At 68.6% G+C, this 53,903-nt stretch carries 64 protein-coding genes, 3 tRNA genes and 1 pseudogene (1 of these 68 cut by a window edge); 46 read left to right on the forward strand and 22 right to left on the reverse strand.

What is annotated here, in order from left to right; all coding sequences use genetic code 11:
* The 4 genes in view from NO364_RS10490 to NO364_RS10505 are tightly spaced (each overlapping or abutting the next) and all read left to right on the forward strand, a layout consistent with a single transcriptional unit that may run on beyond the window.
* Window positions 1–1,346, forward strand: the 3' portion of a protein-coding gene (locus tag NO364_RS10490; protein ID WP_157690829.1) for a PrkA family serine protein kinase. The gene continues 721 nt to the left of window position 1, outside the view; the window shows 1,346 of its 2,067 coding nt (coding positions 722–2,067); the start codon falls outside the window, past its left edge; its stop codon occupies window positions 1,344–1,346.
* Window positions 1,343–3,595 carry a PrkA family serine protein kinase gene (locus tag NO364_RS10495; RefSeq protein ID WP_257627478.1) on the forward strand — a complete coding sequence of 751 codons (2,253 nt, stop codon included), beginning with the start codon at window positions 1,343–1,345 and terminating at the stop codon, window positions 3,593–3,595. The genes NO364_RS10490 and NO364_RS10495 overlap by 4 nt, the downstream gene beginning before the upstream one ends.
* Window positions 3,586–4,908: a YeaH/YhbH family protein gene (locus NO364_RS10500; RefSeq protein ID WP_157690827.1), complete on the forward strand. Its 1,323-nt coding sequence runs from the start codon at window positions 3,586–3,588 to the stop codon at window positions 4,906–4,908. The genes NO364_RS10495 and NO364_RS10500 overlap by 10 nt, the downstream gene beginning before the upstream one ends.
* Window positions 4,905–6,917 (forward strand): SpoVR family protein, encoded by a 2,013-nt coding sequence (locus NO364_RS10505; RefSeq protein ID WP_157690826.1) that lies wholly within the window; start codon window positions 4,905–4,907, stop codon window positions 6,915–6,917. Before NO364_RS10500 ends, NO364_RS10505 begins: the two co-directional genes overlap by 4 nt.
* On the opposite strand, the gene NO364_RS10510 is transcribed toward NO364_RS10505, so the two are convergent.
* From NO364_RS10510 to NO364_RS10540, 7 genes are all read right to left on the reverse strand, one after another.
* Window positions 6,914–7,471 (reverse strand): DUF7344 domain-containing protein, encoded by a 558-nt coding sequence (locus NO364_RS10510; RefSeq protein WP_157690825.1) that lies wholly within the window; start codon window positions 7,469–7,471, stop codon window positions 6,914–6,916. The two genes, NO364_RS10505 and NO364_RS10510, sit on opposite strands and share 4 nt — an antisense overlap.
* Window positions 7,472–7,681: 210 nt before the next feature.
* Window positions 7,682–8,902, reverse strand: coding sequence for an RNA-guided endonuclease InsQ/TnpB family protein (locus NO364_RS10515; RefSeq protein WP_157690824.1), 1,221 nt, complete (start codon window positions 8,900–8,902; stop codon window positions 7,682–7,684).
* Window positions 8,899–9,021, reverse strand: coding sequence for a hypothetical protein (locus tag NO364_RS10520; RefSeq protein ID WP_255594979.1), 123 nt, complete (start codon window positions 9,019–9,021; stop codon window positions 8,899–8,901). The genes NO364_RS10515 and NO364_RS10520 overlap by 4 nt, the downstream gene beginning before the upstream one ends.
* Window positions 9,022–9,288: 267 nt before the next feature.
* Window positions 9,289–9,363: transfer RNA gene (locus NO364_RS10525), tRNA-Glu, on the reverse strand.
* A 117-nt stretch (window positions 9,364–9,480) separates the two neighbouring features.
* Window positions 9,481–10,044, reverse strand: a complete 564-nt coding sequence (locus NO364_RS10530; protein WP_257627479.1) for a PAS domain-containing protein — start codon at window positions 10,042–10,044, stop codon at window positions 9,481–9,483.
* A gap of 77 nt (window positions 10,045–10,121) precedes the next feature.
* On the reverse strand, window positions 10,122–10,670 hold the full coding sequence (locus NO364_RS10535) for a hypothetical protein (protein ID WP_157690822.1): 549 nt from the start codon (window positions 10,668–10,670) through the stop codon (window positions 10,122–10,124).
* Window positions 10,671–11,054: 384 nt separating this feature from the next.
* Window positions 11,055–11,125: transfer RNA gene (locus NO364_RS10540), tRNA-Gly, on the reverse strand.
* Between the two features lie 219 nt (window positions 11,126–11,344).
* Between NO364_RS10540 and NO364_RS10545 the strand changes: the two genes are divergently transcribed.
* Genes NO364_RS10545 through secY form a run of 25 tightly spaced genes read left to right on the forward strand, consistent with a single transcriptional unit; the run spans window position 11,345 to window position 25,656 of the window.
* Window positions 11,345–12,202 (forward strand): putative RNA uridine N3 methyltransferase, encoded by an 858-nt coding sequence (locus tag NO364_RS10545; RefSeq protein ID WP_257627480.1) that lies wholly within the window; start codon window positions 11,345–11,347, stop codon window positions 12,200–12,202.
* Between the two features lie 4 nt (window positions 12,203–12,206).
* Window positions 12,207–13,223 carry a 50S ribosomal protein L3 gene (locus tag NO364_RS10550; protein ID WP_157690820.1) on the forward strand — a complete coding sequence of 339 codons (1,017 nt, stop codon included), beginning with the start codon at window positions 12,207–12,209 and terminating at the stop codon, window positions 13,221–13,223.
* A gap of 3 nt (window positions 13,224–13,226) precedes the next feature.
* A complete protein-coding gene (rpl4p, locus tag NO364_RS10555) occupies window positions 13,227–13,973 on the forward strand; it encodes a 50S ribosomal protein L4 (RefSeq protein ID WP_157690819.1) in 747 nt (248 codons plus the stop codon).
* Window positions 13,970–14,224: a 50S ribosomal protein L23 gene (locus tag NO364_RS10560; RefSeq protein ID WP_157690818.1), complete on the forward strand. Its 255-nt coding sequence runs from the start codon at window positions 13,970–13,972 to the stop codon at window positions 14,222–14,224. Before rpl4p ends, NO364_RS10560 begins: the two co-directional genes overlap by 4 nt.
* Before the next feature lies 1 nt (window position 14,225).
* Entirely contained in the window at window positions 14,226–14,948 is a 723-nt protein-coding gene (locus NO364_RS10565) for a 50S ribosomal protein L2 (protein ID WP_157690817.1), read from the forward strand.
* Window positions 14,948–15,370, forward strand: a complete 423-nt coding sequence (locus tag NO364_RS10570; protein ID WP_157690816.1) for a 30S ribosomal protein S19 — start codon at window positions 14,948–14,950, stop codon at window positions 15,368–15,370. Before NO364_RS10565 ends, NO364_RS10570 begins: the two co-directional genes overlap by 1 nt.
* 3 nt (window positions 15,371–15,373) lie before the next feature.
* Complete coding sequence (locus NO364_RS10575) at window positions 15,374–15,835, forward strand: 50S ribosomal protein L22 (protein WP_157690815.1); 462 nt, start codon at window positions 15,374–15,376, stop codon at window positions 15,833–15,835.
* Window positions 15,835–16,776, forward strand: a complete 942-nt coding sequence (locus NO364_RS10580; protein WP_257627481.1) for a 30S ribosomal protein S3 — start codon at window positions 15,835–15,837, stop codon at window positions 16,774–16,776. The genes NO364_RS10575 and NO364_RS10580 overlap by 1 nt, the downstream gene beginning before the upstream one ends.
* Window positions 16,776–16,982, forward strand: a complete 207-nt coding sequence (rpmC, locus tag NO364_RS10585) for a 50S ribosomal protein L29 (protein WP_157690813.1) — start codon at window positions 16,776–16,778, stop codon at window positions 16,980–16,982. Before NO364_RS10580 ends, rpmC begins: the two co-directional genes overlap by 1 nt.
* Window positions 16,982–17,368, forward strand: coding sequence for a ribonuclease P protein component 1 (locus tag NO364_RS10590; RefSeq protein ID WP_257627482.1), 387 nt, complete (start codon window positions 16,982–16,984; stop codon window positions 17,366–17,368). Before rpmC ends, NO364_RS10590 begins: the two co-directional genes overlap by 1 nt.
* The gene (locus NO364_RS10595; protein WP_157690811.1) at window positions 17,359–17,685 is read left to right on the forward strand and encodes a 30S ribosomal protein S17; all 327 of its coding nucleotides are present in this window, start codon (window positions 17,359–17,361) and stop codon (window positions 17,683–17,685) included. Before NO364_RS10590 ends, NO364_RS10595 begins: the two co-directional genes overlap by 10 nt.
* On the forward strand, window positions 17,685–18,083 hold the full coding sequence (locus NO364_RS10600; RefSeq protein WP_157690810.1) for a 50S ribosomal protein L14: 399 nt from the start codon (window positions 17,685–17,687) through the stop codon (window positions 18,081–18,083). The genes NO364_RS10595 and NO364_RS10600 overlap by 1 nt, the downstream gene beginning before the upstream one ends.
* Window positions 18,080–18,436, forward strand: a complete 357-nt coding sequence (rplX, locus tag NO364_RS10605) for a 50S ribosomal protein L24 (RefSeq protein WP_157690809.1) — start codon at window positions 18,080–18,082, stop codon at window positions 18,434–18,436. The genes NO364_RS10600 and rplX overlap by 4 nt, the downstream gene beginning before the upstream one ends.
* Window positions 18,433–19,191: a 30S ribosomal protein S4e gene (locus NO364_RS10610; protein ID WP_157690808.1), complete on the forward strand. Its 759-nt coding sequence runs from the start codon at window positions 18,433–18,435 to the stop codon at window positions 19,189–19,191. The genes rplX and NO364_RS10610 overlap by 4 nt, the downstream gene beginning before the upstream one ends.
* Window positions 19,188–19,715 carry a 50S ribosomal protein L5 gene (locus tag NO364_RS10615; protein WP_157690807.1) on the forward strand — a complete coding sequence of 176 codons (528 nt, stop codon included), beginning with the start codon at window positions 19,188–19,190 and terminating at the stop codon, window positions 19,713–19,715. Before NO364_RS10610 ends, NO364_RS10615 begins: the two co-directional genes overlap by 4 nt.
* Window positions 19,712–19,912, forward strand: a complete 201-nt coding sequence (locus tag NO364_RS10620; protein WP_157690806.1) for a 30S ribosomal protein S14 — start codon at window positions 19,712–19,714, stop codon at window positions 19,910–19,912. The genes NO364_RS10615 and NO364_RS10620 overlap by 4 nt, the downstream gene beginning before the upstream one ends.
* Window positions 19,913–19,914: 2 nt before the next feature.
* A complete protein-coding gene (locus NO364_RS10625) occupies window positions 19,915–20,307 on the forward strand; it encodes a 30S ribosomal protein S8 (RefSeq protein WP_157690805.1) in 393 nt (130 codons plus the stop codon).
* 3 nt (window positions 20,308–20,310) lie between these two features.
* The gene (locus NO364_RS10630) at window positions 20,311–20,847 is read left to right on the forward strand and encodes a 50S ribosomal protein L6 (protein ID WP_157690804.1); all 537 of its coding nucleotides are present in this window, start codon (window positions 20,311–20,313) and stop codon (window positions 20,845–20,847) included.
* Window positions 20,848–21,561, forward strand: a complete 714-nt coding sequence (locus NO364_RS10635) for a 50S ribosomal protein L32e (protein ID WP_257627483.1) — start codon at window positions 20,848–20,850, stop codon at window positions 21,559–21,561.
* On the forward strand, window positions 21,558–22,016 hold the full coding sequence (locus NO364_RS10640; RefSeq protein WP_157690802.1) for a 50S ribosomal protein L19e: 459 nt from the start codon (window positions 21,558–21,560) through the stop codon (window positions 22,014–22,016). The genes NO364_RS10635 and NO364_RS10640 overlap by 4 nt, the downstream gene beginning before the upstream one ends.
* Complete coding sequence (locus NO364_RS10645) at window positions 22,016–22,576, forward strand: 50S ribosomal protein L18 (protein WP_157690801.1); 561 nt, start codon at window positions 22,016–22,018, stop codon at window positions 22,574–22,576. Before NO364_RS10640 ends, NO364_RS10645 begins: the two co-directional genes overlap by 1 nt.
* Window positions 22,566–23,222, forward strand: coding sequence for a 30S ribosomal protein S5 (locus NO364_RS10650; RefSeq protein WP_157690800.1), 657 nt, complete (start codon window positions 22,566–22,568; stop codon window positions 23,220–23,222). The genes NO364_RS10645 and NO364_RS10650 overlap by 11 nt, the downstream gene beginning before the upstream one ends.
* Complete coding sequence (rpmD, locus tag NO364_RS10655) at window positions 23,222–23,686, forward strand: 50S ribosomal protein L30 (RefSeq protein WP_157690799.1); 465 nt, start codon at window positions 23,222–23,224, stop codon at window positions 23,684–23,686. Before NO364_RS10650 ends, rpmD begins: the two co-directional genes overlap by 1 nt.
* Entirely contained in the window at window positions 23,683–24,183 is a 501-nt protein-coding gene (locus NO364_RS10660) for an uL15m family ribosomal protein (protein WP_157690798.1), read from the forward strand. The genes rpmD and NO364_RS10660 overlap by 4 nt, the downstream gene beginning before the upstream one ends.
* A 3-nt stretch (window positions 24,184–24,186) precedes the next feature.
* Window positions 24,187–25,656, forward strand: coding sequence for a preprotein translocase subunit SecY (secY, locus tag NO364_RS10665; protein ID WP_157690797.1), 1,470 nt, complete (start codon window positions 24,187–24,189; stop codon window positions 25,654–25,656).
* 89 nt (window positions 25,657–25,745) lie between these two features.
* On the opposite strand, the gene NO364_RS10670 is transcribed toward secY, so the two are convergent.
* On the reverse strand, window positions 25,746–26,858 hold the full coding sequence (locus NO364_RS10670) for a phosphotriesterase family protein (RefSeq protein ID WP_157690768.1): 1,113 nt from the start codon (window positions 26,856–26,858) through the stop codon (window positions 25,746–25,748).
* A 138-nt stretch (window positions 26,859–26,996) separates the two neighbouring features.
* Here NO364_RS10670 and NO364_RS10675 point away from each other — a divergent pair, with 138 nt between their 5' ends.
* Entirely contained in the window at window positions 26,997–27,740 is a 744-nt protein-coding gene (locus NO364_RS10675; RefSeq protein ID WP_257627484.1) for an N-acyl homoserine lactonase family protein, read from the forward strand.
* 91 nt (window positions 27,741–27,831) lie between these two features.
* On the opposite strand, the pseudogene NO364_RS10680 reads toward NO364_RS10675, so the two are convergent.
* Window positions 27,832–28,143 (reverse strand): annotated as a pseudogene (locus tag NO364_RS10680) (macro domain-containing protein); the annotation flags it as partial.
* 54 nt (window positions 28,144–28,197) lie between these two features.
* Window positions 28,198–29,946, reverse strand: coding sequence for a receiver/sensor box histidine kinase (locus NO364_RS10685; protein WP_257627485.1), 1,749 nt, complete (start codon window positions 29,944–29,946; stop codon window positions 28,198–28,200).
* Window positions 29,947–30,248: 302 nt separating this feature from the next.
* Between NO364_RS10685 and NO364_RS10690 the strand changes: the two genes are divergently transcribed.
* The 3 genes from NO364_RS10690 (at window position 30,249) to NO364_RS10700 (ending at window position 31,815) form a co-directional block, all read left to right on the forward strand.
* Window positions 30,249–30,455, forward strand: coding sequence for a hypothetical protein (locus NO364_RS10690; RefSeq protein WP_257627486.1), 207 nt, complete (start codon window positions 30,249–30,251; stop codon window positions 30,453–30,455).
* Window positions 30,456–30,557: 102 nt separating this feature from the next.
* On the forward strand, window positions 30,558–30,899 hold the full coding sequence (locus tag NO364_RS10695; RefSeq protein WP_157690764.1) for a DUF8159 domain-containing protein: 342 nt from the start codon (window positions 30,558–30,560) through the stop codon (window positions 30,897–30,899).
* Window position 30,900: 1 nt separating this feature from the next.
* Entirely contained in the window at window positions 30,901–31,815 is a 915-nt protein-coding gene (locus tag NO364_RS10700) for an alpha/beta hydrolase (protein ID WP_157690763.1), read from the forward strand.
* An 81-nt stretch (window positions 31,816–31,896) separates the two neighbouring features.
* Here the strand turns inward: NO364_RS10700 and NO364_RS10705 are convergent, their stop codons facing one another.
* Window positions 31,897–32,301, reverse strand: coding sequence for a universal stress protein (locus NO364_RS10705; RefSeq protein ID WP_157690762.1), 405 nt, complete (start codon window positions 32,299–32,301; stop codon window positions 31,897–31,899).
* 83 nt (window positions 32,302–32,384) lie between these two features.
* Between NO364_RS10705 and NO364_RS10710 the strand changes: the two genes are divergently transcribed.
* Window positions 32,385–33,398: a DUF7490 domain-containing protein gene (locus NO364_RS10710; protein WP_157690761.1), complete on the forward strand. Its 1,014-nt coding sequence runs from the start codon at window positions 32,385–32,387 to the stop codon at window positions 33,396–33,398.
* A complete protein-coding gene (locus NO364_RS10715; RefSeq protein WP_157690760.1) occupies window positions 33,395–33,688 on the forward strand; it encodes a DUF8060 family membrane protein in 294 nt (97 codons plus the stop codon). The genes NO364_RS10710 and NO364_RS10715 overlap by 4 nt, the downstream gene beginning before the upstream one ends.
* A gap of 1 nt (window position 33,689) precedes the next feature.
* Here NO364_RS10715 and NO364_RS10720 read toward each other — a convergent pair whose 3' ends face one another.
* Together NO364_RS10720 and NO364_RS10725 are read right to left on the reverse strand one after the other, a co-directional pair.
* On the reverse strand, window positions 33,690–34,511 hold the full coding sequence (locus tag NO364_RS10720) for a ZIP family metal transporter (protein WP_257627487.1): 822 nt from the start codon (window positions 34,509–34,511) through the stop codon (window positions 33,690–33,692).
* A gap of 51 nt (window positions 34,512–34,562) precedes the next feature.
* The gene (locus NO364_RS10725) at window positions 34,563–35,255 is read right to left on the reverse strand and encodes an SDR family NAD(P)-dependent oxidoreductase (RefSeq protein WP_257627488.1); all 693 of its coding nucleotides are present in this window, start codon (window positions 35,253–35,255) and stop codon (window positions 34,563–34,565) included.
* A gap of 134 nt (window positions 35,256–35,389) precedes the next feature.
* Here NO364_RS10725 and NO364_RS10730 point away from each other — a divergent pair, with 134 nt between their 5' ends.
* The 6 genes from NO364_RS10730 (at window position 35,390) to cruF (ending at window position 40,810) form a co-directional block, all read left to right on the forward strand.
* Window positions 35,390–35,524: a hypothetical protein gene (locus NO364_RS10730; RefSeq protein ID WP_257627489.1), complete on the forward strand. Its 135-nt coding sequence runs from the start codon at window positions 35,390–35,392 to the stop codon at window positions 35,522–35,524.
* A gap of 57 nt (window positions 35,525–35,581) precedes the next feature.
* The gene (locus tag NO364_RS10735) at window positions 35,582–36,031 is read left to right on the forward strand and encodes a hypothetical protein (protein WP_257627490.1); all 450 of its coding nucleotides are present in this window, start codon (window positions 35,582–35,584) and stop codon (window positions 36,029–36,031) included.
* Window positions 36,032–36,100: 69 nt separating this feature from the next.
* Complete coding sequence (locus NO364_RS10740; RefSeq protein ID WP_157690756.1) at window positions 36,101–37,522, forward strand: FAD-dependent oxidoreductase; 1,422 nt, start codon at window positions 36,101–36,103, stop codon at window positions 37,520–37,522.
* Window positions 37,523–37,609: 87 nt separating this feature from the next.
* Window positions 37,610–39,109 (forward strand): phytoene desaturase family protein, encoded by a 1,500-nt coding sequence (locus NO364_RS10745; protein WP_157690755.1) that lies wholly within the window; start codon window positions 37,610–37,612, stop codon window positions 39,107–39,109.
* Window positions 39,106–39,948, forward strand: a complete 843-nt coding sequence (locus NO364_RS10750; RefSeq protein WP_157690754.1) for a prenyltransferase — start codon at window positions 39,106–39,108, stop codon at window positions 39,946–39,948. Before NO364_RS10745 ends, NO364_RS10750 begins: the two co-directional genes overlap by 4 nt.
* A complete protein-coding gene (gene cruF, locus NO364_RS10755) occupies window positions 39,941–40,810 on the forward strand; it encodes a bisanhydrobacterioruberin hydratase (protein ID WP_157690753.1) in 870 nt (289 codons plus the stop codon). Before NO364_RS10750 ends, cruF begins: the two co-directional genes overlap by 8 nt.
* Before the next feature lie 92 nt (window positions 40,811–40,902).
* Here cruF and NO364_RS10760 read toward each other — a convergent pair whose 3' ends face one another.
* The 3 genes from NO364_RS10760 to NO364_RS10765 all read right to left on the reverse strand — a co-directional run bounded on the left by NO364_RS10760 (window position 40,903) and on the right by NO364_RS10765 (window position 45,364).
* Entirely contained in the window at window positions 40,903–41,907 is a 1,005-nt protein-coding gene (locus NO364_RS10760) for a phytoene/squalene synthase family protein (protein WP_157690752.1), read from the reverse strand.
* Between the two features lie 111 nt (window positions 41,908–42,018).
* Window positions 42,019–42,138: an HVO_2523 family zinc finger protein gene (locus NO364_RS18135; RefSeq protein WP_379703572.1), complete on the reverse strand. Its 120-nt coding sequence runs from the start codon at window positions 42,136–42,138 to the stop codon at window positions 42,019–42,021.
* A 127-nt stretch (window positions 42,139–42,265) separates the two neighbouring features.
* Window positions 42,266–45,364 carry an adenosylcobalamin-dependent ribonucleoside-diphosphate reductase gene (locus NO364_RS10765; protein ID WP_257627491.1) on the reverse strand — a complete coding sequence of 1,033 codons (3,099 nt, stop codon included), beginning with the start codon at window positions 45,362–45,364 and terminating at the stop codon, window positions 42,266–42,268.
* Window positions 45,365–45,855: 491 nt separating this feature from the next.
* Between NO364_RS10765 and NO364_RS10770 the strand changes: the two genes are divergently transcribed.
* Window positions 45,856–46,053 carry a DUF8029 family protein gene (locus NO364_RS10770; RefSeq protein ID WP_157690750.1) on the forward strand — a complete coding sequence of 66 codons (198 nt, stop codon included), beginning with the start codon at window positions 45,856–45,858 and terminating at the stop codon, window positions 46,051–46,053.
* Here the strand turns inward: NO364_RS10770 and trpG are convergent.
* From trpG to trpD, 4 genes are read right to left on the reverse strand one after another with little or no spacing between them, the layout of a single operon-like run.
* A complete protein-coding gene (trpG, locus tag NO364_RS10775; RefSeq protein WP_257627492.1) occupies window positions 46,050–46,685 on the reverse strand; it encodes an anthranilate synthase component II in 636 nt (211 codons plus the stop codon). The two genes, NO364_RS10770 and trpG, sit on opposite strands and share 4 nt — an antisense overlap.
* Entirely contained in the window at window positions 46,682–48,307 is a 1,626-nt protein-coding gene (gene trpE, locus NO364_RS10780) for an anthranilate synthase component I (RefSeq protein ID WP_157690748.1), read from the reverse strand. The genes trpG and trpE overlap by 4 nt, the downstream gene beginning before the upstream one ends.
* A complete protein-coding gene (locus NO364_RS10785; RefSeq protein ID WP_157690747.1) occupies window positions 48,304–48,945 on the reverse strand; it encodes a phosphoribosylanthranilate isomerase in 642 nt (213 codons plus the stop codon). Before NO364_RS10785 ends, trpE begins: the two co-directional genes overlap by 4 nt.
* A complete protein-coding gene (gene trpD / locus NO364_RS10790) occupies window positions 48,945–49,940 on the reverse strand; it encodes an anthranilate phosphoribosyltransferase (RefSeq protein ID WP_157690746.1) in 996 nt (331 codons plus the stop codon). The genes NO364_RS10785 and trpD overlap by 1 nt, the downstream gene beginning before the upstream one ends.
* A 247-nt stretch (window positions 49,941–50,187) precedes the next feature.
* Here trpD and NO364_RS10795 point away from each other — a divergent pair.
* Window positions 50,188–50,262: transfer RNA gene (locus NO364_RS10795), tRNA-Val, on the forward strand.
* A 237-nt stretch (window positions 50,263–50,499) separates the two neighbouring features.
* Window positions 50,500–50,697, forward strand: a complete 198-nt coding sequence (locus tag NO364_RS10800) for a hypothetical protein (RefSeq protein ID WP_257627493.1) — start codon at window positions 50,500–50,502, stop codon at window positions 50,695–50,697.
* Between the two features lie 36 nt (window positions 50,698–50,733).
* Here NO364_RS10800 and NO364_RS10805 read toward each other — a convergent pair whose 3' ends face one another.
* Window positions 50,734–51,363, reverse strand: coding sequence for a hypothetical protein (locus NO364_RS10805; RefSeq protein ID WP_157690744.1), 630 nt, complete (start codon window positions 51,361–51,363; stop codon window positions 50,734–50,736).
* Window positions 51,364–51,365: 2 nt separating this feature from the next.
* Entirely contained in the window at window positions 51,366–52,616 is a 1,251-nt protein-coding gene (locus NO364_RS10810) for an outer membrane protein assembly factor BamB family protein (RefSeq protein WP_257627494.1), read from the reverse strand.
* Between the two features lie 138 nt (window positions 52,617–52,754).
* Here NO364_RS10810 and NO364_RS10815 point away from each other — a divergent pair, with 138 nt between their 5' ends.
* Both NO364_RS10815 and NO364_RS10820 read left to right on the forward strand, forming a co-directional pair.
* Window positions 52,755–53,162 carry a CBS domain-containing protein gene (locus NO364_RS10815; RefSeq protein WP_157690742.1) on the forward strand — a complete coding sequence of 136 codons (408 nt, stop codon included), beginning with the start codon at window positions 52,755–52,757 and terminating at the stop codon, window positions 53,160–53,162.
* Window positions 53,163–53,207: 45 nt separating this feature from the next.
* Complete coding sequence (locus NO364_RS10820; RefSeq protein WP_257627495.1) at window positions 53,208–53,900, forward strand: DUF4013 domain-containing protein; 693 nt, start codon at window positions 53,208–53,210, stop codon at window positions 53,898–53,900.
* Window positions 53,901–53,903 lie beyond the last annotated feature (3 nt).

Consider the following 53,903-nt stretch of genomic DNA (forward strand, 5'->3'; position numbering starts at 1 on the left):
CCTCCGAGAACAAACGCCAGTGCGTCGAGACCTTCGAGCCGAAGGACAAGAAAAACCAGGACGAAACGGAGTTGACGGGGGACGTCAACTACTCGAAGATCGCCATCTACGGCGAGAGCGACCCCCGGGCCTTCGATTACTCCGGAGCGTTCTGTAACGCCAACCGCGGGCTGTTCAGCGGGGAGGAACTCCTGAAGCTCCAGCGGGAGTTCCTCTACGACTTCCTCCATGCCTCCCAGGAGCAGACGATCAAGCCCAAGAACAACCCCCGGATCGACATCGACCAGGTGATCGTCGGCCGCACCAACATGCCCGAGTACCGGGACAAGAAGGGCGACGAGAAGATGGAGGCGTTCAACGACCGCACCAAGCGCATCGACTTCCCGTACGTGTTGGAGTACAGCGAGGAGGCCGAGATCTACCGGAAGATGCTCCGGAACGCCGACGTGCCCGACATGCACATCGAGCCCCACGCCATGGAGATGGCGGGGCTGTTCGGCGTCCTCACCCGGATCACCGAACCCGACGGCGAGAACGTCACGCTCGTCCAGAAGGCCAAGGCGTACAACGGCGAGATCGACGAGGCCGACGACGTCGACGTCAAGAAACTCCGGGAGGAGGGTGAGCGAAAGGCCGACATCGCCGAGGGCATGGACGGCGTCTCCGCGCGGTTCATCGGCGACGAGATCGCCGAGGCCATCATGGATGCCACCCACCGCGGCCGGGGTTACCTCTCGCCGCTCTCGGTGTTCACCCACTTCGAGCGCAACCTCGAGAACCACGGCTCGATCCCCGAGGAGAACGTCGACCGGTACCACCGCTACCTCGAACTCGTCCGCGAGGAGTACAAGGAGCGGGCCATCGAGGACGTGCGCCATGCGCTCGCCTACGACGTGGACGAGATCCGGCGGCAGGGCGAGAAGTACATGGACCACGTCATGGCCTACATCGACGACGCCACGGTGACCGACGAGTTGACCGGGCGCGAGCAGGAACCCGACGAGACGTTCCTGCGATCCGTCGAGGAGAAGTTGGACATCCCTAGCGACCGCAAGGACGACTTCCGACAGGAAGTGTCCAACTGGGTGAGTCGTCGCGCCCGCGAGGGCGAGGGGTTCGACCCGCAGGACAACGACCGCCTGCGGCGCGCCCTGGAGCGAAAGCTCTGGGAGGACAAGAAACACAACATCAACTTCTCGGCGCTCGTATCGGCGAACGAACTCGACGACGACGAGCGGAGCGCGTGGGTCGACGCGCTCATCGAACAGGGATACTCCCGCGAGGGCGCCACCGAGGTCCTGGAGTTCGCCGGTGCGGAGGTCGCAAAGAGCGAACTGGAAGGATGACGGGCGAGTACATCCGCGCGGGCGACGAGGCGCTCTCCGGCGCCTACGAGGAGCCGATGAGCCTCGAGGCGTACGTGGAGACGGCGATGGAGCGGCCCTCCATCGCCTCCCACGCCCCGAAGTACCTGCTCGAAGCCATCGAATCGATGGGTTCCCGGACGGTCATCGAGGAGGGGAAGCGGCGGGAGCGCTACCGCTTCTTCGACGACCCCGCCAACGACGGGGAACACGCCGTCCTCGGCAACACCGAGGTGTTGAACGGCTTCGTCGACGACCTCCGGACCATCGCCGCGGACCGAGGGAAACGCGAGAAGATCATCTGGTTCGACGGGCCGACCGCGACCGGCAAGTCGGAACTCAAGCGGTGTCTCATCAACGGCCTCCGGGAGTACTCGAAGACCGAGGCCGGGCGCCGGTACACCGTCGAGTGGAACGTCGCCAGCGGTAGCGAGGAGCGAGGCCTCAGCTACGGCGACGGGGTCGACCGCGAGGACGACTGGTACGAGAGCCCCGTCCAGTCCCACCCGCTCTCGGTGTTTCCCCCCGAGGTGCGGGCGTCGATACTCGACGACCTGAACGCGGGGAGTCACATCCCGATCCGGATCGAGACCGACCTCGATCCCTTCTGCCGGGAGGCCTACGACCACCTGGAGGAGCGCTACCGGCGGGCGGGCGGCACCAACCTGTTCTCCTCGATCACCGACCCGCGACACCTCCGGGTCAAAAACTACGTCGTCGACGTGGGGCGGGGCATCGGCGTCCTCCACTCCGAGGACGACGGCTCGCCCAAGGAGCGACTGGTCGGTTCGTGGATGCCCGGGATGCTCCGCGAACTCGACTCCCGGGGGCGGAAGAACCCGCAGGCGTTCTCCTACGACGGCGTCCTCTCGCAGGGCAACGGCCTGCTGACGGTCGTCGAGGACGCCTCCCAGCACGCCGACCTGCTGCGGAAGCTCCTGAACGTCCCCGACGAGGGACGGGTGAAACTCGACAAGGGCATCGGGATGGACATCGACACACAGCTGCTCATCATCTCGAACCCCGACCTCGACGTCGAACTCGATCAGTACGCCGACCGGAACGGCCGTGACCCGCTCAAGGCGCTGAAGCGGCGCCTCGACAAACACGAGTTCGGCTACCTCACCAACCTCTCGCTGGAGGCCGAGTTGATCCGCCGAGAGCTGACGGCGGAGACGGCCGTCTGGGAGGCGGAGGGGTACGCCGACCTCGAATCGCGGGTCCGCGAGGGCCTGACGCTGTCGACCCGCGACGACGACGGCGTCGTCGAGCGCGAACTCGCCCCGCACGCCGTCGAGGCGGCCGCGCTGTACAGCGTCGTCACCCGGTTGGACGGCGAGGACATCCCCGGGAACCGGACGCTCGTCGAGAAGGCCCTGCTCTTCGATCAGGGCTACCTCCGGGAGGACGACGAGCGGATCGAGGCCGACGAGTACGACTTCGACGGCGACGACGGGAGCCACGGGGTTCCCGTCACCTACACCCGCGACGTGATCGCGGACCTGCTCCAGACCGACGCCGACCGACACCATCCGGACCTGCCGGTCGAGCGGGTCGTCATGCCCGACGACATCCTGGACGCGATGGCCGAGGGACTGAACGACGCGCCGGTCTTCTCGCGGGCCGAGGCCGCCGAGTACGAGAACCGTCTCGCGGTCGTCAAAAGCTACGTCTTCGACCGACAGGAGGCGGACGTCCTCGACGCGCTGCTCGCCGACAAGGCCGTCGACGAGGAGACGGTCGCGGAGTACGTCGAACACGTCTTCGCCTGGGCGAACGACGAGCAGGTCGAGGCCGAACGCGGCCCCGTCGATCCCGACCCCCTGTTGATGAAGGTGTTCGAGACCGAGCATCTGGGGCGGTTCGGCGCGAGCGCGTACGACGGCGACCGACCGGCCGACCGGGTCGAGGAGTTCCGTCGCGAGAAGGTCATCACGGCGATCAACCGCTACGCCTGGGAGAACCGGGACGAGGACTTCGCCATCGAGAACGTCGACGTGGCCGACATCCCGGTCATCCGGGCGGTGCTCGACGCCCACGACTGGAGCGACGTGAAGCGGCTGTTCGACGACTTCGATCCCGCGCAGTGGACGGACCCGCCGTCGGGCACCGAGACCGAGCGGCTCAAGGAGCGCACCCTGACTCACCTGCAGGATCACGGCTACTCGGCCGCCTCGGCGGAGCTGACGGGGCGGAAGGTGATGCGGGAGGTGGGCTACCGATGGGACTGAGGGAGGACCTCGAACGGTTCCGCGAGGTCGGCGAACGGCGCCGGGAGGACCTAGAGGAGTTCATCCGCTACGGCGACCTGGGGGGGAGCGGCCCGGAGAGCATCCGGGTGCCGATCAAGGTGGTCGACCTGCCGGAGTTCGCCTACGATCCCCGGGACCGCGGCGGTGTCGGGCAGGGGCAGGACGGCACGCCCGACGTCGGCCAGCCGGTCGAGGGACCGACGCCGGACGACGCTGACGGCGAGGGCGACGAGGACGGCGACCCCGGCGAGGAGGGCGCCGACCACGAGTACTACGAGATGGACCCCGAGGAGTTCGCCCAAGAACTCGACGAGGAGCTCGGCCTCGACCTGGAGCCGAAGGGCAAGGAAGTGATCGAGGAAGTCGAGGGCGACTTCACCGAACTCACCCGCGCGGGGCCGAACAGCACGCTCGACTTCGAGCGCCTGTTCAAGCGGGGGTTGAAGCGAAAGCTGGCGATGGACTTCGACGAGGAGTTCGTCCGCGAGGCCATGCGCGTCGACGGGGCCACCCCCGACGAGGTGTTCCGGTGGTGTCGCGAGGAGAACGTCCTCGTCTCGCGGGCCTGGATCGGGGACCGGTGGGACTCGATCCCCGACGACGAGCGCGGGCGATGGGAGAGTTTCGAGGAGATGGCCGAGAACGTCGAGCGGACCACGACCCTCGAACGCATCCGTCGTGAGGGGCTCCGGGAGGTGCCCTTCCGCCGCGAGGACGAGCGCTACCGCCACCCCGAGGTGATCGAGCAGACGGAGAAGAACGTGGTCGTGGTGAACATCCGCGACGTGTCGGGGAGCATGCGCGAGGGGAAACGCGAACTCGTCGAGCGGACGTTCACGCCGCTGGACTGGTATCTCACCGGCAAGTACGACCGCGCGGAGTTCGTCTACATCGCCCACGACGCGGAGGCGTGGGAAGTGGACCGAGGGGACTTCTTCGGCATCCGGTCGGGCGGGGGAACCCGCATCTCCTCGGCGTACGAACTCGCCGCGGAGATCTTAGAGGAGCGGTACCCCTGGGCGGAGTGGAACCGCTACGTCTTCGCCGCCGGCGACTCGGAGAACTCCAGCAACGACACCCGGGAGAACGTCGTCCCCCTGATGGAGGGGATTCCGGCGAACCTGCACGCGTACGTCGAGACCCAGCCGGGCGGGACGGCGATCAACGCTACCCACGCCGAGGAGGTCGAACGCGCGTTCGAGGACCACGACGGCGTCGTCGTCACGTACGTCGCCGACGCGGCGGACGTGACCGACGCCATCTACGAGATCCTGAGCTCGGAGGACCAATGAGAGACGACCGCATCGACGCACGACGGGAGGCGAGCCGACTCGCGGAACCGGTCGAGGAAGCCGCGGCGCTGGCGCGGAAACTCGGCCTCGATCCGTATCCGGTCAACTACTGGATCGTCGACCACGACGAGATGAACGAACTCATCGCCTACGGCGGGTTCCAGCGACGTTACCCCCACTGGCGGTGGGGGATGGCCTACGACCGCCAGCGCAAGCAAGACCAGTTCGGCATGGGGAAGGCCTTCGAGATCGTCAACAACGACAATCCCGCTCACGCCTTCCTGCAGGAGTCGAACTCGCTGGCCGACCAGAAGGCGGTCATCACGCACGTCGAGGCTCACGCCGACTTCTTCGCGAACAACGAGTGGTTCGGGCTGTTCGGCGACGGCCAGGACCGGGACGACGAGCACGCCGATCCCGACGCCGCGGCCATGCTCGAACGCCACGCCGAGACCATCGCCGGCTACGTCGAGGACCCCGCGATCGACCGCGACGAGGTCGAGCGGTTCATCGACGCGGTCCTCTGTCTGGAGGACACCATCGACCAACACCGCGCGTTCGCGCGCGCCGACGAGCGCCGCGAGAGCGACGCCCCGCCCGATCTCAGGGAGCGCCTCGACGACCTCGACGTCTCCGAGGACGTGCGCCGCCACGCCTTCGACGAGGAGTGGCTGGACGACCTGGCCGAGTCCGAACGGACGGACGCCCGACTCGAAGACCCCCACACGGACGTGCTCGCCTACCTCCTCGAACACGGCCAGCGGTTCGACGAGGAGTCGGGCAAGGCCGAGCCGTTCGAACCCTGGCAGACGGACGTCCTCGACATCCTCCGGACGGAGGCGTACTACTTCGCCGGCCAGAAGATGACGAAGGTGCTCAACGAGGGGTGGGCCAGCTTCTGGGAGTCGCTGATGATGAGCGACGAGGGCTTCGCCGCCGACGACGAGTTCGTCACCTACGCCGACCACATGGCCCGCGTCCTCGGGGCGCCCGGACTCAACCCCTACAAACTCGGGAAGGAACTCTGGGAGTTCGTCGAGAACGTGACCAACCGCCGCGAGGTGGTCGATCACCTCCTCCGCGTCGAGGGGATCACCTGGCGGAACTTCCACGACGTGATCGACTTCGAAGCGGTCGAATCGCTGCTGGCGCCGGACCCGGCCGTCGCCTCGATCACGGCCGACTCGCTCGCCGACCTCGATCCCGACGATCCGCGGATCGACGCCGAGGCCCTGGAACGGGCACGAGCGGGCGAAGTCGACGTGGAGCGATACCCCTGGAAGGTGCTCACGACCGCGGGGCTGGCCGAGCGTCACTTCTCGCTGTCGAAACCGCAGAACAGGGGGTTCCTCGGCCGGATTCGGCGGTCGGAACTCGAACGGCTGGCGCGGTACATGTTCGACGACGCGAAGTACGACGACGTCGAGGCGGCCCTCGACGACGTCGATTACGAGGCCGGCTGGCGGCGGATGCGCGAACTCCGGGAGAGCCACAACGACGTGACCTTCATCGACGCGTTCCTCTCCGAGGAGTTCGTGGCCGAGAACGACTACTTCACCTACGAGTACTCGCGGGCGACCGACGACTTCCGCGTCGCCTCGGACGATCCCGAGGACGTGAAAAAGAAACTCCTCCTGCAGTTCACCAACTTCGGGAAACCGACCGTCGCCGTCTACGACGGCAACTTCGACAACCGCAACGAACTGCTCCTCGGCCACCGGTACAACGGCATCGACCTCGACGTCGAACAGGCAAAGCGCGTGCTCGAACGCACCTACGAACTGTGGGGACGGCCGGTGAACCTGATGACCATCGTCAAGCGGTACGACGAGCACGAACTCGAGATCGCCCGGCGGCGCAACCGCGAACCGACGCCGACGGAGGTGGGCAAGCGCATCCGATACGACGGGGAGCGGTTCGAGACCCACGACCTCGACCCGGACCTCGAGGAGCGCATCGCCGCCAACGACATCGACTACGACACGAAACCCGACGACTGGCTGAACTAGTCGGCGTCCGCCACCGCGTCCCCGTCGATCCGGTCACGGCGCGCGAGATACGCGTTGGCGCCGGCGACGACGGCAAAGAGGGCCACGATCAGACCCGCGGCGGTCAGCCCCGACACGACGCCGAGCCACGCCGCCGCGACGAGGCAGGCGGCGAGCGCCGAGAGGCCGAGATAGCACGCCCACCACGGGACGTCCCGCTCGTCCGGGGTCGCCAGATATGGCTCCAGGTCGGCGGCCCGGTCGGCGAGAGTGATCGTCCCCCGGTTCCGATCGTACTCGACGATCCCGGCCTCGTCGAGTTTCGGCAGGTGGGTCTGGTGGAGCGACGTGTAGACGCGCTTGCGCTGTTTGTAGTCGACCTCGGACACCGGCACGTCGTTCTCCCACGCGGCGATCCGCTCGGCGAGGTCACGGAGCGACGCCGATCCCCGGTTCCGGTCGAGATAGCGGAGCACGTGCCGCCGTCGCTGGTTGCTCAGGATCGAGAAGACGGTGTCTCTCGACAGCCGATCGGGACGTCGGCGTTCGCGGCGTTGGGGCTTCTGTATGGACATGAGTGGTCCGACCCAGCGGCGGTCGCTCCGGCACAGGATTCCGACCGAACGCACCGTGGCGGTCGCGTACCGTATACTGTACCGGTTGATTGATAAATTCACTCCCCGTGGCGATCGGTCCGGTCCCCGAACGACGCGCTCGCCGACGCTCGTCGGCGTCCATTGCGGAACCGGGCGCACGTACGTTCGCTCGCAGTGAACTACCCCACCCTACCGCTCGCCTGACGGCTCGCGCTTGAGGGAGGGGCTTCCTGTTTCCACGACGCGCTTTGCAGATACGGACGTATCCACAGGGAGCGCAGTCTCCACAGGCGTTGATTCGGAGCGCCCCGCTCCTAACCGCTTCCTGCCGCGAGAAAGAATGTTCCACGCCGCGTTCGCATCTCTATCTGCCTCAAACCCGCAGGCAGGACAGGAGTGTTCGCGCACCCACAGCGGTTTCTCGGTCGAAACGCCGCAGGACGCGCACTCTTTCGTCGTTCCGCGTGGATTCACGGCGACGAAGTGCGTTCCCTCGCGTTCGCACTTGTATTCGAGCATCCGAAGGAACGTCCCCCACGCCGCTCCTGCGCGGTTTCGAGAGTTGCCCGGCAGTTCGACCAACCCCTTCGCGTCCAAGTCCTCAACCGCCACGAGGTCGTACTCTCGGGCGTAGTAGGTCGAGAGTTTGTGCAAGAAGTCGCGGCGCTTGTTCTTCAATTCGGCGTGGCGTTCAGCCACGACACGGCGCTGTTGCTCCCAATTCGAGGAACCGTGTTCCTTCCGCGAGAGGCCGCGCTGTGCGCGTTCCAACCGTTCGCGCTCGTCTGAGAGGTCAAGTGATTCAACGGCGGTTCCGTCTGTGTCGTGGGCGTACTTGAGAATCCCCACGTCGATACCGACGCACTTCTCGGGATTCTCCGGTTTCGCAGGCGGGTCGTCCGGGGTTTCGACGCCGAGGATAGCGTGCCACTTTCCGGTCGGTTCTTGCTTGACGGTGACGGTCTTAATCTCGGCGCCGTCGGGGAGGTCGCGGTGGAAGGTGAGCGGGATTTCTCCGAGTTTCGAGAGCCACAGTTTTGTCCGACCGCTCGTGTTCTTGAGCTTGAAGCCGGATTGACTGTAGGTGAAACTGCGGTACTCGCCCGGCGCTTTCCACTTGAGCGTCCCGACGCGGTAGCCGTTCTCTTTGCGACCGCGAAGCGTCGAGAGGTTGTCGTACAGCCGTTGCACGACTTTCTGAAGGACCTTTGAGTGAACTTGTTTCAGGTCGTTCCACCACTTCTTGAGACTTGGCAAGAGTTTTTGCTCGCTGTATGCCGAAGTATCGTCGGTTCGGTTGAGTCGGTGAAGGAAGTGGTTGTAGACCTGTCTACAGGTATCGACAGTCCACGATAACTGCTCTTCGAGAGCGTCGGACGGTCGGAGTCGATACCTGTAGTTGTAGTTCACGAGCGTTCTTCGATGAGTTCGTCAAGTTTCTCTTGGACGAACGAGGACAGACTCAGGTGGTTCTCCTGAATCCACTCCTCTTGGTCGTCGCGGATAGAGATGGTCTTGCGCGTTGCCACACCATAAGTTATGCAAAAAACGTACTAAATCGTTGCGATTGTGTGGGCCTGTGGGCCGAGCGACGAACGTGTTTGAGAGCCGTGCGGCGCTGTATCCCCTCCCTACTCGCTCCCTTCGGTCGCTCGTTGAGGAAGGGGCCTTAGCGCCTCAATTCAGGTAATGCTCGGTGGGGGATCCGAACCCGATTGCGAGACTCGCTATCGCACTCTCGCGTGGTTCAAATTCCGTTCCTGCGCGTGCGTCGTCACTCACTTCGTTCAGAATCATGCTCGGTCAGGGATTCGAACCCTGGTCGTCGGCTCGAAAGGCCAACATGATTGGCCGGACTACACCAACCGAGCTTCGTTGACGCTCGACGCCCGACCCGACCACGCGCCGGGTGGCATCTTGCCTGCGACTAATTCGACGGATGCACGATTGATAAATCCCTCCTTTTCCGTCGGCGAGACGAATTTGGTTCACCGAGCTACGCTAACGAGAGTCTGCACGCGCGAGAGGGTGGCGTAGTCGGTTCCGAAGACCCGCTGACCGATCCGCAGGAGGTCGTCCACCCGCGCCTCGAACGACGACTCCCGGTCGGCGACGACGTCGTACATCTCCCGGAGGGTCGCCTCGCGGAACTCGAGTTCCTCGCGGCGGCGGCGACGCTCCGTGACGTCGCGAAAGCAGACCGTGAGTCCCGTCGCCGAGGGGTACGCGCGGACCTCGAACCAGACGTCGAGCGGGGCGTAATACTCGTCGAAGGTGACGGACTCGCCCGTCCGCATCGCCTTCCGGTATCGCTCCTCGAAGGTCGTGCCGCGGGCGTCCGGAAACACCTCCCAGAGGGTCCGTCCAACGAGTTCTTCGGCCGCGTCCGCCTCGCCGACGGCGTCGTGGACGAGTTCGCGGGCCCGCTCGTTCAGATACGTGAACCGCCACTCGGTGTCGAGGGCGAACACCCCGTCGAGTATCCGGTCGAGCACCTGCTCGAACCGCTCGTCCCCGCCGACCGTGGACGCCCGGTCCGCGCCGTCACTCATCGTCGATCACGACCGACTGTTCCATCGCCGTTGGTAGGCGCCACCGGCAAAAAAGCCCAGCGGTGGTCCCGTCCGCGTCACGCGACGAGGTCGAACGTCGCGGTGCGGGGATCGGACGTCCGGTGTAACTGGAGTTCGCCGATGGCCACCGACGCGGTCAGGCGGCCGGCCGGCCAGTCGTCCGTCTCGAAGGTCATCGCGTCCTCCCAGGTGTAGAGTCCCGCCGTGTCGACCGTCCGGTCCATGTCCCGGTTGCGACGGACGACCAGGTCGTCGTCCGCGAGGACGTCGACGCCCTCCTTGAGGTTGATCGTCCCCGAGGGGACGCGGAGGCGGTAGCGAAAGGCGACGACGGCGGGCTGCCCCCGGGGGAGCCGGGCGATCCGGTTCGCCGCCAGGTCGCCGGGTTCGCTCCACGTCGAGACCAGGGCCACGTCGAGCAACTGGGGCCGATAGCGCTGCTCCGGCGGCGTGCGCGTGGGGGTCGCCGTCGGCGTGGCGGTCGGTGTCCCCGTCGCCGTCGACGACGCCGTCCCCGTCGGCGTCCCGGTGTCGGGCGCCGTCCCTGTCGATCCACATCCGGCCAGTCCCGCCCCCGCGGCAACGAGAAACGCACGCCGATCCATGCCCCCCGTTCGTGGAGTGATCGGTATAAGGGTTCGTCACCGTCGGAGCCGGCGGCGGGGCCGAAGAGTCGTCGTTCCCCCGCACCCACGGAGGTTCGCTGGGGGGTTCGAACTCCCCGAACCGCTCGCTATGCTCGCGGTTCTCTACCTCAAATCCGCAGGAGACGCTTTCGCCTCGCAACGCGGCTCGCTGGCTCACGGCGACGGCGTTCGCCATCCCGAGACGCTCACCGGTCGGCGTCGACGGAAATGCGCTGGCTGGGATTTGAACCACGGTCGTTTCGCTCGCGACGCTCGCTCCACTCCCTGATTCGAATCCGCAGGAGGAGTTTTCGGACTGCGGAAACGACTCGCTTCGCTCGTCGTTTCGTTGGAGTCCGAAAATGCGCTGGCCGGGATTTGAACCCGGGTTGTGACCATGGCAAGGTCACGTGATACCACTACACTACCAGCGCCCTTCGCATTTGTACGAACTGGGGACGGATTATTAAGGGTTCCGAAATCGCGCCCAACCGAGGGCGGGCGTGGTGATCGTCCGCACGTGAGAGGGTGCCACGAATCGCCGTTTCGGGGCGTGTGACGCCGTCACAGCCCGCTCGAGCTTTCGCTACCCTTTTACCGGAGGATGCGGTACGAACTGCACAGTCTAGTGACGTGACGCGGAAAGGCCCGGCATGACGCTCAGCGTGCTCGTGCCGTCTTCCCTCGTCCGGGAAGCCGAGGACAAACGCGAGGCAACTCGCAAACTCGGTTACGTCGCCCGTGCGGCGACGGTGTTCCGGGCGGATCGGCTGGTCGTCTTCCCCGACGGGGACGGCGAGCGCCGATGGGGAGGCGGGTTCGTCGAGGTCGTGCTTCGGTACGCCGCCACGCCCCCGTACCTCCGAAAGGAGGCGTGGGGGCGTCGGGACGAACTGGAGTACGCCGGCGTGTTGCCGCCCCTCCGCGTCTCGTCACGGACCGGCTCCGGACCTGACCGTCCGGGGTCGTTGCAAGAAGGAATCGTGACCGAGGTCGGACCTGACGGCCGCGTTCGGGTCAATTGCGCACTGCAACACCCGATCTCCCTCCTCCTCCCCGACGGGATGGAGGCGAGCGAAGGAGAGCGCGTCGCCATCAGGATCTCTTCGAGAGAACCGGTCCGCGCCCGAATCGTCGACGAACCCCCGCCGGGGTTCGCGGTTCGGCGCGCGGACCTGTCGGAAGCGCTGGCCCGTCCCGACGCGGGACTTCGCATCGCGACGTCCCGCCACGGGACGGCGCTGTCGGTCGACCGATTGGCCGACATGGCCGGGCGCCGGGGCGACATGACCGTCGCCTTCGGCGCGCCCGGGCGAGGGCTTCCGAGCATCCTCGACGTATCGGTCGAGGACGTCGCCGGTGCGGCGGAGTCCGCCGCCGGCGACACGGACGTCGAACCCGGACCGGGGTTCGACCTCTGGCTGAATACGATTCCGCGGCAGGGGAGCGAGACGGTGCGAACCGAGGAGGCGATGTTCGCGTCGCTCGCGCCCCTGACACTCACGGAGTAAATCCATGCCACAACCAAGCAGACCACGAAAAGGCTCGATGGGATTCGGTCCGCGCAAGCGCGCGACCAGTGAAGTCCCGCGTATTCGCTCGTGGCCCGACGACGACGGCGCCCCCGCGCTGCAGGGCTTCGCCGGCTACAAGGCCGGCATGACCCACGTCGTCATGGTCAACGACGAGGCCAACTCCCCCCGCGAGGGGATGGAAGAGTCGGTCCCGGTGACCGTCGTCGAGACGCCACCGATGCGGGCAGTCGCCCTGCGAGCCTACGAAGACACGTCGTACGGACTGAAGCCGACAACCGAAGTGTGGACCGACGAGTTCCACCCGGAACTCGACCGCACGCTCGACCTGCCGGCCGAAGACAGCTTCGAGGCGGACGCCGACGCGCTCCGCGAGGCCGTCGAGAGCGGTGCGGTCGACGACCTCCGGATGATCACGCACACGGTGCCGAGCGAACTGGCGAACGTCCCGAAGAAAAAGCCCGACGTGATGGAGACGCGCGTCGGCGGCGGCTCGGTCCACGAACGCCTCGACTTCGGGCTCGAACTGCTCGAGGACGGCGGCGAACACGACATGTCCGACGTGTTCCGCGCCGGCGAGTTCATGGACGCGAGCGGCATCACGAAGGGGAAGGGTACCCAGGGCCCGGTCAAGCGCTGGGGCGTCCAGAAGCGGAAGGGCAAACACGCCCGCCAGGGATGGCGCCGACGGATCGGCAACCTCGGTCCGTGGAACCCGTCCCGCGTGCGCTCGACGGTGCCCCAGCAGGGACAGACGGGGTACCACCAGCGGACGGAACTCAACAAGCGCCTGATCGACATGGGTGACGGCGACGAGCCGTCCGTCGACGGCGGCTTCGTCAACTACGGCGAGGTCGACGGGCCGTACGCGCTCGTGAAGGGCTCGCTGCCGGGCCCGGACCAGCGCCTCCTGCGCTTCCGTCCGGCCGTCCGACCGAACGACCAGCCGCGCCTCGACCCCGAGGTGCGGTACGTTTCGACCGCATCCAACCAGGGATAACATATGCAAGCAACAGTACGCGATCTGAGCGGCGAGGATGCGGGCACGGTAGACCTCCCCGAGGTCTTCGAGACGGCCTACCGGCCGGACCTCATCAAGCGTGCCGTCCTGGCCGCACAGGCGAACCGAAAACAGGCGTACGGTGCCGACCCCTACGCCGGGCTGCGAACCCCGGCGGAGTCCTTCGGGAGCGGCCGCGGGATGGCCCACGTGCCCCGAGAGAACGGGCAGGGCGCCCGCGTGCCCCAGACGGTCGGCGGGCGCAAGGCGCACCCGCCGAAAGCCGAGAAGGATCAGGGGAAAGGAATCAACGACAAGGAGCGAAAACTGGCGGTCCGTTCGGCCATCGCCGCGACGGCCGACGCCGAGCGCGTGGCCGAGCGCGGCCACGAGTTCGACACGGACCTCTCGCTCCCGCTGGTCGTCAGCGACGACTTCGAGGATCTGGTCAAGACCCGCGATGTCGTCGACCTGCTGGAGACGCTCGGCGTCCACGCCGACGTCGAACGCGCCGACGACGGCCGATCGGTCAAGGCCGGACAGGGCAAGGCCCGCGGGCGCAAGTACCGCGAGCCGAAGTCGGTCCTGTTCGTGACGAGCGAGGAGCCGTCGAAGGCGGCCCGGAACCTCGCCGGCGCGGACGTGACGACCGCTCGGGAAGTCAACGCCGAGGACCTAGCGCCGGGGACGGACGCCGGTCGCCTCACGCTCTGGACCGAGAGCGCCGTCGCGGAGGTGGCGGACCGATGAGCTCGGTCATCAAGCACCCGCTGGTGACCGAGAAGGCGATGGACAAGATGGACTTCGACAACAAGCTCCAGTTCATCGTCGACATCGACGCGACGAAAGGCGAGGTCGCCGAGGCGATCGAGTCCCGCTACGAAGTGACGATCACGAAGGTGAACACGCAGATCACCGCACAGGGCGAGAAGAAGGCCGTCGTCTCCCTCTCCGAGGACGACGACGCGCAGGAAATCGCCTCGCGAATCGGGGTGTTCTAAGATGGGACGACGCATTCAAGGCCAGCGGCGTGGTCGCGGTGGGCCGACGTTCCGTGCCCCCAGCCACCGCTACAAGGCCGATCTCGAACACAAGAAGGACGAAGAGCGCGACACGATCTCGGGAGAGATCGTCGACATCGAACACGACCCGGCCCGCTCGGCGCCGATCGCGGCCGTCGAGTTCGAGGACGGGGACCGACGGCTCGTCCTCGCCCCCGAGGGTGTGACGGTCGGCGAGACGATCCAGGTCGGCGTCTCCGCGGAGATCAAGCCCGGGAACACGCTCCCGCTGGCGGAGATCCCCGAGGGCGTCCCGGTCTGTAACGTCGAGAGCAGCCCGGGCGACGGCGGCAAGTTCGCCCGAGCCTCCGGGACGAGCGCCCAGCTCATGACCCACGACAAGCGCGTCGCGGTCGTGAAGCTACCGAGCGGCCAGGTCAAGCGCCTCAACCCGCAGTGTCGCGCCACGGTCGGCGTGGTCGCGGGCGGTGGGCGGACGGAGAAGCCGTTCGTCAAGGCCGGCAACAAACACCACAAGATGAAATCGCGCGGCACGAAGTGGCCGCGCGTTCGCGGGGTCGCGATGAACGCCGTCGACCACCCGTTCGGTGGCGGCGGCCGCCAGCATCCCGGGAAGCCCAAGTCCGTCTCGCGGAACGCGCCGCCGGGACGGAAGGTGGGCGACATCGCCTCGAAGCGAACCGGACGCGGAGGTAACAAATAATGAGTTCCGATTACCGAACCGGCCGCGAGGGTGAGTTCACCTACCGCGGTCACACGCTCGACGAGCTGCAGTCCATGTCGCTCGACGAGGTCGCGGAACTGCTCCCCGCTCGACAGCGGCGAACCATCACCCGAGGCCTGTCGCTCGAACACCAGAAGCTCCTCGACAGCGCCCGCGAGGCCGGCGAGGAGGAGACGGCCAACGACCCGATTCGGACCCACCGACGGGACATGCCGATCGTCCCCGAGATGGTCGGGCTGACCTTCGAGGTGTACAACGGCCAGGCGTTCCAGCGCGTCGCGGTCGAACCCGAGATGATCGGGCATTACCTCGGCGAGTTCCAGCTCACCCGGACGTCGGTCGAGCACGGGCAGGCCGGTATCGGCGCGACCCGGTCCTCGAAGTTCGTGCCACTCAAGTAACACATGGGAATCAACTACAGCGTCGAGGCCGACCCGGAGACGACCGCCAAGGCGATGCTCCGAGAGCGGCCCATCAGCATCAAGCACAGCAAGGCCATCGCCCGCCAGATCAAGGGGATGACCGTCGCCGACGCCCAGGAGTACCTCCAGGCCGTCATCGACGAGGAGCGGTCGGTTCCGTTCAAACAGCACAACACCGGTGTCGGTCACCGGAGCGACATCGACGGCTGGGACGCCGGTCGCTACCCCGAGAAGGCCAGCAAGGACTTCCAGAAACTGCTCACGAACGCGAGCAACAACGCGGACGAGCAGGGATTCGACGGCGAGTCGATGACGATCAAGCACGTCGCCGCCCACAAGGTCGGCGAACGGCAGGGTCGCAAGCCCCGCGCGTTCGGTCGTGCGGACCCCTGGAACACCACGCTCTGTGACGTCGAACTGATCATCGAGGAGGTCGAGGACTGATGGCTGACGAACACCAGTTCATCGAGAACGGGCTGCAGCGCTCCCAGATCGACGAGTTCTTCGCGGACGAACTCGGCCGCGCGGGCTACGGCGGCATGGACGTCGCCAAGACCCCGATGGGGACCCAGATCGTCCTCAAGGCCGAGAAGCCCGGAATGGTCATCGGCAAGGGTGGGAAGAACATCCGCAAGGTGACCACCGAACTCGAGGAACGGTTCGACCTCGACGACCCCCAGATCGACGTCCAGGAGGTCGACGAGCCGGACCTCAACGCCCGCATCGTCGCGGACCGCCTGGCCAACGCCCTCGAGCGTGGCTGGTACTTCCGCAAGGCGGGTCACACGACCATCGACCGGATCATGGAAGCCGGTGCCCTGGGCGCCGAGATCGTCCTCTCCGGGAAGGTCACCGGCGCCCGCTCGCGCGTCGAGAAGTTCAACCGCGGCTACATCAAGCACAACGGCGAGCCCGCCGAGTCCATCGTGGACGAGGGCCAGGGCGTCGCCGTGATGAAACTCGGGACCATCGGCGTGACGGTGAAGATCATCCCGCCGGGCGCCGAGCTCCCCGACGACTTCGAGATCGCCGAGGACGCCGACGTCGAACCGGTCGAGCAGGCCGCGGAGACCGGCGGCGGCGTCGAGGAACTCCTCGAGGAAGAGCCCGAGGAGGTCCCCGACGTCGGCGAGGACGAGGACGTCGAGGTACCGACCGAGACGCCCGACGACCTCGACGAGGGCCTCGACGAGGAGATCGTCGAGGAAGTCGTCGAGGAGGAACTGCCGAGTGAGGACGAGGACGACGAGGCGTCCGCCGACGCCGACGCGGCCGAGCCCGACGACACCGACACCGTCGACGAGGACGTCGACGAGGAGACGATGGACGAGGCGGCGGACCTCGTCGAGGAGATGGAAGACGTCGACGAGGAGGAGGACGCATAATGGCGATCCTGCACGTCGATGAGATCCGCGACATGACGCCGGCGGAACGCGAGGCGGAACTCGAGGATCTCGAGACGGAACTGCTGAACGCGAAGGCGGTGCAGGCGGCCGGCGGGATGCCCGACAACCCTTCGCGAGTCGGCGAACTGAAGAAGACGATCGCGCAGATCAAGACGATCCAGCGCGAAGAAGGCGACCTCGAATAATGCCACTCACACCCGAGACCCTCACACGACACGAACTCGTCGGCCTGCGGACGCGGGTCGTCGAGTCGACGAACCCCGACAGCGTCGGGATCGTCGGCCGCGTCGTCGACGAGACGATGCGGACGCTCGTGATCGAGGGGGATCGGGTGCGGCGCGTCCCCAAACGGGGGACGACCTTCGAATTCGCCCTCCCCCAGCGCACAGATGAAGCCGCCGACGCCGAGAAGGCGTCGGGGACCGCGCCCGAACTTCCGTCGGAAACTGCCGGTCGAACCGGTCAGTCGGACGGTTGCGAGGACGTGGCCTACGTTACGGTGGATGGCGCACGACTGCTCTCACGACCCGCCTTGCGAACCGAGAAGGCAGGTGTATCCACATGGCGATAGGACTGAACGTAACCGAACCGGAGGAGCCTTGCTCCGACCAGAACTGTCCGTTCCACGGCTCGCTTGCCGTCCGCGGACAGACGCTGGAGGGCACGGTCGCCTCCACAGCGATGGAAAAGACGGTCGTCGTGGAACGCGAATACGACGTTCGCGTTCCCAAGTACGACCGATACATGAAACGCCGGAGTCGCATTCCGGCCCACGCACCCCCGTGTCTGGGCCTCGCGGAAGGCGACCGGGTCCGCATCGCGGAGACGCGACCCCTCTCGAAGACCAAATCACACGTGGTCGTCGAGCGACTGGGAGGTGACGAGTGATGGAGGCGCTGAAGGCCGACGTCACGCGTGGCCTCGCCAAGGGGTCGCTCGTCAACTGTGCGGACAACACGGGGGCGCGCGAGCTGAAGATCATCAGCGTCGCGGGCTACTCCGGAACCAAGAATCGACACCCCAAAGCGGGCATCGGCGACAAGGTGACCGTCTCGGTCACCAAGGGCACGCCGGAGATGCGTCGGCAGGTGCTGGAGGCGGTCGTCGTCCGCCAGCGCAAGCCCATCCGGCGCCCCAGCGGCACGCGCGTAAAGTTCGAGGACAACGCCGCCGTCGTCATCGACGACATGGAAGAGCCTCGCGGGACCGAGATCAAGGGTCCCGTCGCACGCGAAGTCGCCGAACGCTTCGGGAGCATCGCATCGACAGCGACGATGATCGTATGACTCGACAGCCACACAAAGAGCGCACACGGAAGCGAAACGCGCCCCTGCACGAGCGTCACGATCAGGTTCGCTCCACGCTGGCCGCGGACCTCCGCGAGGAGTACGACCAGCGGAGCGTCCGCGTCAACGCGGGCGACACCGTCGAGGTGCTCCGCGGCGACCACGCCGGCACGGAAGCCGAAGTGATCGCGGTGGATCTGAGCGACGAGGTCGTTCACGTCGAGGACGTCACCGTCGAGAAGGCCGACGGCGAGGAAGTGCCTCGGCCCCTGGACGCGAGCAACCTCCGCGTGACGGAACTGGACCTGGAAGACGAGCGCCGGCAGGCGCGCCTAGAGGAGGATAGCGAATGACGCGACATCAGAAACGACTCTCGGTTCCGAAGTCCTGGCCGGTCGAGCGGAAGACCGCGACCTGGACGGTCAAGGCCGGTGCCGGTCCGCACGGCGAGGCGGGGGTTCCCCTGCTGATCGTCCTGCGGGACGTGCTCGGCTACGTCGACTCGCGCAAGGAAGCCAACTACGCGCTGAACCAGGGGAGCGTCCTCGTCAACGGGGACGCCGTCTCCGACGTCGAACGCCCGATCGGGATGTTCGACATCCTGGCGTTCACGGAACGCGAGGAGTTCTACCGCGTGTTCCCGGACGAGGGCGGTCGGCTGGCGCTGACCCCCATCGACGCCGACGCGGCCGGTAGCCGCCTCGGCAAGGTCGTCCGCAAGACGCAGGTGACTGGCGGCGACTTCCAGTTCACCCTGCACGACGGAACGAACGTGCGCGTCCCGGCCGACGAGGCCGGCGAGTACGCCACCGGTGACTCCCTGGTCGTCGACAACGAGACCAAGGAGATCGTCGCCCACTTCGTCTACGAGGAGGGCGCCCTGGTGACGGCCGTCGCCGGCAGCCACGCCGGCGAGATCGGCGAGATCGACACGATCACCGTCACGCCGGGCAGCGGCGACAACGCCGTCACCGTCAGCCAGGACGACGGCGAGGGCTTCGAGACGATCGAGGACTACGTCGTCGTGATCGACGAGAACTTCACCGGAGATGCCGACGACGAGTCGGCAGCAAATCGGACGGAGTCCGACGGAGGTGACGACGAATGAGCGAGAGCGACACGGCGGACTTCCACGAGATGCGCGAACCGCGGATCGAGAAGGTCGTCGTCCACATGGGCGTCGGCGAGGGCGGTCGCGAACTCGCGGACGCCGAGGACATCCTCGAGGACGTCACCGGACAGCAGAGCGTCCGGACGACGGCCCGCGGGACGGTCCAGAACTTCAACGTCCGCGAGGGCGACCCCATCGGCGCGAAGGTCACCCTTCGCGGCGAGAGCGCGGTCGACTTCCTCGAGACGGCGCTGCCGCTGGTCGATCTCTCGGCCTCGCAGTTCGACGATACGGGCAACGTCAGCTTCGGCGTCGAGGAACACACGGCGTTCCCGAGCCAGGAGTACGACCCGAACGTCGGCATCTACGGGCTCGACGTGACGGTCAACATGGTCCGTCCGGGGTACCGCGTCGCGAAGCGCGACAAGATGTCCCGGTCGATCCCGTCGAACCACCGACTCGACGCATCGGACGCGGTCGACTTCGTCGAAGCCACATTCGACGTGGAGGTAACGGAATGAGCGAAAGCGAAAGTGAATCAGGAACCCAGGACGGGCGCGACGTGACCGGAGAGCACGCCACGCCGCGCACCGACGACCGCCACCAGTGTCGTCGGTGCGGGCGCAAGCAGGGACTCGTCGGCAAGTACGACATCTTCCTCTGCCGGCAGTGCTTCCGCGAGGTCGCCCGAGATATGGGATTCAAGAAGTATCGATAACAATGGCAGGGAACGATCCCCTCTCGAACGCGCTCTCGGGGCTCGACAACGCCGAGAGCGTGGGACATCTGTCCCACACGGTACAGCCCGCCTCGAACGTGATCGGCTCCGTACTCGAGGTCTTCTACGACCGCGGGTACATCGACGGATTCGAGTTCGTCGACGACGGCAAATCCGGTCGCTTCGAGATCGAACTGAAAGGCGCGATCAACCACTGTGGCGTCGTCAAGCCCCGCTACTCCGCGGGTGCGGACGAGTTCGAAAAGTGGGAGAAGCGGTATCTCCCGGCCCGCGACTACGGGGCACTCGTCGTCACGACGAGTCACGGCGTCATGAGCCACTACGAGGCCCGCGAACAGGGTATCGGTGGCCAGGTGATCGCATACGTCTACTAAACCATGAACCGAACAGAAATCGAGATTCCGGACGACGTATCCGCCGAGGTCGACCACCTGGATCTGACCGTCGAGGGTCCCAACGGGAGCGTCACGCGACGCCTCTGGTACCCCGACGTGTCGGTGACGGTCGAGGACGACCACGTGGTGATCGAAAGTGAGGCCGACGACGCCAACACGCGCTCGACGGTCGGCACCTTCGAGAGCCACGTCGAGAACATGTTCCACGGCGTGACCGAGGGCTGGACGTACGAGATGGAGATCTTCTACGCCCACTTCCCGATGCAGGTCACCGTCGAGGGCGACGAGGTCGTCATCGAGAACTTCCTCGGCGAGCGAGCGCCGCGGAAAGTTCCGATCCGCGGCGACACCGAGGTACAGGTCGACGGCGAGGAGATCACCCTCTCCGGCCCCGACAAGGAGGCCGTCGGACAGACCGCCGCCGACATCGAACAGTTGACGCGCGTGCCCGACAAGGACACCCGCGTCTTCCAAGACGGTGTCTACATCACCCAGAAACCGCAGGCAGGTGGGGCGTAGATGAGCGCAGACGACGACACCGAGATCGAGGAGGTCGAGGACATCGGCGGCGTCGGGCCCTCGAAGGTCGAGGCGCTCACCGACGCCGGCTACGAGTCGGTCGAGGACCTCAAGGCGGCGAGCCAGTCGGAACTGGCCGACATCGAGGGCGTCGGTAACGCCCTGGCCGCCCGGATCAAGGCCGACGTCGGTGGCCTCGAAGTCAGCGAGGAGACCGAGGCCGAGGTCGAAGAGGAGACCGAGGAAGCGGAGACCGAGGAGGCGGAGACGGAACTCCGTCCCCGCGGTCACGCCGACAAGACGCCGGACCTGGACGCGGAGGCCGCCCGCGCGCTCGTCCAGAAGCGCCGGGAGAGCAATCCGCAGTTCAACCGCCAGGACCACCACAAGAAAAAGCGCGTCGACCCCTCGTGGCGCAAGCCGCGCGGGAACCTCTCGAAACAGCGCCGGGGCATCAAGGGCAAGGGCGCCACCGTCGATGCGGGCTACCGCTCGCCGACGGCGGCACGCGGCCTGCACCCCAGCGGCTTCGAGGAGGTCCGTGTCCACAACACGGACGACCTCGAGGGCGTCGACTCGGACACCGAGGCCGTTCGCATCGCGAGCGGTGTCGGCGCGCGCAAGCGCGAACGCATCGAAGACGTCTGTGAGGACCGCGGGATCCGCGTCCTCAACCCGACGTACATCGAAGTCGAAGTGGAGGAAGCCGAATGACGGATCTGAGTGCACAGAAACGGCTCGCGTCCGACGTGCTCGACGTCGGCGAGGACCGCCTTTGGTTCGACCCCGAATCCCAGAGCGAAATCGCGGAGGCGATCACCCGCGAGGACATCCGTGACCTGATCGAACAGGGCACGATCCAGGAGAAGGACACGTCGAACAACTCGCGCGGTCGCGCCCGCGAGCGGGCGGACAAGCGAGCCTACGGCCACCGAACCGGCGCCGGCTCCCGTCGCGGGACCGCCGGCGCACGGAAAAACGAGAAGGAGGATTGGACGAGTCGCATCCGCGCCCAGCGGCGTCGCCTGCGCGAGTTGCGCGACGACGGCCCGCTCGACGCCTCCCAGTACCGCGAGCTCTACAACAAGGCTGGCGGCGGGGAGTTCGAGAGCGTGGCGCGACTCGAAGCGTACATCCGCAACAACTACGACGTGGAGGTGAACGACTGATGGCAACAGGCCCACGATACAAGGTCCCCATGCGGCGTCGCCGCGAGGACCGAACCGACTACCACCAGAGGTTGCGCCTGCTGAAATCCGGCAAGCCGCGCCTGGTCGCTCGCGTGAGCAACAGGCACGTCAGGGCGCAGCTGATCACCCCCGGTCCCGACGGCGACGAGACCCACGCGGCCGCGTCCTCCGAGGACCTCGCGGAGTACGGCTGGGAGGCCCCCACGGGCAATCTCCCGAGCGCGTACCTCACGGGGTATCTCGCGGGGATCCGCGCGGTCGACGCCGGCCTCTCCGAGGCCGTCCTCGACATCGGTCTCAACACCGCGACGCCGGGCAACAAGGTGTTCGCAGTACAGGAAGGCGCAATCGACGCGGGACTCGAAATCCCGCACAGCGAGAGCGTCCTCGCGGACTGGTCGCGCAACCGCGGCGAGCATATCGCCGACTACGCCGAACAGCTGGACGAACCGCTGTACGGCGGCGACTTCGACGCGACGGAACTCCCCGAGCACTTCGACGAAGTGCGCGAACGACTGATGGAGGATCATGAGCAGTAACGATTACGGCGACGGCTGGGAACCGCGCACGCGGCTCGGCCGCAAGGTACAGGACGGCGACGTGACGTCGATGAAGGAGGCGCTGGAGTCCGGGCTCCCGCTGAAGGAGGCCGAAATCGTCGATCAGCTCCTGCCGGGGCTGGACGACGAGGTGCTCGACATCAACATGGTCCAGCGCATGACCGACTCCGGGCGCCGGGTGAAGTTCCGGTGTGTCGTCGCGATCGGTAACCGCGACGGCTACCTCGGCTACGCCGAGGCCCGCGACGACCAGGTCGGCTCGGCCATCCAGAAGGCCATCGACGTGGCGAAGCTGAACATCATCGAGGTCGACCGCGGCTCCGGCTCCTGGGAGGACCGCGCGGGCGGTGTCAACTCCCTGACCCGGAAGGCGACCGGCAAGGCCGGGTCGGTGACGGTCGAGATCATCCCCGCCCCGCAGGGGCTGGGGCTGGCGGCCGCACCCACGGTGCGGAACATCCTCGAACTCGCGGGCGTCCAGGACGCCTGGACGAAGTCGACGGGCAACACCCGGACGACGGTCAACCTCGCGAAGGCGACGTACAACGCGCTCCGGAACGCCTCGCAGTCGCGGACGCCCGAGCGGGCGCGCCGCAAGCAGCGCGAAACCGGGGTGACCGAGTGATGGAGGCGCTCGTCCAGATCCGCGGCGAGGTGAACATCTCGGGCGACGTGCAGGACACGCTGGAGATGCTCAACCTGCACGCCGTCAACCAGTGTACCTTCGTCCCGGAGACCGACGCCTACCGCGGCATGATCACGAAGGTCAACGACTACGTCGCCCACGGCGAACCGTCGGCCGACGTCGTCGCGACGCTGATCCGCCGGCGGGGCGAACCCGAAACCGGTTCGGGCGAGGTCACCGACGAGTGGGTCGCCGAGGAGACCGACTACGCCGACGTCGACGCACTCGCCGCGGCGCTGGTCGACGAGGAGACGACGCTGCGCGAGCAGGGTCTGGCCCCGTCGCTCCGGCTTCACCCGCCGCGAGGCGGACACGACGGCCTGAAGCATCCGACCGTCGAGGGCGGCCAGATCGGCAACCACACCACCGAGGAGATCGATCGACTGCTGGAGGCCATGCGATGAGCGACAAGAAAAAGCGCCAACGCGGGTCGCGAACCCACGGTGGCGGCACCCACAAGAACCGGCGCGGCGCCGGGCACCGTGGTGGCCGCGGGCGTGCGGGCCGCGACAAACACGAGTTCCACAACTACGAACCGCTCGGCAAGCACGGCTTCACCCGCCCCGAAACCGTCCAAGACGAGGTGCGCGAGGTGACGGTTCAGGAACTCGACGAGAACGCCGCCCTGTACGCGGCGGACGGCCTCGCCGAGGAGACCGACGGTGGCTACCGCCTCGACGCCCGCGACGTCGCCGAAGACGGCTACGACGCGGACGTAGTGAAGGTGCTCGGTGACGGGCAGGTCCGCAACGAACTGTCCGTCGTCGCCGACGCGTTCACCGCGGGCGCGGTCGAAAAGCTCGAATCCGCCGGCGGCAGCGCCGACCTCTCGGAGCGAGCCGAGGAGGCGGCCGAGGACGCCGCTGACGATGGCGACACCGAGGAGTCGGACGAGGAGTAACCCATGGGATGGAAGGAGACCGCCGAACCGGTGCTGACGCGGATGCCGTCAGTCAGGCGTCCGGAGGGGCACGTCCCCTTCCGGCGCAAACTCGGCTGGACTGCCGGCGTCCTCGTGTTGTATTTCTTCCTGACGAACATCCAGCTGTTCGGGCTGGACGCCGGCACGCAGAGCGACCTGTTCGGCCGCTTCCGATCGATCCTCGCCGGGTCGCAGGGCTCTATCCTCCAGTTGGGGATCGGGCCCATCGTCACGGCGAGCATCGTCTTGCAGCTGTTGGGCGGTGCGGACCTGCTCGGTCTCGACACGGACGACCCCCGTGACCAGGTGCTGTACCAGGGCCTCCAGAAGCTCCTGGTGGTCGTGATGATCTGTCTGACCGGCCTTCCGATGGTCTTCGCGGGAAGCTTCCTGCCGGCCGATCAGGCGGTCGGACAGGCGCTGGGGATCGGCCTCCAGGGCGTCCAGACGCTCCTGTTCGTCCAGATCGCCGTCGGCGGGATCCTCATCCTGTTCATGGACGAGATCGTCAGCAAGTGGGGCGTCGGCTCCGGGGTCGGCCTCTTCATCATCGCCGGCGTGAGCCAACAGCTCGTCGGCGGCCTGTTTAGCTGGGAGGGCCTCGGCGGCACGCCCGGCTTCTTCCCGACCTGGTTCGCCATCCTGACCGGCGCCCAGGACATCGCCTCGCCGCTCACCGCCGAGGGGCTGCAAGCGCTCCTGCTCGGACAGGGGCAGCTCCTCGCGCTGGTGACGACGGTGCTCATCTTCTCCATCGTCGTCTACGCCGAGAGCGTCAGAGTCGAGATCCCCCTGGCTCACGCCCGCGTCAAGGGTGCCCGCGGTCGCTTCCCGGTGAAGCTCATCTACGCGAGCGTCCTGCCGATGATCCTCGTGCGCGCCCTGCAGGCGAACATCCAGTTCGCCGGGCGCATCCTCAACAGCACGTGGAATGCGATGCCGGCGTGGCTCGGCCAGTACAGCAGCGGCCAGCCCGTCTCCGGGCTGTTCTACTACCTGGCGCCAATCCAGACTCGGAACGACTGGATGTGGTGGCTGGCCGGCACCTCCGCGGAACCTTGGCAGATCATGATCCGGGTGGGGCTCGACCTCACCATCATGGTGATCGGCGGCGCCATCTTCGCCATCTTCTGGGTGGAGACGACCGGCATGGGGCCGGAGGCGACCGCCCAGCAGATCCAGAACTCCGGGATGCAGATCCCCGGGTTCCGGCGTAACCCGCAGGTCATCGAGAAGGTCATGGAGCGGTATATCCCGCAGGTGACCGTGATCGGTGGGGCCCTCGTCGGGCTCCTGGCGGTCGGCGCCAACATGCTCGGTACCATCGGACAGGTCTCCGGAACCGGCCTCCTGCTCACCGTGAGCATCACGTACAAGCTGTACGAGGAGATCGCCGAAGAGCAGTTGATGGAGATGCATCCGATGATGCGCCAGATGTTCGGCTCGGAGTAACGGGCCGCACATCCCCTTCGGACGCGCTATTCTACCGTCGCCACGGAGGCGTTCGCGCAGGAGTGTGCTATCGGCGGACGCAGTCGACGTTACGCCTCCGGTTCGACGAAGGTCAGCATCTCTTGGGGGTTGTCGACGAGGATCCGGTCGATGGTCGACTGCTCGACGCCACGCGCCCGCAGCATGGGGACGACGTTCTCGAGGATGTGCCCGTATCCGAACCCACCGTACGCCCGTCGCTGCATCTTCAGATAGACGTCGTGGGCGAACAGGAGGTTCGAGGCGTAGCCGTCCTCGATCAGTTCGGTGACCGAATCGAGGCGCCAGCTGTCGGAGGGATAGGCATCGTCGTGTGCTTCGAGGTACGCCCCCATGCCCCAGAGGTCGTACTCCAGATACGCGCCGCGTTCGGCCAGCTCCCGCTGGTAGTCGAGGTCCTCGAACACCGTTCGGTCCATATGATCGACGACCACGCGCTCCGGCGCTAGCCCCTCCTCCTCGACGATGTCGAGGACGTCGAGCCCCCACCGCGAGGTGGGCTTGGTACGGCCTTTCTGACTCCGCTTGGTCCGCCCCGGCGGATGGACCGTCAGCGACGCGCCGGTCCGCCGGGCGGCCCGTGCGCCCGCTCGCAGAACGGCTTCCTCGTCCGGGTAGATGCGGTCGCTCAGCCCGATCTCTCCGACGATCCCGGCCCTGATGTCGGTGTCGCCGATCCCCTCCCGGACGTCGCTCACGAACTCGGCTTCGAGTCGCTCCGTCAGTTCGGCGGGATCGAGCGACGAGAACCGCTCCGGATGCGCGGGTTGGGTGTAGTACGCGGTTCCGTGGACGGCGTTCAGGCCCGTCTCCCGGGCGATTCCGCGCACCCGCTGGGGGTCACAGCCGAGGTTCTTGGGCGTCACGTCGACGACGGTGTCGCCGCCGCCGCGCATGAAATAGGAGAGCTCGTCGATTGCCTCCGCCATCGAGTCCAGTCGGAGGTTGTCCTCGTGCCCCATCGGGTGCCGGCGGACGTACCAGAGGTTGTCGAGTTGGATCGGCTCCGAGGCGACGGCGCGTTCGTGGGCCGATTCGGGGGGGTCGAACCAGGCGTCGACGGCGTCGATGAACAGGTGTTCGTGGGTGCTCGTGATCCCGACCTCGCCGGGGTCGATCGGTCCGTCTACCGTGACAACACTTCCCGTGTCACCGTCGGTCATGAGAGATACCACCGCAGGTGAGTAGAAAAAGTCTTGCGCCGTCGGTCCCGTGACGATGGCGGGAGAGCGACCGGACACCCGAGGACGCCGGGGGACGAGGGCTCCGGCTTTATACTGCCGGCGTGCCAGGGGGGAGCCATGACGCCCACGGTCACGCCCCGCTGTGCCGGGTCGCTTACCATGGACGCGAGCGTCCTCGTCGAAGGTCGGTCGGGCACCACCGAAGCGCCGTCCATCGTCTACCTGATCGAGGGCGAGGAGACGCTCCTGGTCGATACGAGTTTCGGCGACCCCGGTCTGATGGCCGACCGCCACCCGGGATACGAGTGTCACCGGACCGCGGGACAGGAACTCGACGCCGTCCTCGCCGACGAGGGGTACGATCCGGCGGACGTGGACGGCGTGGTCCTCAGTCACCTCGACTGGGACCACTGTTACAACCTCGATACCTTCGGCGCCGACACGGACGTTTACGTCCAGCGCCGGGAACTGGAGTACGCCATCGCGCCGTATCCGATGCACGCCGAGCGCTACGAGGCGAAGTCGCTGGGGCGGGAACCGCCGTGGCTGACGGTCGATCTGACGCCGATCGAGGGCGAGACGGAACTCTGTGCGGGCGTCACCGCCGTGCCGACGCCGGGACACACCGTGGGCCACCAGTCGGTCGTGGTCGAAGCGGACGCGGGGACGACGGTCGTCGCCGTCGACGCGGTGCCGACGTTCGACAACGTCACGGACGACCCGTCGGCACCGATCCGCCGGGGGCTGGCGATGGACGAGTTCGCGTGGCGCGAGAGCGCACTCGACGTACTCGACCGGGCGGATCGGCTGCTCCCGGGCCACGAGTGGGGGATCCTGGACGCCGAGCCCGCGGGACTGTAGTAGTGTTTGTGACTGTTTGCACACCTGATCGCACGCAGTCCCGCGATCCGGTGTGCGATGTCTTACAAAAGCTACGATAGCCTGACACCGTGTCGGCGACCCGTCGGAGCGTCTCGTGATCGGCCGCGGAGTAGGCGATCATCCGGACGTCCGCGAGCGTCGTCGCCTCGTAGTCGGTGATCGCCTCGAAGCCGAGTTCGGCCCCCTCGGCGAAGTCGACGCCGGCGGCGCCCATCCCGAGGACGGGAACGTCCAACGACGTACAGCCGGGGTCGTCGGCCCGTTCGCGCCGCGGCGGAGCGCCCCCGCGACACCGCTCCCCATCCGGAGGCTGGTCCCGGCGGCGTTCACCAGCGTCCGCGGACTGGGCAGCGGCGTCCCCCCGAACGGTGGTGAACTCCATGGGCGAGGGTACGGCGAGCGCCGACAAAATACCGGGGCAGGAGCGGCGGGCGAATCAGGGTTCGGCCGGACTGGATCCCCGACGCGCGCCCTCGACACCGCGGAACTCGAAGCGGGCACCGCCGGTCTCGCTTTCGGTGACTCGTACCGTCCAGTCGTGGGCGTCGGCGATCTCCCGAACGATCGAGAGGCCGAAGCCGGTGCCGGAGGGGTCCGTCGAGTAGCCGTCGTCGAAGATCCGCTCGCGGCGGCCCTCCGGGACGCCGACGCCGTCGTCCTCGAGGTAGAAGCCGCGCCGGGGCCCCGCCTCGGTGGCGGTCGGGGCGTCGGCGCCCGCGCCGCGCACGAAGTCGTCGAGGGCGCCGACGGTGACGGTCAGGGCGTCCCAGTCGTCGGGGTCCAAGCCGTCGTCGGCCGCCGGCCGACTGCTCGTGAAGCCATGCTCCACGGCGTCGCCGGTTTCGCCGGCTTCTCGAGGGACCTCCGATCCCTCGTCGTCACCGGACTCCGTCCGGTTGCTCGTGGAACCGTGTTCCACGGAGTTCCGAATCAGGTTCTCGATCAGGCGCCGCAGCCGGCCCTCGTCGGCCCGGACGGGCCGCGAGTCGTCGACCCGGAGTTCGGCGTTCGGGGTCTCGACGTGTCGCCAGCACTCGCGGACGATCCGTTCCAGTTCGAGCGAATCGGCGTCCGCGTCGGTCACGGGACCCCCATCCCTGGCGAGCGTGAGGAGGTCGTCGATGAGCGCCGACATCCGGTCGTGGGCCCGGTCGACGGCCGCGAGGTCGTCGCTATCCCGGGTCTCGCGGGCGAGTTCGAGTCGCCCGCGGGCGATACCGAGGGGGTTCCGGAGGTCGTGGGCGACGATGTTGGCGAACCGCTCCAGGCGCTCGTTGCGCCGCTGGAGGGCCCGCTCGGACTCCAGACGCGACAGCGCCCCGGCGACGAGTTTGGCGAGGACGCCGGTGATTTCGAGGTCGGCGTCGTCGAAGGCGGCGAGGTCGGTGTCGCCGACGCTCAGGACGCCGTACTCGCCGACTGGGAGGTACATCCCGGCCCGGAAGTCCCCCCGGTCGTACCCGTCGTCGACCTCGGCGAGTTCGTCGTAGAGCAGGGGCTCGCCCGTGCGGTAGACCCGCGCGGCGGGTGTGTCGCCGTCGATCCGGTAGTTCGGGCGGGCGCCGGCCTCGGCGACGGACTCCTCGGTGGCGATGGCCGTCCGCAACAGACCGCCGGCCTCGTCGGCCAGGCGGAGCGTGGTGTGTGGATACTCGAGGATGTGTTTCGCCGCGTCCGCGGTGATCCGTGCCACCTCCTCGAACGTCGTCGCGTCCATGAGGCCGCGACTCGCGTCGTGGAGCGTCTCGAAGCGCCGCTGGCGCTCCACGAGTTCCCGCTCGCGGCGCTTCAGGTGGGTGACGTCGTGCTGGAACCCGACGAAGTGCGAGACGGTGCCGTCGTCCGTGAGTGGCGTGATCTCGACGTGGTTCCAGAAGACGCTACCGTCCCGCCGGTAGTTCCGGAGGACCGTCGAAGCCGACTCCGCGGCGTCGACGGCGGCCCGGAGTTCCGCGATCCGGTCGGGATCCGTCTCCGGTCCCTGGAGGAACCGGCAGTTTCGCCCGAGGGTCTCCTCGGGTCCGTAGCCGGTGAGCCGGTAGAACGCGTCGTTGGCGTAGACGATGGGGTTGTCCGCCGCCGTCGGATCGGTGATGACGACGCCGAGGGGCGCAGCATCGAGCGCCCGGCGTCGCACCAGGTCGCTCACGCCATCGCCCGATCGCTCGGGGTCGTTCGGTGGCATCCGGTGGGACTGCGCGGAGTCGACAGATAAGCCTTGGCTCTCGGTGCGAACCGCCGCGCGACGACGCCTCGATCGTTGCCGCCGCGAGTCGTCGGTCGGGGCGGGGAACAAATGACGGATCACCAATACGTACGGTGGTGAATGTCACCACGTGACACACCCATCCCCTAGTAACGATCATGAAGGTTTATTATGGAGGGGTTCAATGATGGATTCACGATGCAACGCGTCGCACTCGTATGCTGACCTCGGTTCGACGAGGCAGTGACGGCCGGTAACCGACCCAGCATACGACACACCCAATGAGCACGTCCCGACGCACGACCCGGAAGAACCGTTCGACGATCACTATCGAGCCCGTCATCCCGCTCCAGCCGCGGTCCGGAACCGGTCCGACGACCGACGGTCGGCGGGACCGCCCCGAATCGACGGACGACGCCGAACCGACGACGACGACGATTCCCATGATCGACGCCGGCGGCCTCGGGCCGAAACCCGGAACGGACTGATCGGCCACGCCGTCTTCTTTCCCCGTTTTTCGCCGCGTCCGAGCGGCGCCGCCGTCGGATTCCGGTAAGGGTTTTGATCGCCGAGCCACAAGGTCGGGTACGATGGACGAATCCGAACTGGAGGCGGAACTGCGCAAGTTCGGCATCGACGTACACGACGTCGAGGCCGTCGACCCCATGGAGCTGTCGTACGTGACGGCCTATCCGGGCGAAGAGGTCAACCACATGGAGATGGGACAGATGCTGAACGGGCTGCTCGACCTGGCGCGGGACGGCGAGTGGGAGCCGACGCGGATCGAGGCGACGGTCCTCCGGTTCGAGGACGAGGTGATGAACAGGTGGTACGCCAAGACCGAGTGGTTCGAGGATCTACTGCAGTACCGGATCTCGGAGACCGAGTTCTCGACGAACGTCCTCGAGACGCTCGACGAGGACCTCGAGTGAGATGCCCGTCGCGACGGGCGTCCGGCCGGCCGCCGACCGATTCGAGTTCGCGACGACGACGCTGAGCTTCGGGAGCGAGGCCGGCCCCCGTCGCGGCCGACTCTACCGCCCGGACCGGCCGTCGTCGCCGCCGGTCGTCGTCCTGGGACCGACGGTCGCCGCCGAGTCGTCCTTCGGCTACCCGCGATACGCCGAGCGGTTCGCCCGTGCCGGCTACGCCGCCTTCGTCTTCGACCACCGCGAGGCCGGGGGCGGCGGCCCCCGCAATCTCGTCGATCCGGACGCCCAGATGGCGGACTGGCGCGCCGCCGTCGACCGGGTTCGCCGCCTCGACGGCGAGCGTCGCCGGATCGTCCTCTGGGGCTTCGGCCTCGGGGGCGGCCACGTCGTCCGTCTGGCGGCCGAACGGCGACGCGTCGCCGCCACGGTCGCCGTCTCGCCGCTGGACGGCCGGGCGTTCGCCCGCGCCCGGTCGCCGGGCTACCTCGCGCGGGCCGTTGCCGCGGGCGTCCGCGACCGTCTCGGCGCCCCGCTGGGTCGGTCCCGGTCGGTGCCCGTCGTCGGCGGTCCCGGGGAGTTCGGGCTCCTCCCGCGGACGCCGACCGGCGAGGCGTATCTCGACTGCGTCCCGCCGGAGAGCGACTGGCACAACGAGACGCCCGCCCGCGGCCTGCTCTCCCTGTTCCGTTACCGGCCGCTCGCGGACGCCGCCGACGTCGACTGCCCGACACTGGTGCTCGCCGCCGGGGAGGACGACCTCGTCCCGCCCGGGACGGCCGCGACGGCCGCCGACCGCATCGACGGCGCCACCTACCTCCGACTGCCGGTGGGCCACGTCGACCCCCTCGGCGACGCCTTCGAGACGGCCGTGGCGCATCAACTCGCGTTTCTGGAGGGCGTGGTCGACGTTCGGTAGCCGACCACGGAGCGCGTGGTCGACGTTCGGTAGCCGACCACGGAGGGCGTGGTCGACGTTCGGTAGTCTTCGGATCCGTCGTCAGTCCGCAGAATCGAGCGGAACGACGGCGACGGGACGCGAGGAAGCCAGTAGGACCGACTGCGTAGTGCTGCCGAAGACGACTTTTCCCGTGGGGTTGCGCTTTCGCACGCCGACGACGAGTTCGTCCGCGTCCACCGCCTCGGCGTGCGCGAGGAGGTCCTCGTCGGGGTCGTTGCCACGGACGAACTGGTGGGTCTCGACGGTGGCCCGGGCGCCCAGTCGCGACTGCACCACGTTGATGGCGTCCTCGCCGTCGCGGGCCGTCTCGGCGTCCGTCCGCGACCCGCCCCACAGGGAGTTGACGGCGTGAACCGTATCCTCGGGGTCGAGTCGGTCGTCGAGGTAATCACACAGCGCGGCGCTCGTGTCGACGGTGTCGGTACCCAAGACGTAGGTGGGCATGGGGCCCCCATCGTCGTCCGGAGGAATAAAATCCGCTTTCACCCTCCGCAAAGCATTTGCGTAGTCCGGGAGTTTCCGCGCCTATGCGTCGCGAATCAGCGCTGGCCGCGGGTGCGGTCGGCGTCGTCGTCCTGGCCGTCGTCGCGGCGGTCCTGGTCCCCGGTGCCCTCGCGGATCCCAGCGAGGACCGGCCGGTCCGCCCCGGTCCGGTCACCATCGCCGACATGGAGATTTCGGCGGGCGACGTGACCGGCGACACCGTCACCCTGAACGTGGGGACGCGCCTGTCACACCGCGGGCCGCCGGCCCGGAACGTCAGTCTCCGGGTCCAGGCCGTCGACACGGAGTCCGGACTGGTCGAGTCGACCCGTACCGTTTCCGTCGGGAACCTCAGCGAGGAACGCGAGGTGGCGGTCCCGACGAACCTGACCGTCGAGCGCGAGGGCGGCTACCGGATTCGGGCGGTCGTCTACCGCGACGGCGAACGGATCGACAGCGGAGCGCGCGAACTCCGCGGACTGGAGGCGCTCCAGCCGGCCTACGCCCGGAGCGACGTCCGGTTCGCGTCCGCGGACGCCCTCCCCCCGGTCTCCTTCGCGGTCGCCGAGGCCGGCGAGGACCGGACGACACTCGACATGCAGGTCGCACTGACCAACGAGGGCGACGAGCAGCCGTCGGATCTCCGCGTCACGGTGACGCTCCGGCAGGCCGACTCGAACATCGTCGCCAACCGGACGGCCGTCGACGTGGGGTCGATCCGCCCCGGTCGCACGGCGACCGTCGAGACCCGGCTGACCGTCCCGGCGGGGTACAACTACTACGTCGACGCGGTGCTCTGGAAGGACGGCGTCGTCATCGACAGCACCCGGGGCGCCGCGAACCTCGATCCCTCGGAGACGATCAGCGTCAACGAGACGCGTCGCGATGTGGAACTGGAGGTCGGCGACTTCACCCGCGGCGACGGGCAGGGTGGCGACCGGCCCCGGCCCGAGGCGACCGGGATGCCGACTGCCGGCGGCGGCCCCGGGTTCGGCGTCGGCGTCGCCGTCGTCGCCGTCGTCGCCGCCGCGCTGTTCGCCCGGAGGTGGACCAAATGAGCGACACACACACAGACACCGATCCGAGCACCGACACCGACGAGACGAGCGAGAGCGACGACGAGGACACGGGCGCCCGCGTCCGCCGGTACGCGAACTACGCGATCCTCGTGGTCCTCGGACTCCTGGCGTTCGTCGCCGTCGTCCGGCTGTATCTCAGCGTCTCGAACGCCATCGGGACGTGGGTCACCCGCGAGTACCGCTCGCTGTTCCAGGCGGCGTTCAACCTCGTCGTGTTGCTGGCGGCGGGCGTCGGTATCTCCTATCAGCTCCGCCGGCTCTACGGCTAGCCTACGAGACGAGCAGCCACGCGACGAAGACGGAGACGCCGCCCAGCCCCGTGCTGAGGACGGCGTGAACGCGGAGCCGGTCGAGCAGTTCGTGGGCGTCGCCGGTCACCGTCAACAGGTCGTGGACGTCGCTGCCGAGTTCACACCGCGGCAGGAAATCCATCGCGACGTGGAGGAAGATGCCGGCGGCGAAACCGAAGACGACGCCCCGGACCGTCGGCGCCGCGGGCAGGGCGATCAGGCTGGCGAGGATGGCCATGATGCCGACGCCGGCGGCGGGTAGGAGCAACACCATCGGGTCGCGGTCGTTCGTCACCAGCCGGCGGGCGGCCGCGTAGCCCGCCGGCCCCTTGTGCGAGACGATGGCGAGGCCGAGGATCGGTCCGAGGTCGGGCATGTTCCCGTAGACGACGCCGATGATGAGGCCCGCCGAGAGGGCGTGGGCCGTCAACTCCGTGGCGGTCCGGTCGAAGGGGACCTCGAGGTGGGCGAGCCGATGACCGACGGTGTGGCTGGCGAAGCCGATCAACAGGCCGAGGGCGACGCCGAACCCCCCGAAGGTCGCGTCGTGCGCGATGGCCTGCGGGACGAGGAAGACGGCGGCGCTCGTCACCATCGCGCCGCTCGCGAGGCCGTACCCCCAGACGAGCGTCCACGGCCGCCCGCCGAGCGAGCGACGACCGAGCGGGATCCCGGCCGCCATCGCGGCGAAGGCGACCCACGAGATCCCGAGCAGTTTCCAGGCCTCCCCGGTCGCCGCGAACCAGGACAGCCCCACGAGCGTCACGGTGGCGGCGGGGCCGACGAGTGAGCGTCGAGTCACATTAACAACTATCTAATTGGTGTTAATAACACGTTCGATTCGACGGGCGCGTTACCGCGTCGCCGACTTCCAAGCCCGCAGGTCGAGTACCTCCCCGTCGACGGCCTCGGCCTCGGCGTCGCGGGCGGCCCAGACGAACATCGGTGCCACGTCGTCGGGGTCCCGGCCCGTATCGCCGCTCAGATCCGTGGCGACGTAGCCGGGGTCGACGACGCCCACGACCTGTTCGAGGTCGGCGGCGAAACCCCGGACCAGCGCCTCCGCGCCCGCCTTCGAGACGGCGTAGGCGCCCATCCCCGCCGTCGACTCGCGGGCCACGGCCCCCGAGGGGACGAGGACCCGACCGTCGGCCGCCAGGTGCGGGAGCGCCTCCCGCACCGTCGCGAAGACGCCCCGGAGGTTCGTCCGTACCGTGTCGTCGAACCGGGAGTACGACTCCTCGTGGAGGGGGCTCTCGCCGGGGTCGCCGTGGTTGACCGCGGCGTTCGCCACCACCACGTCGATACCGTCGCCCGCCCTGGCGGCCCGTTCCATCAACCGCTCGACGTCGAACTCGTCGCGCACGTCGGCCCGCACCGCCGTCGCCGCGTCACCCGCGTCGACGATGCCCTCGACGACCGACTCGAGGGGCTCCCGCCGCCGCGCACAGCAGGTGACGTGGGCCCCCTCGGCCGCGAACCGCGCCGCGACGCTCGCACCGATCCCCCGACTAGCACCCGTGACGACCACACTCGTTCCGTCCATGCACGCCGTTAGGTGGCGACGAGCATGAAAGGCGGGCCGACTCCCCCGTAGGAGTTTGTCAACACCCATCATACGTTTTCGATCCACCAAGTTAAATTCAGAATTTTTAAGCTCGTCCGTCCCGGATCGGTTGTATGAGCCGACACACCGACACCGACGAGCGTACAGACGTCGACTACTACCTCCCCGGCGCGTCGATCCGATCGACCGATCCCGGCCCGGTCGGGCGATTCCTGACCCGTCTGTTCCGCCGCCGCGGCCGCTTCTGAGTGCGGCCTGCCGGCGGTTCGTAGGCGTTTTCCTTCCTGCCGCCCTCCTCTCGCTAGATGAGCCTCCGTGCGTTCGATCCGCTCCACGTCGTCGCGGCCCACCTCGCCGTCCTCGTCGCGGTGCTCCACCTGGCGCTCGGCGTCACCAACTGGGTGACCTACCTCGCGGGCGGGATCGTCATCCCCCCGGACGTCCGCTGGCCGCTGTTCGTCCTCTCGGGGGTCGCCATCGTGGCCGGCGTCGTCGCCGCCATCGCGGGCGCCGACCGCCGACCGCTCTACGCCGCCGGCGTGGGGCTGATGGTCGTCTACGTCGTCGGCTACTTCGCCTGGCACGTCGGCGGTCACCGACCGCTCCTGTTCGTCGGCCCCGGAACGCATCACCACGGCTCGACGTTCGAGTACCTGCTCGCCCACGTCTTCGCCGGCCCCGTCGAATTTCTCGCCCTCGCCAGCGAGACGGCGCTCGCCGGACTGCTCGGCTACCTCTACTACCACGACCGCTGATCGACCGCCTTCGCGCGACCCGCGCGACCCCGGCATACACTTTTGCCCCGACGGCGGCGAACGGCGTGTATGGCACGCGATCCCTTCGTCGTCGTCGGCGGCGACGCGGCCGGCCTGAGCGCGGCGAGCAAGTTCCGACGCGAAGCCGACCGTGACGTCGTCGTCTTCGAGCGTGGACGGTGGATCTCCTACGCTCACTGTGGCGAGCCCTACTTCGTGGAGGGGACGGTCGAGCGACTGACCGACCTTCTCTCGCTGTCCCCGGCGGACGTCGCGGACCGCGGGATCGACCTGCGCCGCGGCCACGAAGTCGTCTCGGTCTCCCCCGAACAGCGGACCGTCACCGTCGAGGCGGACGGCGACCGGTTCGATCAGCCGTACGCCGAGTTGCTGGTGGCGACGGGTGCGAGCGCGACGACCGGCGCCTTGGACACCGCGCTCGACGGCGTCTTCACCATCCACGGCCTCGATTCCGCGGCGGCGACCGACGCCTACCTCACCTCACCCGCCGAGTACGACTGGAGCCGTCTGGGCGACGGTCCGGTCGACGAGGCGCGGGTCGAGCGCAACGCGGCGCTGGACCCACCGGAGCGGGCGGCCGTCGTCGGCGGCGGCTACGTCGGCGTCGAGATGACCGAGGCGCTCGTCGCCCGCGGCGTCGACGTCCACCTGTTCCAGCGCCCGGAACACCTCCTCCCGCCGTTCGGCGAGGCGATCGGCGAGCGCGTGGCCGACCACCTCGCCGAGCGGGGGGTGACGGTCCACACCGGAGCGTCGGTGACGAAACTCGTCGGCGACGACCGGATCGAGGCGGTGGCGTACGACGGGGAGCGCCTCCCGGTCGGGATGGCGGTGATCGGGATCGGCGTGACGCCGAATACGGCCCCTCTCGACGGCACCGGCGTCGACCGCGGACCGGGCACTGCCGTCCGCACCGACGCCTACGGACGGACGAGCCTGCCGGCCGTCTACGCCGCCGGCGACGTGGCGACGGCGAGACACGCGGTGACCGGCGCGGAGACGTGGGTGCCACTCGGGCTGACCGCGAACCGCGCGGGACGGGCGGTCGGAGCGACGGTCGCCGGCGACCCCACGCCCGTCGGCGAGGTGGCCGGCACCGCAGTCGTGAAGGCCTTCGACCTGGAGTGTGGTCGGGTCGGCCTCACCGACGAGGGGACGGCCGCGGCCGCGGGGTTCGACCCCGCGAGCGAGACGATCACGGCGGGATCGCGCTCGGGCTACTACCCCGGCGGCGACGAGACGACGGTGACGCTGCTCGCCGACCGGACGACCGGTCGGGTGCTCGGCGGCGCCATCGCCGGCCGCGACCGGGCGGCCATCCGCATCGACACGCTGGCGACCGCCATCGAGAGCGACCTCACCGTCGCCGAACTCGAACGCCTCGACCTGGCCTACGCGCCCCCGTTCAGCCCGGTGTGGGACCCGGTGCTCGTCGCCGCCAAGGTTCTCAACGGCCGACTGGACGACTGAGCACCCCGGCGGCCACACCGCGGGCGGGCGATCACTCTCCCTCGCGACGGCGGGTAGTATATACGGATCACGTCCCTACGGCGGGGCATGAACGATAGCTCGCCGGTCGGCGACGCCGACGGTCGGTCGGTGGTCGTCGTCGGCAGCGGATTCGGCGGCCTCTCGACGGCCTGTTATCTCGCGAACGCGGGGGCTGACGTGACGGTCCTGGAGAAAAACGAACAGCTCGGCGGGCGGGCGAGCCGCCTGCACACCGACGGTTTCCGGTTCGACATGGGGCCGTCCTGGTATCTCATGCCCGACGTGTTCGAGGACTTCTTCGCCGACTTCGGGCGCCGGCCCGAGGAGTACTACGGCCTCGAACGCCTCGACCCCCACTATCGGATCTTCTTCAAGGACGGCGACCGGGTCGACCTCGTTCCCGACATGGACGCCAACCGGGAGACCTTCGAGGCCTACGAGCCGGGCGCCGGCGACGCGCTCGACGACTACCTCGACCGGGCGGCCTACACCTACGACGTGGGGATGGAACATTTCGTCTACGAGGACCGCTCCCGCCTGCGCGATTTCGTCGACCCGGACGTGTTGCGGTACGCCCGCGGGCTCTCGCTGCTGGGGACGATGCAGGACCACGTCGAGGAGTACTTCGATCACCCCAAGCTCCAACAGATCGTCCAGTACTCGCTGGTCTTCCTCGGCGGCGCACCGAACAACACGCCCGCGCTCTACAACCTGATGAGCCACGTCGATTTCAACCTCGGCGTCTACTACCCGGAGGACGGGATGGGCGGCGTCGTCGACGGCATCGTCGCCGTGGCCGAGGAGTTGGGTGTCGACTTCCGGGTCGACCACCCGGTCGCGGAGATCAGGGGCCGGGAGGGCGCCTTCGCCGTCCGCACCGAGGACGGCCGGGAGTTCTTCCCCGACGAGGTGGTCTCCGACGCCGACTACGCCCACACCGAACAGGAACTCCTCGTCCCCGAGGACCGCCAGTACGACGCCGACTACTGGGACTCGCGCACCTACGCTCCTTCCGCGTTCCTCCTCTATCTCGGCGTCGAGGGCGACGTCGACCCGCTCGAACACCACACGCTCGTCCTCCCGACCGACTGGGACGACCACTTCGAGACCATCTTCGGCGACCCCGCCTGGCCCGAGGACCCCGCCTACTACCTCTGTGTTCCCTCGAAGACCGACGACACGGTCGCCCCCGAGGGCCACAGCAACCTCTTCGTCCTCGCACCGGTCGCCCCCGGCCTCGACGACGGCCCGGAGCGCCGCCAGCGGTTCCGCGACCTGTTGCTCGACGACATCGCCGAGCACACCGGCGTCGACCTCCGGGACCGCATCGTCGTCGAGGAGCGCTTCTCGGTCTCCGAGTTCGCCGACCGCTACAACAGCACCCAGGGGACGGCCCTCGGCCTCGCACACACGCTCCGACAGACCTCGCTTCTCCGCCCGCCCCACGCCTCCGAGGCGGTCGACGGCCTCTATTTCACCGGCTCCTACACCACCCCGGGCATCGGCGTCCCCATGTGTCTCATCAGCGGCCGCCTGACGGCCGAGCGGATGACGACGACTCGATGACGATGCCGGGGGCGGCCGTCTACCTGTTCCGGACCTCGCGCCCCCGGTTCTGGCTCTATCTGGCCGGGCCGGTCGCCGTCGGCGTCGCCTACGCCGCGAGCGATGTCGGCGACCTGTTCACCCCCACGACCTTCGCCCTGTTCGGATACTTCCTCGTCCCCGCGAACGTCCTGCTGTACGGCGTCAACGACGTGTTCGACGTCGACGTCGACGCGGAGAACCCCAAGAAGGAGGAGCGCGAGGTTCGGTACGGGGGCGACCGGCTCGTTCCCGCCGCCGTCGGTCTGAGCGCCCTACTCGCGCTCGTCCCGCTCGGGCTGACCCCCCGCATCGCCTGGCCGTGGATCGCCGGGTTCCTCCTCCTGGGGGTCGCCTACAGCGCGCCGCCGCTCCGCCTGAAGACCCGCCCGCCGCTCGACTCCGTCTCGAACGGCCTGTACGTGCTGCCCGGAGCCGCCGCCTACGCCGCGGTCGCCGGGGTCCATCCCCCGGCGCTCGCCGTCCTCGGTGGGTGGCTCTGGTCGATGGCGATGCACACCTTCTCCGCGATTCCGGACATCGAGCCGGACCGGCGGGCGGGCATCGAGACGACCGCCACGCGCCTCGGCCAGCGGCGGACCTACGCCTACTGTGCGCTCTGCTGGGCGCTCGCCGCGGCCGCCTTCGGCCTGCTCGACCCCCGACTCGGCCTCCTCCTCGCCCCGTACCCCGTCGCCGTCGTCGGCGTCGCCGCCTCCCGGGTCGACGTCTCGCGAGCCTACTGGTGGTATCCGGCCGTGAACACCGTCGTCGGCGCGCTCCTGACGATGGGCGCGCTCTGGAGGCTGGTCCATGGGTAGCGAGGGCGGCGACGGTCCCGCCGGAGCGACGGCGAGCCGAACGGCTCGGCCGACCCGAACCGAGCTGCAGGCCCGCCTCGACGACCTGATCCGCGAGAACCGCGTCACCGTCGCGGTGGTGTTCCCCGCCGTCGGTTCCGTCCTCCTAGTCGCGAGCGCCGAGGGACTCCTCCCGCCGCCGCTCGCGTTCGAGCCGTTCACCCTCCTGCTCGGAACGCTCGTCATGCGCTCGCCCCTGCTGGTCGGGATGGCGCCGCTGATCGATCGCCGGGCGGCCGTCGGCGTGACCGCCCTCGCCGGCTACGCCTACGCCGTCGAGTTCGTCGGCCTGCGGACCGGCTGGCCCTACGGCGAGTTCTACTACGCCATCGACCTCGGGCCGGAGGTCGCCGGCGTCCCCGTCGGCCTGCCCGTCTTCTTCCTGCCGCTCGTGGGCAACGCCTACCTCCTCTGTTCACTCCTGCTCGGGGAGCGAGCGCGGGCGGCCCGGATCCGCCTGCCGGCCGTGATCGGGACGGTGATCGCCATGGATCTGGTCCTCGATCCGGGGGCCGTCGCGCTCGGCTTCTGGGCCTACCCCGGCGGCGGCCCCGTCTACGGCGTGCCGCTGTCGAACTTCGCGGGGTGGGTGCTGTCCGCGACGGTGACCGTCCTCGTCCTCGACGCCGTCCTCGACCGGACGGCGCTGCTGGATCGGCTGGCGACCTGTGAGTTCGCCCTCGACGATCTGGTGAGTTTCGTCCTGCTCTGGGGGGCGGTCAACGTCTACTTCGCCAACTGGGGGGCGGCCGCCGTCGCCGGGCTGTTCGGCCTCGGGTTGCTCCGTGCGGACCGCTTCGACGTGCCCCTCGACGGGCGGTAGGGCGGCGGGTCATACCGATTATTGTAACTGTTTCCCGGTGGGTCGCCGGGCCGTCCTGGCGACCCACCGATAACGACTTACAATAAACAGTATCAGGTCAGCCGGCGGAGCCCCTCGACGGCCCCGCGCAGGAGCCGTCGGCCGATGCCGCGGGTCGAGTGGGTCCGGTCGTGGTCGGGGTCGGGATCCGCCGGAACCTCCGGCACGGCGCTCACCCGCCGGAAGACGGTCTCGGGATCCCGGTTCCACTGCCAGTGCCAGCGGGTCCGGGCCACCAACAGCAGTTTGCGGAGCGTGCCGAGACTCGGCGTCTCCGAGAGGACGTCGTAGTCCCGTTCGCGGATCAGCCGGTGGTGGTCGGCGTACAGTACCGCCGCGACCAGCACCGGAAGCTGGCAGTCCGTGGGGAGATACTCGATGCCGGCGACGCCCTCGCGGTAGAGCGCCTCGGTCCGTCGGAGTTCCCGCTCCATCGCCCGCCGGAACTCGTCGCTGACCTCGAAACGTCGGAGGTCCGCCTCCGAGATGTCGTACTCGTCGAGCGTCTCGCGGGGGAGGTAGATCCGGTCGCGTTCGACGATGTCCTCGCGGACGTCGCGGAGGAAATTCGAGAGCTGGAACGCCTCGCCGAGCGCCGTGGCGTGGGGACGGGCGCGCTCGGGATGCTCCGGATCCATCACCGACGTCATCATGCGGCCGACGGCGGCCGCCGAGCCGTCCATGTACGCCCGGAGTTCCGCGAAGGTCTCGTAACGATCCTTGGTCACGTCGGTCAACATCGCGTCGACGAAGGTGTTCACGTCGGCGTCGTCGATGTCGTGTCGCTCGCGGAGGTCCGCGAAGGCGGCGAGGACGGGGTCGTCGGTCGGCTCCTCGCCGAGCGCCGCCGCGCGCAGCCGCTCGAGTTCCGCGCGCTGCTCGGCGGGGGGGACGCCCTCGGCGTCGTCGACCACCTCGTCGGCGACCCGGAAGAAGGCATAGAGGACGTACGTCGCCTCCCGGACCCGCTCGGGGAGGAGCCGCGTGGCCAGGTGGAACGTCTTGCCTGTCCGTCGCTGGATCGCTTTCCCGCGGGCGACGCCGTCGTCGCTCACCATCCGTTCGCTCCCGTCGGCGGCGTCGCGGTGGATGGGGCCCGACGGCGGTTCGCGTGCGTACTGTCGGACGGGCTCACGGCCGAGGCCCGAGCTAGTTCAGCACCTATCATGTCACCAGAACGTATCGCTGCAGTCGTAGACGACCCCGTGGTTCGGACAGACGTACTTGCAGTGACGACGGTGCATCGCCGTCTCACAGCGGGGGCAGGGTCGCCCACCTGACGCAGACATGTCACCCATTCAGAGCCACATCGACATGACTGTTCCGCCGTCGCCGCTCCGCCTTGCGGGTTCGGAACGTCAGGCGATCCGCGACCGTCGTTTCGGCACCGGGTCGAGCCGGGTCGGGCGCGTCAGATCAGCACTCCGACCAGCCACAGGACTCGCAGGTCTTGCAGCCCTCGGAGTAGTAGAGGCTCATCGAGCCACACTCCGGACATTCGGGGCTCTCGCCCGCGGCGAGGAGGTCGTCGGTGTCGTCACCGGCCGTCGCGGCGGCGGCGCCGCCGTCGGCCTCGGGCGACTCGTCCATCGCCTTCGCCTCGGCTTTCTCCAGTTCCGTGAGGTTCTGCTGTTTGGGGTAGGGCTTGTCGATCTCGCCGTCGAGGTAGCGCCGCATCGCCGTCCCGATGGCGTCGGGGATGGAGTTGATCTGTTCGCCCTTGTCCCAAGCGACCTTCGGCGAGCGGATGCCCTGGAGTTCGGAGGCGATCTCGCGGGGGTCCACGCCCGAGCGCAGCGCGGTCGAGATGGTCTTCGCCAGCGCCTCGGTGAAGGAGGCGGTGAAGCCGCCGGAGTTGCCGATGTTGGCGAACAGCTCGAACGGCCGGCCGTCCTCGTCCTCGTTGATGTTGACGTAGAGCTTCCCGTAGCCCGTGTCGATGCGTTGGGTGATGCCGTGGAGGACGTCCGGACGGGGCCGCTTGGTGCCGAGTTCGCGCTCGCCGTCGGCGGCCGCGAGCAGTGCCGACAGCTGGGTGTCGAGGGCGGCCTGAACGTCCTCGTTGTCGAGGAAGCCCTCGATGCCGCCGAACACTTCTTCGATCTGGTCGATCAGCGCCTCGGCGGCCTCGCTCTCGTCGGCGAACTCCGTGTTCTTCGCACGGGTGGTCAGCACCTGCTTCGAGCGCGTCCCGTCGCGGTAGACGGTGACGCCCTTGCCGCCGTGTTCGTAGATGTAGCGGTACACCTCGTCCATGTCCTCGACGCTGGCGGAGTTGGGGAAGTTACAGGTCTTCGAGATGGCGGAGTCGACGCCCTGCTGACACGCACACTGGACCGCCGCGTGCTGTTTCCCGGAGAGGTCGCCGGTCACGACGAACAGTTCGCCGATGGGGTCCGGAACGGTGTCGAGTCCCTCGACGCCGTCGAACTCGTTTGCGGCCATCTGCTCTTGGGCCTCCCGCTTGACCGCGTCGATGTCGAGGTCGTTGGCCTCCAGCGTCCGCAGGAAGTAGTCGTCGAACTCGACGAGCATCTCGTCGCCCTGCACGTCGTCGGAGACGTTCTTGTAGTAGGCGACGTTGTAGATGGGCTCACAGCCGCCGGTCGTGTTGCCGACCATCGAGGTGGTGCCGGTCGGCGCGATGGTCGTCGTGTTGTGGTTGCGGATCGGGAACCCGTCTTCCCACTCGTCGGCGTCGAGCCCGGTGTGGTGTTCGAACCACTCGCGGTAGCGGACCGGGTCGGCGTACTTCGAGTCGTCCCAGTCCTCGAAGGAGCCGCGCTCCTCGGCGAGTTCGTGGGAGGTCCACTTCGACCCGTGGTCGATGTGGGTCATCAGCTGTCGGGCCACCTCGTTGCCCGTGTCGCTGCCGTAGCGGATGCCGAGCTGGACGTACAGCTGTGCCAGCCCCATGACACCCAGGCCGATCTTGCGCATCTGTCGGACCTTCTCCTCGATCTCGTCGACCGGGAAATCCGACATCGTGACGACGTTCTCGAGGAAACGAGTGCCGTACTCGATGCGGTGATCGAAGGCCTCCCAGTCGACCGCCTCGTCGAGGAACGCCTCGACGGCCGCGGCCTCGGAGTCGTACTCGTCGGCGTGCTCGTCGGCCCAGACCCGCCAGTCCGGCGCGTCCTGCGCCGCGAGCGTCGAGAGGTTGATGTGTCCGAGGTTGCAGGCCTCGTACTCCTCCAGGGGCTGTTCGCCACAGGGGTTCGTCGCGAGGATGCGGTGGTCCGGGTGCTCCTCCACGTCGAAGGAGTGCTGTTTGTTCACCCGTTCGAGGTAGATGACGCCGGGTTCGCCGTTCTCGTGGGCGCCCTCGACGATGTCCTCCCAGACGACTTCCGCGGGGATGGAGAGCTCCTCGCCGACCGCGACGTACTCGCCGAGGCCGAACATGTCGTACAGCTCCTTCGTCTCGGGGGTGACGACGTGGGGGTCGCCGGTTCGGGGGTTGGTGAACGTGAACTCCTCGCCCGCCTCCAGGGCCTCCATGAACTCGTCGGTGATGCCGACGGAGATGTTGAAATTCGAGAGGTGACCCTCGACGGCGTTGCGGAGGTGTTTGGGGACCTTCCCCTCGTCGTCGATGAGTTCGCGGGCCTCCTCCAGGGCGTCCGCGAAGGAGGTGTGCGTGAAGTCGTCGGGGTCGTTGAGCCGGAGGGTGTGTGCCAGCGAGACGTCCTTGTTCTTGGCGTGGATGAACTGGATGACGTCGGGATGCGAGATGCGCATGACGCCCATCTGTGCGCCCCGGCGCGCCCCGCCCTGGGCGATGGTCTCACACATCTGGTCGAACGTGCGCATGAAGGTGATGGGCCCGGAGGCGATGCCGCCGGTGGAACCCACGGGGTCGCCGTAGGGGCGGAGCCGCCAGAAGGCATAGCCCATGCCGCCGCCGGACTGGAACACCTGTGCGGCCTCCTTGGCCGTCTGGTGGATGTCGTCGATGTCGTCCTCGGGCGAGTCGACGAAACAGGCCGAGAGCTGCTGGAGCTCGTCGCCAGCGTTCATCAGCGTCGGCGAGTTGGGCATGAAAGAGAGGTCGCCCATCAGCCGCTCGAACTCCTCCCGGGTCTCCTCGACGGTGTCCCGGACGTCGTCGGGAAGCTCCGGGACGACCGTCTCGTAGGCGAACTTGTTGACGTTGTACTTCGAGAGGGTCGTCTCGGCGTCCGCGTCGGTGGTGACGCCCGCCCCGAACACGTCCTCGGCGAGTTCGTCCCGCCGCGGGTGGTCGGGCTTCAACTGGTCGGGCGTGACCGTGATCTCCGTCCCCTGCTTGCGCGCCTCGAACACCGCCTCCGCGAGCGCGATGTTCTTCGCGACACGCGGGAAGAGGTCCTCGGGCTCCTCGATCAGGTCCCCGTCGGCGTCCTTCCGGAGGTACCGTGCGGGCAGGATGTTGTGATAGGCGTTGTCGGTGAGACGCTCCGCGAGTGTCTCCCCGTCGGTTCGTTTGATCGGTAGTTCCACGTCGTCGGTGTCGATGTCGTGCGTACTCATGTGTCGGTCGTGCTGATCGCGTCGCGGGTTCCCCACCCCGAACGGGCGCCGGGCGTGCGCCGGTCGCTGGTTCGAATCGGTGCAACCGTGACGGTTGCTGTAAGTGGAATCGGGGGTGTAAAGGCGTTGGTTCGTCCGTCGAACTATCCGATTCCTGTCTACTTCACGGTGTCGGCCGATGACCGTCGGTCACCTACACGGGTCCATCATCGCCCCGCGAAACACATAACGATGTGCAGACCGGAGTGAAAGTAGAAATTGGCGGAACAAATCGGGAGACTGCGACGGGAAATCCAGTCGAACGAAAGGGGGGTCGGCGAACGCGAGACGGACCGTCGAGTGATACACCGCTGTCATGCTAGGCGCTCCCACGTGGCGGACAGCCGGGAGAACGGACGGTCGTACGTATCCGATTTCTGATAGAGGAGATCGACGGACGGGACGAGGGGCCGCCCACAGACTTATGCATCCGCTGTGAGTCCGTATCGAATATGTCGCTCACGGCGCAGGTGGCGCTTCAGCTTGGCGGTGTCCTCGGCGGACCGCTTGGACAACTCCTCGCGACCATCGTCGCCGTCGGCGTCGTCATCCTGGTCGGCCGCGTCCTGTTGAAGGTGGCCTGGCGGCTGGTGACCATCGCCGCCGTCGTCGTCGGGTTGCTCCTCCTAGCCTCGCTGTTCCTGCTCTAGGCCGTCGCGTCCGGCGTCCGGGCCGCGCGCAGGAAGTTGTCGATCACGTCGTGGCCGACGGCGGTCAACACGCTCTCGGGGTGGAACTGGACACACTCGATGGGGTGCTCGCGGTGGCGGATCCCCATGACGAGTTCGTGTTCGCCCCCCTCGGCGTCGGCGTGGGTCGTCGTCGCCGACACCGCGAAGCAGTCGGGGACGTCCGTCGCCACGAGGGAGTGATAGCGGCCGGCGCGAAAACCCCCTTCGAGGCCGGCGAAGACCCCCTCGCCGTCGTGGTCGACGGGGTAGGCCTTGCCGTGGATCGGTTCCGGGGCGTGCCCGACCGTGCCGCCGTAGGCGTAGACGGCCGCTTCGAGGCCGAGACAGACCCCCAGGGTCGGTACGTCCGGGCTCACCTCCCGGAGGACCGCGTTGGTCACGCCCACGTCGCGGTCGTTCTTCGGGTGTCCGGGTCCGGGACTGACGACGATGGCGTCCGGATCGACCGCGCGGACCGCATCGAGGGTGGCGGTGTTTTTCAGCACCTCGACAGTGATCGGGTCGCCGGTCAGCGGATCGGGATGGTCCGAGATGTACTCGACGAGGTTGTAGGTGAACGAATCGAAGTTATCGATGACGAGGACCTTCATCGGCGCACCCCCGGGGCCGTCGTCTCGATGCGTTCGAGCGCGTCGAGGACGCCGCCCATCTTCTGTTCGGTCTCCTCGTACTCGCTCGCGGGGTCGCTGTCGGCGACGATACCCGCGCCCGCCTGGACGGTGATCCGGTCCTCGGCCCCGTGTTCCACCGTCGCGGTCCGGATGACGATGGCGAACTCGGCGTCGCCGGACCACGAGTAGTAGCCGACGCCGCCGCCGTAGACGCCCCGGGCGTCGCGTTCGAGTTCGTCGATGATCTCCATGGCGCGCACCTTCGGCGCCCCGGTGAGCGTCCCGGCGGGGAACGTCGCCCGCGTGGCGTCGAAGACGTCGAACGGCGGCGACCGCTCGCCGCCGGCGCCCGGATCCGTTCCGGTCGCGAGCGTCCCCGTCACCGTCGACTCGATGTGCTGGACGTGGGAGTATTTGAGCACGTTCATGAACTCCTCGACCCGGACCGATCCCGGCTCCGAGACGCGGCGCACGTCGTTGCGCGCCAGGTCGACGAGCATCGTGTGTTCGGCGCGCTCCTTGCCGTCGGCGAGCATCTCGCCGGCGAGCCGCCGGTCCTCGACCGGACCCGACCCCCGGGGGCAGGTGCCGGCGATGGGATTCGAGACGACCCGTCGGCCCCGCACCGACACCAGCGTCTCGGGGCTGGCGCCGACGATGGACCGATCGCCGTGGCGCAGGAGGTACATGTACGGCGAGGGGTTGACCGCCCGGAGCGACTCGTACAGCCCCAGGGGGTCGACCTCGCCGGTGAGTTCGCGCTTCCGGGAGATAACGCCCTGGTAGATGTCGCCGTCGAGGACGTGTTCCTTCGCTCGACGCACCGCGTCCTCGTACGCCTCGCGGGGGCCGGCCGTCTCGCCGGTCTTCACGAACCCGCCCGTCTCGGGCGCGTCGTGGGCCGCGAGGGCGCGCTCGACCGTCTCGGCCTCGTCGAGGAGGCGGTCGTGGACGGCACCGGGGTCCGCGCCCGGTCCGACGACCGGGGTGAAGACGAGTTCGACCGTCCCCTCGGCGTGGTCGAAGGCGACCGTCCGCGTCGTCAGGACGAACTCCGCGTCGGGGACGACGGGGTCGGGGCGCTCGACGCCCACCTCGTCGAGCCAGAGGTCGTAGACGGCGTCGTAGGCGAGGAAGCCGACCAGCCCGCCGTCGAGGTGCTGGCGGTCGGCGGCCGGGAACCCCACGCGGTCGACGTCGGGCAGGGCCGTCCGGAGGGCGTCGAGGACGTCGGCGTCCCCGCCGTCCGCGTCGAGGCCCGCCCGCTCGGCGAGCAGATCGGCCGCCCGGCCGCCGAGCGACTCGACGGTCACGTCGGTTCCCGTGACCGAGACGACGGCGTCGGGGTCGTAGCCGACGAACGAGTAGCGGGCGTGGCGGTCGGTCCCGCCGCCGGAGGTGAAGGCGCCCTCGGGGTCGCTGGAGGGGGTCTTCTCCGCGCTCTCCAGCAGGAACCCGTAGTCGCTGCGGTCGTCGAGGGCGGCGTAGGCCGACAGGGGCGTCGTCTCGACGTCGAGCGTGACCGCGAGGCGGGCGACGGCCGGCTCCGTGCGGCCGGCGAGGGCGTCGGCGAAGCTCGCCCGGTCCGTGTCGGGCGTCACGGCGACACCTCCACGCCGGCGTTGCGAACGAAGGCCCTGACCGCCTCGTGGTCCTTCTCGCCGCCGCGGCGTTCGACGCCGCTGGAGACGTCGACCGCGTAGGGACCGACCGTCCGGGCCGCCTCGGCGACGTTCTCGGGGGTCAGTCCCCCCGCGAGGACGACCGGCGTCGAGCAGTCGTCGACCAGGTCGGCGGCGGCGTCCCAGTCGTGGGTCTCGCCGGTCCCGCCCGCGCCCGACTCGGTCGTCGAGTCGATCAGGACGGCGTCGGCGACGCCGTCGTACCCGCGGACGCGGTCGGTGGCGGCCGCGTCGACGGCCGTGATCACGTCCGCGCGGGCCTCCCGGCGGACGTACCGGACGTCCTCGGCGTCCAAGTCGCCGTGAAGTTGGATCGCGTCGGGGGCGACGGCGCCCGCGAGTTCGACCGCACGCGCCGGGCTGTCGGGCATCGACACCAGCACGGTCGAGAGGAAGGGGGGCGCGGCCGCGACCAGGTCGGCCGCGCGGTCGGGGGCGACCTCCCGGGGCGTGTCGACGCTCACCTCGGTGATGATACCGACCGCGGCGGCGCCGGCCTCGGAGACCGCCCGCAGATCCGTCTCGTTGGTCACACCGCAGATCTTCGCCCGGACCATCACACACCCCGCAGGTCGTCGAGTTTGGCGGCGGCGGCGCCGGAGTCGATGGCCTCGCGGGCCGCGTCCACGCCGCCCGGCAGGTCGTCGGCGATCCCGGCGACGTAGAGGGCCGCGCCCGCGTTCGCGAGGATGATGTCGCGTTTCGGCCCCGTCACCTCGCCGGCGACGATGCCGCGGAGGTCGGCGGCGTTCGCCTCGGGGTCGCCGCCCGCGACCGCCTCGACGGGGGCCCGTTCCAGCCCCAGGTCGGCCGGCGTTAGCGTGTACTCGGTCACCTCGTCGCCGTCGACCTCGGCGACGGTCGTGGCGTCGTGGATGGCGATCTCGTCCATCCCGGCGCCGTGGACCACCATCGCCCGGTCGACGTCCATCCGAGCGAGCGCGTGGGCGAGGACGGGCACGAGGTCGGGGTCGTAGACGCCGACCACCTGCGCGTCGGCGCCGGCGGGGTTGGTCAGCGGCCCGAGGACGTTGAACACCGTGCGCATCCCCAGTTCCTTCCGCGGGCCGATGACGGCCTTCATCGCCGGGTGGAAGACCGGCGCGAGCATGAAGCCGATGCCGTCGCGCTCGATCGCTCCCTCCACGGCGGGCGGTTCGGCCTCGACGTCCACCCCGGCGACCTCGAGGACGTCCGCGCTGCCGGAGGTAGAGGAGACGGAGTAGTTGCCGTGTTTGGCGACGGCGGCGCCCGCGCCCGCAGCGACGATGGCGCTCGTCGTCGAGACGTTGATCGTATCGTAGTCGTCGCCGCCGGTCCCGCAGGTGTCGACCAGCGGCGACCGGTCGGGGGTGATGGTCCGGGCAGCGTCGCGCATCCCCTTCGCGAAGCCCGCGATCTCCGTCTCGGTCTCCCCCTTCGCCCGGAGCGCCGCGAGCAACGCCCCGATCTGGGCCTCCGTCGCTTCCTCGAAGACGGCCCGGGCCGCGTCCCGTGCCTCCTCGCCGCTCAAGTCCTCCCCGTCGGTAACGCGCTCGATATAATCCTGCATGGATGAACACCAGTGTATTAGTTCGGGTTACGATGAACAAATCTATACATCTTCATAAACCTATCGTCCGGCGGCCGTCGGCGGGGCGGGGGCGCGAAACGGCCCTCGACGCGGCGGGGCGGCCGAACCGCGGCCACCCCGATGCCGGCGTATAATTCCCCCGAAATCGCCGCGCCGGGCGGCGTTCCGAAAGGTTCAATTACCGGCCACCGGTACGTTGTGATGCGTCGAAACGCACGCAACGTCCGGGTTGGTGGTCTAGTCCGGTTATGACACCTCCTTGACATGGAGGAGGCCGGCGGTTCAATTCCGCCCCAACCCACTTCTGCCGACGCTACGCGAGGAGCGACGCGACGAGCCGGCGCCGGCGAACGGATCCGCGGATTCGAAGCAGGGAACGAAGCGAACTCCGTGAGCGAAGTGACCGTGGTGCAATTCCGCCCCAACCCACTTCTGACGACGCAACGACGACGAGCGAAGCGAGTCCTCGCGGTTCGATTCCACCCCAGCCGCTCTTTCGACCCCAAGGGTTAGCGGCGTGGCGGCGGTACGCCGACACGTGCCCGCCGATTCACGAGCGAGCTGGACGGACCCCGCGTACCTCGCGACCGTCGTCGGCGTCCTCGCGACAGGGGCGGTCGTGTTCTACAGTGCGACGGCCCGCTCCGGTCCGACCGTCGACGAGGTCGTGTTCGTGGTCCTCTCGATCACCGTTCCCGCCACCGTCGCGTACGAACTCGCGCGCCGGTGGGGATGAGCCGTGCGGTCGCGCCGTCGCGGTCCCGCCGAGCCGTCACCCCGCCCGCACCCAGAGGTCGCGGCCGACGACGACGACGGCCGCCGCCACGGGGAACGCGACGGGGAGGGAGCCGACGGGTCCCGTGTCGGCGCCGAGGGCGACGCTCGCGGCCACGACGAGGACGGGGAGGACGGGGCCGCCGACCAGCGCGGCGCCGAGGAGCGACCGGTCGCCGCGGAGGTAGCCACCGCCCCAGGCGAGCAGTCCCGGAATCAGGAGGACGAGCGCGAGCAGGCCGAGGGCGACGCCGAACAGCGCGTTCAGCGTGGCGGTCAGGTCGGCGGTCGCCCCGGGGCCGGTCGTCACGAGGATGACCGTCGCGAGCGTCCCGACGCCGGCGCCGGCGAGCGCCACGACCGCGGTCCAGCGCTGCCAGCGCGCCATCCGCTCCCGGTCGCGGCGAAACAGGGAGAGCAGACCCAGCAGTATCGCGAGCACCGCGACCAGCGCCACGACGGGGATGACCGTCCGCTCGACCCACAGCGCGCTGAACCGCGGCGGATCGAAGACGTAGGAGTCGGTGGGCACCGGACCGAACCAGCGGGTCGGAACGGCCGCGACGACGACGAGGAGGCCGCCGAGCGCGGTCAGCCCGCCGACGAACCGACGGTCGGGGGACCACACGGTCAGCCACCCCCGACGGCCACCACGGTGCCGTCTCGCGTCGCCGTGACGACGCCGCCGTCGAGGACCGCGGGCGACACCACGGGTTCGGCGCTGCGATACCCCCACGTCGCCTCGCCGAAGCGCGCGGTGAACGCGAGCAGTCGCGGGGGGGTCGGTCGGTCCCCCGCGTGCGACTGGATGGCGAAGGCGTGGTCGCCGGCGGCGGCGGTCACCGCCCCCTCGCCGACGAACGAACACCAGCGCGGGTCGGGGGCGCCGTCGCCGGTCCGGTCGAGGGCGAACGTCGCCTCGCCGGCCTCCCCCGGTCGTTCGACGGCGTAGACGGTCTCGGGGGTGACGACCGGGGTCGAGTAGGTGCGTCCCCCGCCCCGGTCGACGAGCCAGCGCTCCGTGCCGTCGTCGAGGGCGGCCCCGAGGATCCCCTCGCCGGTACCGACGTAGACGACCCCGTCGGCGACGGCGGGCCGGGACCGAGGGTCGACCGACGACGACCACAGGCGGTCGCCGGTCGCGGCGTCCAGTCCGCGCAGGTCCCCGCCGGCGACGACGACGGCGCCGTCGGCGACGGCGAGACGCGACCCGCCGTCCGTCGTGGCCGTCCACCGACGGCCGCCGCCGGCGGTGTCGAGCGCCGCCAGTTCGTCACCGGTGGGGACGAACACCGCCCCGTCGGCGACGGTCGGCGACGCGGTGGGGACGACCCCGGTGGCTCGCCACCGCTCGGTCCCGTCGTCGGTTCGGAGGGCGACGACGCCGTCGGCGGTGGGGACGTACACGGTGCCGGAGCGGACGACCGGCGGCGCGGGCGTCGCGCCGTGGCCGCCGGCCGACGTCGTCGCGGGCGAGAGGTCCCCGTATCGCCACTCCTCGCGGCCGTCGCGGAGCGAGAGCGCGAACGCGCCCGCGCCGGTCGTGAGGAAGACCCGGCCGTCGGCGACCGCCGGCGGACTCACGTCGGCCGTGACGCCGTCGACCGTCGGGGCGGAGAGCGTCGTTCGCCAGCGGAGCGTCGGGGCGTCGGTCGGCGGCCGGCGGGACGGCGCGAACCCGGTGTTGGCGGGGTCGAACCGGGGCGCGGGCCAGTCGCCGCCGGGGAGCGAGTCGAACCCCCGATCGGCCTCGCCCGTGCCGAACGTCGTCGACGGCGTCGGCGTGTCGTCGTCCGGACACGACGACGAACAGCCGCCGAACCCGGCGACGACCCCCGCCGAGAGCGTACCGAGAAACGTCCTGCGTTCGATGGAGGGCATCGGTCGTCTATTGTGACACCTCCGTGAAAGGTGTCTCGGATCGTTGCAGGCGGAGAGAGACCGGGGGACCACGCGGCGGGCGACGGCCACGCGTCGACCATGGTAACCGTTATGCCAGTACATGTCCTACGTCATCACATGACAGAGACGCTGGTCAAAGAGGCGATGACCACGCCGATGCTCACGCTGGACGCGGAGGCGACCGTCGACGAGGCGTCGCGCGGGATGCTGGAGGCGGGGATCAAGTCGCTCGTCGTGGTCGGGGAGGCTTGTCGCCCGGAGGGCATCTTCACCTCCACGGACGTCCTGCAGGTTGCGGCCGACGGCCGGCCCACCGACGAGGCGACCATCGGGGAGTACATGACCTCGCCGGTGAAGACGGTCGACCCCGACACCTCGCTCTCGTCCGTCGGCCGCCGGATGGTCGAGGAGGAGGTCAGCCACCTCCCGGTGACCGACGCCGACGGCAACGGGGTGGGGATCCTGACGACGACGGACGTGACCGAGGCGCTGTCGGCGGCCGAGTTGCCCGCCGGATCGACGTAGCGTCGCCGCACGAAGAGTTACGGCCCGGCAGGGCCGTTCGTTCCTATGGCCATCGACCTCGAACGGCTCGTCCGGTACCCCGCGAACTCCGAGGAGTGGGCCACCATCCTCCTCGTCGGGGGCGTGCTGACGGCGCTGTCGGTGTTGATCGTCCCGGCCGTGCTCCTGCTCGGTTACCTCCTCCGGGTCCTCCGTGCGGGCATGGCCGAAGCGGCGGAACCCCCCGGGTTCGAGGACCCACGAACGCTCCTCTACGAGGGGACGGTGGCCTCGATCATCGTCCTCGTCTACCAGTTCGTCCCCCTGTTCGTCGCGACGCTGACGGTCGGGGGGACGGTCCTGGCGGTCCTGACCGGCGTCGAAGTCGGTGTGGTCCCGGGGCTGGTCGGTCTCCTCGGGGGGCTGGCGCTCGCCGCGATACTCGCCGTGGTCCTCGGCTACGTCACCCTGATCGGCCTCGCCAACTACGCCCACGAGGGTGACCTCCGGGCGGGGTTCGACCTCGGCGTGTGCCGCGCCGTGGCGTTCGACGGCGCCTACGCCGTCCCGTGGCTGTACGGCGTTCTCCTTCTCGTCGCCGGAAACGTCGTGGCGGGAGTCCTTGGGTTCGTCCCCGTCGTCGGCGTGCTGGCCGTCTTCTACGCACAGGTGGCGGCGGCCTGGGCCTGGGGCAAGGGGTTCGCCGACGCGACGGGTCTCGACGACGCGCCGGAGCCACAGGGGACGGCCACGGGGTGAGCG

Origin of the sequence: Haloplanus salinarum (assembly GCF_024498175.1) — an archaeon.
Lineage (GTDB): Archaea > Halobacteriota > Halobacteria > Halobacteriales > Haloferacaceae > Haloplanus > Haloplanus salinarum.

Coding starts and splice junctions, on each gene's coding strand:
- NO364_RS10495 (WP_257627478.1), top strand. CDS start 1,343: ATGACGGGCGAGTACATCCGCGCGGGCGACGAGGCGCTCTCCGGCGCC.
- NO364_RS10500 (WP_157690827.1), top strand. CDS start 3,586: ATGGGACTGAGGGAGGACCTCGAACGGTTCCGCGAGGTCGGCGAACGG.
- NO364_RS10505 (WP_157690826.1), top strand. CDS start 4,905: ATGAGAGACGACCGCATCGACGCACGACGGGAGGCGAGCCGACTCGCG.
- NO364_RS10510 (WP_157690825.1), bottom strand. CDS start 7,471: ATGTCCATACAGAAGCCCCAACGCCGCGAACGCCGACGTCCCGATCGG.
- NO364_RS10530 (WP_257627479.1), bottom strand. CDS start 10,044: ATGAGTGACGGCGCGGACCGGGCGTCCACGGTCGGCGGGGACGAGCGG.
- NO364_RS10535 (WP_157690822.1), bottom strand. CDS start 10,670: ATGGATCGGCGTGCGTTTCTCGTTGCCGCGGGGGCGGGACTGGCCGGA.
- NO364_RS10545 (WP_257627480.1), top strand. CDS start 11,345: ATGACGCTCAGCGTGCTCGTGCCGTCTTCCCTCGTCCGGGAAGCCGAG.
- NO364_RS10550 (WP_157690820.1), top strand. CDS start 12,207: ATGCCACAACCAAGCAGACCACGAAAAGGCTCGATGGGATTCGGTCCG.
- rpl4p (WP_157690819.1), top strand. CDS start 13,227: ATGCAAGCAACAGTACGCGATCTGAGCGGCGAGGATGCGGGCACGGTA.
- NO364_RS10560 (WP_157690818.1), top strand. CDS start 13,970: ATGAGCTCGGTCATCAAGCACCCGCTGGTGACCGAGAAGGCGATGGAC.
- NO364_RS10565 (WP_157690817.1), top strand. CDS start 14,226: ATGGGACGACGCATTCAAGGCCAGCGGCGTGGTCGCGGTGGGCCGACG.
- NO364_RS10570 (WP_157690816.1), top strand. CDS start 14,948: ATGAGTTCCGATTACCGAACCGGCCGCGAGGGTGAGTTCACCTACCGC.
- NO364_RS10575 (WP_157690815.1), top strand. CDS start 15,374: ATGGGAATCAACTACAGCGTCGAGGCCGACCCGGAGACGACCGCCAAG.
- NO364_RS10580 (WP_257627481.1), top strand. CDS start 15,835: ATGGCTGACGAACACCAGTTCATCGAGAACGGGCTGCAGCGCTCCCAG.
- rpmC (WP_157690813.1), top strand. CDS start 16,776: ATGGCGATCCTGCACGTCGATGAGATCCGCGACATGACGCCGGCGGAA.
- NO364_RS10590 (WP_257627482.1), top strand. CDS start 16,982: ATGCCACTCACACCCGAGACCCTCACACGACACGAACTCGTCGGCCTG.
- NO364_RS10595 (WP_157690811.1), top strand. CDS start 17,359: ATGGCGATAGGACTGAACGTAACCGAACCGGAGGAGCCTTGCTCCGAC.
- NO364_RS10600 (WP_157690810.1), top strand. CDS start 17,685: ATGGAGGCGCTGAAGGCCGACGTCACGCGTGGCCTCGCCAAGGGGTCG.
- rplX (WP_157690809.1), top strand. CDS start 18,080: ATGACTCGACAGCCACACAAAGAGCGCACACGGAAGCGAAACGCGCCC.
- NO364_RS10610 (WP_157690808.1), top strand. CDS start 18,433: ATGACGCGACATCAGAAACGACTCTCGGTTCCGAAGTCCTGGCCGGTC.
- NO364_RS10615 (WP_157690807.1), top strand. CDS start 19,188: ATGAGCGAGAGCGACACGGCGGACTTCCACGAGATGCGCGAACCGCGG.
- NO364_RS10620 (WP_157690806.1), top strand. CDS start 19,712: ATGAGCGAAAGCGAAAGTGAATCAGGAACCCAGGACGGGCGCGACGTG.
- NO364_RS10625 (WP_157690805.1), top strand. CDS start 19,915: ATGGCAGGGAACGATCCCCTCTCGAACGCGCTCTCGGGGCTCGACAAC.
- NO364_RS10630 (WP_157690804.1), top strand. CDS start 20,311: ATGAACCGAACAGAAATCGAGATTCCGGACGACGTATCCGCCGAGGTC.
- NO364_RS10635 (WP_257627483.1), top strand. CDS start 20,848: ATGAGCGCAGACGACGACACCGAGATCGAGGAGGTCGAGGACATCGGC.
- NO364_RS10640 (WP_157690802.1), top strand. CDS start 21,558: ATGACGGATCTGAGTGCACAGAAACGGCTCGCGTCCGACGTGCTCGAC.
- NO364_RS10645 (WP_157690801.1), top strand. CDS start 22,016: ATGGCAACAGGCCCACGATACAAGGTCCCCATGCGGCGTCGCCGCGAG.
- NO364_RS10650 (WP_157690800.1), top strand. CDS start 22,566: ATGAGCAGTAACGATTACGGCGACGGCTGGGAACCGCGCACGCGGCTC.
- rpmD (WP_157690799.1), top strand. CDS start 23,222: ATGGAGGCGCTCGTCCAGATCCGCGGCGAGGTGAACATCTCGGGCGAC.
- NO364_RS10660 (WP_157690798.1), top strand. CDS start 23,683: ATGAGCGACAAGAAAAAGCGCCAACGCGGGTCGCGAACCCACGGTGGC.
- secY (WP_157690797.1), top strand. CDS start 24,187: ATGGGATGGAAGGAGACCGCCGAACCGGTGCTGACGCGGATGCCGTCA.
- NO364_RS10670 (WP_157690768.1), bottom strand. CDS start 26,858: ATGACCGACGGTGACACGGGAAGTGTTGTCACGGTAGACGGACCGATC.
- NO364_RS10675 (WP_257627484.1), top strand. CDS start 26,997: ATGACGCCCACGGTCACGCCCCGCTGTGCCGGGTCGCTTACCATGGAC.
- NO364_RS10685 (WP_257627485.1), bottom strand. CDS start 29,946: ATGCCACCGAACGACCCCGAGCGATCGGGCGATGGCGTGAGCGACCTG.
- NO364_RS10690 (WP_257627486.1), top strand. CDS start 30,249: ATGAGCACGTCCCGACGCACGACCCGGAAGAACCGTTCGACGATCACT.
- NO364_RS10695 (WP_157690764.1), top strand. CDS start 30,558: ATGGACGAATCCGAACTGGAGGCGGAACTGCGCAAGTTCGGCATCGAC.
- NO364_RS10700 (WP_157690763.1), top strand. CDS start 30,901: ATGCCCGTCGCGACGGGCGTCCGGCCGGCCGCCGACCGATTCGAGTTC.
- NO364_RS10705 (WP_157690762.1), bottom strand. CDS start 32,301: ATGCCCACCTACGTCTTGGGTACCGACACCGTCGACACGAGCGCCGCG.
- NO364_RS10710 (WP_157690761.1), top strand. CDS start 32,385: ATGCGTCGCGAATCAGCGCTGGCCGCGGGTGCGGTCGGCGTCGTCGTC.
- NO364_RS10715 (WP_157690760.1), top strand. CDS start 33,395: ATGAGCGACACACACACAGACACCGATCCGAGCACCGACACCGACGAG.
- NO364_RS10725 (WP_257627488.1), bottom strand. CDS start 35,255: ATGGACGGAACGAGTGTGGTCGTCACGGGTGCTAGTCGGGGGATCGGT.
- NO364_RS10730 (WP_257627489.1), top strand. CDS start 35,390: ATGAGCCGACACACCGACACCGACGAGCGTACAGACGTCGACTACTAC.
- NO364_RS10735 (WP_257627490.1), top strand. CDS start 35,582: ATGAGCCTCCGTGCGTTCGATCCGCTCCACGTCGTCGCGGCCCACCTC.
- NO364_RS10740 (WP_157690756.1), top strand. CDS start 36,101: ATGGCACGCGATCCCTTCGTCGTCGTCGGCGGCGACGCGGCCGGCCTG.
- NO364_RS10745 (WP_157690755.1), top strand. CDS start 37,610: ATGAACGATAGCTCGCCGGTCGGCGACGCCGACGGTCGGTCGGTGGTC.
- NO364_RS10750 (WP_157690754.1), top strand. CDS start 39,106: ATGACGATGCCGGGGGCGGCCGTCTACCTGTTCCGGACCTCGCGCCCC.
- cruF (WP_157690753.1), top strand. CDS start 39,941: ATGGGTAGCGAGGGCGGCGACGGTCCCGCCGGAGCGACGGCGAGCCGA.
- NO364_RS10760 (WP_157690752.1), bottom strand. CDS start 41,907: ATGGTGAGCGACGACGGCGTCGCCCGCGGGAAAGCGATCCAGCGACGG.
- NO364_RS18135 (WP_379703572.1), bottom strand. CDS start 42,138: ATGTCTGCGTCAGGTGGGCGACCCTGCCCCCGCTGTGAGACGGCGATG.
- NO364_RS10765 (WP_257627491.1), bottom strand. CDS start 45,364: ATGAGTACGCACGACATCGACACCGACGACGTGGAACTACCGATCAAA.
- NO364_RS10770 (WP_157690750.1), top strand. CDS start 45,856: ATGTCGCTCACGGCGCAGGTGGCGCTTCAGCTTGGCGGTGTCCTCGGC.
- trpG (WP_257627492.1), bottom strand. CDS start 46,685: ATGAAGGTCCTCGTCATCGATAACTTCGATTCGTTCACCTACAACCTC.
- NO364_RS10785 (WP_157690747.1), bottom strand. CDS start 48,945: ATGGTCCGGGCGAAGATCTGCGGTGTGACCAACGAGACGGATCTGCGG.
- trpD (WP_157690746.1), bottom strand. CDS start 49,940: ATGCAGGATTATATCGAGCGCGTTACCGACGGGGAGGACTTGAGCGGC.
- NO364_RS10810 (WP_257627494.1), bottom strand. CDS start 52,616: ATGCCCTCCATCGAACGCAGGACGTTTCTCGGTACGCTCTCGGCGGGG.
- NO364_RS10815 (WP_157690742.1), top strand. CDS start 52,755: ATGACAGAGACGCTGGTCAAAGAGGCGATGACCACGCCGATGCTCACG.
- NO364_RS10820 (WP_257627495.1), top strand. CDS start 53,208: ATGGCCATCGACCTCGAACGGCTCGTCCGGTACCCCGCGAACTCCGAG.